The organism is Aeromonas sp. QDB34 (genome assembly GCF_027705405.1).
Classification (GTDB): Bacteria; Pseudomonadota; Gammaproteobacteria; order Enterobacterales; family Aeromonadaceae; genus Aeromonas; species Aeromonas hydrophila.
Genome location: NZ_JAPDBT010000002.1, coordinates 167990 through 225414 on the forward strand (window position 1 = coordinate 167990; position 57425 = coordinate 225414).

52 protein-coding genes (1 of these 52 cut by a window edge) are annotated in these 57425 nt (G+C 63.7%); 26 read left to right on the top strand and 26 right to left on the bottom strand.

Features of this window, described 5'->3' with window-relative positions:
* From argH to argC, 5 genes are all read right to left on the bottom strand, one after another.
* Positions 1–496: the beginning of an argininosuccinate lyase gene (gene argH / locus OKC29_RS04630; RefSeq protein WP_073348819.1), read on the bottom strand. 887 nt of this gene lie to the left of the window's left edge; the window shows 496 of its 1383 coding nt (coding positions 1–496); the start codon lies at positions 494–496; its stop codon lies beyond the left edge, outside the window.
* 209 nt (positions 497–705) lie between these two features.
* Positions 706–1941, bottom strand: coding sequence for an argininosuccinate synthase (locus OKC29_RS04635; protein WP_073348818.1), 1236 nt, complete (start codon positions 1939–1941; stop codon positions 706–708).
* Positions 1942–1995: 54 nt separating this feature from the next.
* Complete coding sequence (locus OKC29_RS04640; RefSeq protein WP_162275598.1) at positions 1996–2907, bottom strand: ornithine carbamoyltransferase; 912 nt, start codon at positions 2905–2907, stop codon at positions 1996–1998.
* A gap of 25 nt (positions 2908–2932) precedes the next feature.
* A complete protein-coding gene (gene argB / locus OKC29_RS04645; protein ID WP_045529048.1) occupies positions 2933–3712 on the bottom strand; it encodes an acetylglutamate kinase in 780 nt (259 codons plus the stop codon).
* 23 nt (positions 3713–3735) lie between these two features.
* Positions 3736–4743, bottom strand: a complete 1008-nt coding sequence (gene argC, locus OKC29_RS04650; RefSeq protein ID WP_073348816.1) for an N-acetyl-gamma-glutamyl-phosphate reductase — start codon at positions 4741–4743, stop codon at positions 3736–3738.
* Positions 4744–5012: 269 nt separating this feature from the next.
* On the opposite strand from argC, the gene argE reads away from it, so the two are divergent.
* A complete protein-coding gene (gene argE / locus OKC29_RS04655) occupies positions 5013–6158 on the top strand; it encodes an acetylornithine deacetylase (protein WP_073348815.1) in 1146 nt (381 codons plus the stop codon).
* Between the two features lie 215 nt (positions 6159–6373).
* Positions 6374–9007: a phosphoenolpyruvate carboxylase gene (gene ppc, locus OKC29_RS04660; RefSeq protein WP_073348814.1), complete on the top strand. Its 2634-nt coding sequence runs from the start codon at positions 6374–6376 to the stop codon at positions 9005–9007.
* A gap of 653 nt (positions 9008–9660) precedes the next feature.
* Here ppc and OKC29_RS04665 read toward each other — a convergent pair.
* Together OKC29_RS04665 and metB are read right to left on the bottom strand one after the other, a co-directional pair.
* Positions 9661–12129, bottom strand: a complete 2469-nt coding sequence (locus OKC29_RS04665) for a bifunctional aspartate kinase/homoserine dehydrogenase II (protein WP_073348813.1) — start codon at positions 12127–12129, stop codon at positions 9661–9663.
* Positions 12129–13292 carry a cystathionine gamma-synthase gene (gene metB, locus OKC29_RS04670; protein WP_073348812.1) on the bottom strand — a complete coding sequence of 388 codons (1164 nt, stop codon included), beginning with the start codon at positions 13290–13292 and terminating at the stop codon, positions 12129–12131. The genes OKC29_RS04665 and metB overlap by 1 nt, the downstream gene beginning before the upstream one ends.
* A 208-nt stretch (positions 13293–13500) precedes the next feature.
* On the opposite strand from metB, the gene metJ reads away from it, so the two are divergent.
* From metJ to OKC29_RS04685, 3 genes are all read left to right on the top strand, one after another.
* Complete coding sequence (gene metJ, locus OKC29_RS04675; RefSeq protein WP_005308521.1) at positions 13501–13824, top strand: met regulon transcriptional regulator MetJ; 324 nt, start codon at positions 13501–13503, stop codon at positions 13822–13824.
* A gap of 35 nt (positions 13825–13859) precedes the next feature.
* A complete protein-coding gene (locus OKC29_RS04680; RefSeq protein ID WP_073348811.1) occupies positions 13860–14612 on the top strand; it encodes an AraC family transcriptional regulator in 753 nt (250 codons plus the stop codon).
* Positions 14613–14696: 84 nt separating this feature from the next.
* Complete coding sequence (locus tag OKC29_RS04685) at positions 14697–15035, top strand: tRNA-binding protein (RefSeq protein ID WP_010635217.1); 339 nt, start codon at positions 14697–14699, stop codon at positions 15033–15035.
* A gap of 80 nt (positions 15036–15115) precedes the next feature.
* Here the strand turns inward: OKC29_RS04685 and OKC29_RS04690 are convergent, their stop codons facing one another.
* The 3 genes from OKC29_RS04690 to nudE all read right to left on the bottom strand — a co-directional run bounded on the left by OKC29_RS04690 (position 15116) and on the right by nudE (position 18258).
* The gene (locus tag OKC29_RS04690; RefSeq protein ID WP_044799096.1) at positions 15116–16387 is read right to left on the bottom strand and encodes an aromatic amino acid transport family protein; all 1272 of its coding nucleotides are present in this window, start codon (positions 16385–16387) and stop codon (positions 15116–15118) included.
* Between the two features lie 412 nt (positions 16388–16799).
* Entirely contained in the window at positions 16800–17612 is an 813-nt protein-coding gene (gene cysQ, locus OKC29_RS04695; protein WP_011704554.1) for a 3'(2'),5'-bisphosphate nucleotidase CysQ, read from the bottom strand.
* 37 nt (positions 17613–17649) lie between these two features.
* Entirely contained in the window at positions 17650–18258 is a 609-nt protein-coding gene (nudE, locus tag OKC29_RS04700; protein ID WP_162275597.1) for an ADP compounds hydrolase NudE, read from the bottom strand.
* 138 nt (positions 18259–18396) lie between these two features.
* On the opposite strand from nudE, the gene yrfG reads away from it, so the two are divergent.
* Positions 18397–19065 carry a GMP/IMP nucleotidase gene (yrfG, locus tag OKC29_RS04705; RefSeq protein WP_073348810.1) on the top strand — a complete coding sequence of 223 codons (669 nt, stop codon included), beginning with the start codon at positions 18397–18399 and terminating at the stop codon, positions 19063–19065.
* Between the two features lie 85 nt (positions 19066–19150).
* Here yrfG and tyrS read toward each other — a convergent pair whose 3' ends face one another.
* The gene (tyrS, locus tag OKC29_RS04710) at positions 19151–20419 is read right to left on the bottom strand and encodes a tyrosine--tRNA ligase (protein WP_073348809.1); all 1269 of its coding nucleotides are present in this window, start codon (positions 20417–20419) and stop codon (positions 19151–19153) included.
* Positions 20420–20588: 169 nt separating this feature from the next.
* On the opposite strand from tyrS, the gene OKC29_RS04715 reads away from it, so the two are divergent.
* Complete coding sequence (locus OKC29_RS04715) at positions 20589–21404, top strand: helix-turn-helix transcriptional regulator (protein ID WP_162275596.1); 816 nt, start codon at positions 20589–20591, stop codon at positions 21402–21404.
* A 60-nt stretch (positions 21405–21464) separates the two neighbouring features.
* On the opposite strand, the gene exeN is transcribed toward OKC29_RS04715, so the two are convergent.
* The 12 genes from exeN to exeC form a co-directional block, all read right to left on the bottom strand.
* Entirely contained in the window at positions 21465–22220 is a 756-nt protein-coding gene (gene exeN / locus OKC29_RS04720) for a GspN family type II secretion system protein ExeN (RefSeq protein WP_017408951.1), read from the bottom strand.
* A gap of 61 nt (positions 22221–22281) precedes the next feature.
* Positions 22282–22773: a GspM family type II secretion system protein ExeM gene (gene exeM / locus OKC29_RS04725; protein ID WP_016349344.1), complete on the bottom strand. Its 492-nt coding sequence runs from the start codon at positions 22771–22773 to the stop codon at positions 22282–22284.
* Positions 22770–23954, bottom strand: a complete 1185-nt coding sequence (gene exeL, locus OKC29_RS04730; RefSeq protein ID WP_011704547.1) for a GspL family type II secretion system protein ExeL — start codon at positions 23952–23954, stop codon at positions 22770–22772. The genes exeM and exeL overlap by 4 nt, the downstream gene beginning before the upstream one ends.
* 119 nt (positions 23955–24073) lie before the next feature.
* On the bottom strand, positions 24074–25099 hold the full coding sequence (gene exeK / locus OKC29_RS04735) for a GspK family T2SS minor pseudopilin variant ExeK (RefSeq protein ID WP_060390462.1): 1026 nt from the start codon (positions 25097–25099) through the stop codon (positions 24074–24076).
* The gene (gene exeJ / locus OKC29_RS04740) at positions 25089–25712 is read right to left on the bottom strand and encodes a GspJ family T2SS minor pseudopilin variant ExeJ (protein ID WP_408786903.1); all 624 of its coding nucleotides are present in this window, start codon (positions 25710–25712) and stop codon (positions 25089–25091) included. The genes exeK and exeJ overlap by 11 nt, the downstream gene beginning before the upstream one ends.
* Positions 25713–25828: 116 nt before the next feature.
* Positions 25829–26188 carry a GspI family T2SS minor pseudopilin variant ExeI gene (gene exeI / locus OKC29_RS04745; protein ID WP_073348808.1) on the bottom strand — a complete coding sequence of 120 codons (360 nt, stop codon included), beginning with the start codon at positions 26186–26188 and terminating at the stop codon, positions 25829–25831.
* On the bottom strand, positions 26185–26748 hold the full coding sequence (gene exeH / locus OKC29_RS04750; protein WP_073348807.1) for a GspH family T2SS minor pseudopilin variant ExeH: 564 nt from the start codon (positions 26746–26748) through the stop codon (positions 26185–26187). Before exeH ends, exeI begins: the two co-directional genes overlap by 4 nt.
* 47 nt (positions 26749–26795) lie before the next feature.
* Positions 26796–27227 (bottom strand): GspG family T2SS major pseudopilin variant ExeG, encoded by a 432-nt coding sequence (exeG, locus tag OKC29_RS04755; RefSeq protein ID WP_005308483.1) that lies wholly within the window; start codon positions 27225–27227, stop codon positions 26796–26798.
* A gap of 151 nt (positions 27228–27378) precedes the next feature.
* Positions 27379–28599, bottom strand: a complete 1221-nt coding sequence (gene exeF, locus OKC29_RS04760) for a GspF family T2SS innner membrane protein variant ExeF (protein WP_010635230.1) — start codon at positions 28597–28599, stop codon at positions 27379–27381.
* 1 nt (position 28600) lies between these two features.
* Positions 28601–30106, bottom strand: a complete 1506-nt coding sequence (gene exeE, locus OKC29_RS04765; RefSeq protein ID WP_073348806.1) for a GspE family T2SS ATPase variant ExeE — start codon at positions 30104–30106, stop codon at positions 28601–28603.
* Positions 30106–32139: a GspD family T2SS secretin variant ExeD gene (exeD, locus tag OKC29_RS04770; protein ID WP_024943634.1), complete on the bottom strand. Its 2034-nt coding sequence runs from the start codon at positions 32137–32139 to the stop codon at positions 30106–30108. Before exeD ends, exeE begins: the two co-directional genes overlap by 1 nt.
* A gap of 21 nt (positions 32140–32160) precedes the next feature.
* Entirely contained in the window at positions 32161–33009 is an 849-nt protein-coding gene (gene exeC / locus OKC29_RS04775) for a GspC family type II secretion system variant ExeC (RefSeq protein WP_278254840.1), read from the bottom strand.
* A gap of 214 nt (positions 33010–33223) precedes the next feature.
* Here exeC and hslR point away from each other — a divergent pair, with 214 nt between their 5' ends.
* The 8 genes from hslR (at position 33224) to OKC29_RS04815 (ending at position 40763) form a co-directional block, all read left to right on the top strand.
* Positions 33224–33622, top strand: coding sequence for a ribosome-associated heat shock protein Hsp15 (hslR, locus tag OKC29_RS04780; RefSeq protein WP_270668962.1), 399 nt, complete (start codon positions 33224–33226; stop codon positions 33620–33622).
* Between the two features lie 108 nt (positions 33623–33730).
* On the top strand, positions 33731–34615 hold the full coding sequence (hslO, locus tag OKC29_RS04785) for an Hsp33 family molecular chaperone HslO (RefSeq protein ID WP_024943636.1): 885 nt from the start codon (positions 33731–33733) through the stop codon (positions 34613–34615).
* A gap of 149 nt (positions 34616–34764) precedes the next feature.
* Entirely contained in the window at positions 34765–36390 is a 1626-nt protein-coding gene (gene pckA, locus OKC29_RS04790) for a phosphoenolpyruvate carboxykinase (ATP) (protein ID WP_073348803.1), read from the top strand.
* A 176-nt stretch (positions 36391–36566) separates the two neighbouring features.
* Positions 36567–37232: a GntR family transcriptional regulator gene (locus tag OKC29_RS04795; protein ID WP_011704535.1), complete on the top strand. Its 666-nt coding sequence runs from the start codon at positions 36567–36569 to the stop codon at positions 37230–37232.
* Positions 37233–37265: 33 nt separating this feature from the next.
* The gene (locus OKC29_RS04800) at positions 37266–39068 is read left to right on the top strand and encodes an aminopeptidase P family protein (protein ID WP_073348802.1); all 1803 of its coding nucleotides are present in this window, start codon (positions 37266–37268) and stop codon (positions 39066–39068) included.
* A gap of 112 nt (positions 39069–39180) precedes the next feature.
* Positions 39181–39576: a nitrous oxide-stimulated promoter family protein gene (locus OKC29_RS04805; protein ID WP_162275595.1), complete on the top strand. Its 396-nt coding sequence runs from the start codon at positions 39181–39183 to the stop codon at positions 39574–39576.
* Positions 39577–39696: 120 nt separating this feature from the next.
* On the top strand, positions 39697–40149 hold the full coding sequence (locus OKC29_RS04810) for a GNAT family N-acetyltransferase (protein WP_073348800.1): 453 nt from the start codon (positions 39697–39699) through the stop codon (positions 40147–40149).
* Positions 40150–40286: 137 nt separating this feature from the next.
* A complete protein-coding gene (locus OKC29_RS04815; RefSeq protein WP_005308463.1) occupies positions 40287–40763 on the top strand; it encodes a glycine zipper 2TM domain-containing protein in 477 nt (158 codons plus the stop codon).
* A 74-nt stretch (positions 40764–40837) separates the two neighbouring features.
* Here the strand turns inward: OKC29_RS04815 and OKC29_RS04820 are convergent, their stop codons facing one another.
* From OKC29_RS04820 to OKC29_RS04830, 3 genes are all read right to left on the bottom strand, one after another.
* A complete protein-coding gene (locus tag OKC29_RS04820) occupies positions 40838–42817 on the bottom strand; it encodes a bifunctional 2',3'-cyclic-nucleotide 2'-phosphodiesterase/3'-nucleotidase (RefSeq protein WP_029301886.1) in 1980 nt (659 codons plus the stop codon).
* Between the two features lie 127 nt (positions 42818–42944).
* Positions 42945–43565, bottom strand: a complete 621-nt coding sequence (lysE, locus tag OKC29_RS04825; RefSeq protein ID WP_011704530.1) for an L-lysine exporter — start codon at positions 43563–43565, stop codon at positions 42945–42947.
* A gap of 213 nt (positions 43566–43778) precedes the next feature.
* On the bottom strand, positions 43779–44561 hold the full coding sequence (locus OKC29_RS04830; RefSeq protein WP_005315931.1) for a LuxR family transcriptional regulator: 783 nt from the start codon (positions 44559–44561) through the stop codon (positions 43779–43781).
* A 62-nt stretch (positions 44562–44623) separates the two neighbouring features.
* Here OKC29_RS04830 and OKC29_RS04835 point away from each other — a divergent pair, with 62 nt between their 5' ends.
* The 11 genes from OKC29_RS04835 (at position 44624) to OKC29_RS04885 (ending at position 57414) form a co-directional block, all read left to right on the top strand.
* The gene (locus OKC29_RS04835; RefSeq protein ID WP_011704528.1) at positions 44624–45247 is read left to right on the top strand and encodes an acyl-homoserine-lactone synthase; all 624 of its coding nucleotides are present in this window, start codon (positions 44624–44626) and stop codon (positions 45245–45247) included.
* Between the two features lie 267 nt (positions 45248–45514).
* Entirely contained in the window at positions 45515–46414 is a 900-nt protein-coding gene (locus OKC29_RS04840) for a LysR family transcriptional regulator ArgP (RefSeq protein ID WP_011704527.1), read from the top strand.
* A gap of 100 nt (positions 46415–46514) precedes the next feature.
* On the top strand, positions 46515–48536 hold the full coding sequence (locus OKC29_RS04845) for an exoribonuclease II (protein WP_073348799.1): 2022 nt from the start codon (positions 46515–46517) through the stop codon (positions 48534–48536).
* Positions 48537–48715: 179 nt separating this feature from the next.
* Positions 48716–49309, top strand: coding sequence for a TetR/AcrR family transcriptional regulator (locus OKC29_RS04850; protein WP_162275594.1), 594 nt, complete (start codon positions 48716–48718; stop codon positions 49307–49309).
* A 21-nt stretch (positions 49310–49330) separates the two neighbouring features.
* Positions 49331–50377 (top strand): DUF418 domain-containing protein, encoded by a 1047-nt coding sequence (locus OKC29_RS04855; RefSeq protein ID WP_073348797.1) that lies wholly within the window; start codon positions 49331–49333, stop codon positions 50375–50377.
* A gap of 454 nt (positions 50378–50831) precedes the next feature.
* Entirely contained in the window at positions 50832–52754 is a 1923-nt protein-coding gene (locus OKC29_RS04860; RefSeq protein WP_073348796.1) for a PTS mannitol transporter subunit IICBA, read from the top strand.
* A gap of 37 nt (positions 52755–52791) precedes the next feature.
* Positions 52792–53937 carry a mannitol-1-phosphate 5-dehydrogenase gene (locus OKC29_RS04865; RefSeq protein ID WP_016349320.1) on the top strand — a complete coding sequence of 382 codons (1146 nt, stop codon included), beginning with the start codon at positions 52792–52794 and terminating at the stop codon, positions 53935–53937.
* 108 nt (positions 53938–54045) lie between these two features.
* Complete coding sequence (locus OKC29_RS04870; RefSeq protein WP_005308438.1) at positions 54046–54567, top strand: MltR family transcriptional regulator; 522 nt, start codon at positions 54046–54048, stop codon at positions 54565–54567.
* Positions 54568–54742: 175 nt separating this feature from the next.
* Complete coding sequence (locus tag OKC29_RS04875) at positions 54743–56530, top strand: cation:proton antiporter (RefSeq protein ID WP_162275593.1); 1788 nt, start codon at positions 54743–54745, stop codon at positions 56528–56530.
* Positions 56527–57102: a DNA-J related domain-containing protein gene (locus OKC29_RS04880; RefSeq protein WP_073348793.1), complete on the top strand. Its 576-nt coding sequence runs from the start codon at positions 56527–56529 to the stop codon at positions 57100–57102. The genes OKC29_RS04875 and OKC29_RS04880 overlap by 4 nt, the downstream gene beginning before the upstream one ends.
* Before the next feature lie 63 nt (positions 57103–57165).
* Entirely contained in the window at positions 57166–57414 is a 249-nt protein-coding gene (locus OKC29_RS04885; RefSeq protein ID WP_073348792.1) for a hypothetical protein, read from the top strand.
* Positions 57415–57425: the final 11 nt, after the last annotated feature.

Below are 57425 nucleotides of genomic sequence, written 5' to 3' on the forward strand. Positions count from 1 at the left end.
CATAGGTGACCGGCTGGGCCCGCTGCAGGTGGGTGTAACCCGGCAGCACCGCAGCCTGATTGGCACGGGCGGAGGCGACCAGCCCCTGTTGCAGGGCGGTGATGGAGCCAAGCAGCTGCTCGCCCTGGGCCTTGCACCAGAGTTTCAGGTCGGTGGCGACCTGATCGTTGCGCGAGCGGCCGGTGTGCAGCTTCTTGCCCAAATCGCCGACGGCGGCGATGAGCTGGCTCTCGACCCAGGAGTGGATATCTTCGGCATCCGAGCTCAGGATCTGCTGGGGATCCTGCTGCACCGAGGTGAGCAGCACTTCCATCGCCTGCTGCAACTTGCCCTGTTCACCCTCGGTCAACACGCCCACCTTGACCAGTGCTTTGGCCCAGGCCATGGAGCCCTGAATATCCTGCTCCGCCAGCCGGTAATCGAACCGCAGCGAATCGTTGAACTGCTTGAACCGGCTATCGGCTCCCTGACTGAAGCGTCCACCCCAAAGTGCCATACTGCTCTCCTTGAATGCGTTGTCGGCGGCGCCCTAGCCACCGAGCTTGAAATCGTGCCCTGTTTTTCTGCGAGCCTGTTATCTCACAGAAGCGGCCGGGGCGCTGCCGCTCTTGTCACACCGCCGATGATGGATCAGGGGCAATGCCCTCTGCCTATAGAAGAGGGGGCCATGCCCCCTCAACGGAATCAACGGGTTATCGCGCTTGCTTAGCCGTGGGTGTGATCGCCACCGATGGCCTGGTGCTGCTCCTTCATGGCGCGGATCCGGCTCGCCAAGGTGTAGAGACGGATGAAGCCTTCGGCATGGCTCTGGTCGTACACTTCGTCGGCGCCGAAAGTGGCAAAGTCTTCGGAGTAGAGGCTGTTCGGCGACTTCTTCTGCACCGCGGTGACCTGACCCTTGTACATCTTCAGCACCACTTCACCATCGAGATCCTCGGCGATGGCGTTGGCAGAGGCGACAATGGCCTTGCACAGCGGGGTGAACCAGCGACCGTCATAGACCAGGTGGGAGAACTCGGCCCCCAGCTTTTCCCGCCAGGCGCGGGTCGGGCGATCCAGTACCAGCTCTTCCACGGCGCGCAGTGCGGCAACCATCACGGTACCGCCCGGGGTCTCGTAGCAGCCACGGGACTTCATGCCCACCATCCGGTTTTCGGTGATGTCGATGCGGCCCACGCCGTGCTTGCCGGCACGCTCGTTCAGGGTCATCAGGATCTGGTGCGGGCTGAGCGGCTGGTCGTCAACGGCCACCACTTCACCCTTGGCCACGGTCAGCTTGACGTACTCCGGCTGATCCGGTGCCTGCTCGGCCGGTACGGTCCACTGCCAGACCGCTTCGGACGGCTCGTTCCAGGTGCTCTCCAGCTCGCCACCCTCGGTGGAGATGTGCCAGGCGTTGGCGTCGCGGCTGTAGATCTTCTTCAGGGTCGCCTTGCAGGGGATGTTGCGGGTCTCCAGGTAGGCCAGCAGATCTTCCCGGGAGCGCATGTCCCACAGACGCCAGGGAGCGATCACTTTCAGCTGGGGCGCCAGCGCGGCCACCGCACCTTCGAAACGCACCTGATCGTTGCCCTTGCCGGTGCAGCCGTGGGAGATGGCATCGGCCCCTTCCGCCAGCGCCGCCTCGACCATCGCCTTGGCGATCACCGGACGGGCCATGGAGGTACCCAGCAGGTAGGTGCCCTCATAGACGGCGCCGGTCTTCAGGGTCGGGTAGACGTACTCTTTGACGAACTCTTCGCGCAGATCCTTGACGATGCACTTGGTGGCGCCGGAGGCGATGGCTTTTTGCTCGATCCCTTCCAGATCGTCACGCTCCTGACCGACGTCGGCGACGAAGGCGATGATCTCCGCATCATAGTTTTCCTTCAGCCAGGGAATGATGGCCGAGGTATCCAGTCCGCCCGAGTAAGCCAGTACGATCTTGTTGATTCCGCTCATTTACTTCTCTCCATGATGATTCGATAAAAGGGTGTTATTTGGGGTCGGTTGCCGTTATTTGTGCCCAAGCAGGGTCAGCAGCACGGCGTTCTGGATATGCATCCGGTTTTCTGCCTCGTCCATGATGAGGGAGCCAGGCCCGTCCATGACCTGAGAGGTGATCTCCAGCTCCCGGTGCGCTGGCTGGCAGTGCAGCACGTGCTGGATGCCGGTGCGGTCGAGCAGGGCCTGGTTGATCTGATAAGGCATAAAGATATCTTTTACCTGCTCCATTGGCGTGTTGTCACCCATGGAGACCCAGGTATCCGTGTAGGCCACGTCAAACCCTTCGATGGCCGCCACGTCGTCGCTGATGTGGATGGTCGCACCGGACTGGGCCGCCAGCGCCTGGGCCTGCAGGAAGACCTGGGTATCCGGGCCGTGGCCTTTCGGGCAGACCAGGGTCACGTCGGTGCCCAGGGTCGCCCCCAGCAGCAGCAGGGAGTGGCTGACGTTGTTGCCATCGCCGAGATAGGCCAGCTTCACCTTGGACAGATCGCCGTAGTGTTCGCTAATGGTCATGAAGTCGGCCAGCCCCTGGCAGGGGTGGTAGAGGTTGCACAGGCTGTTCACCACCGGCACGGAGCCGTGCTCTGCCAGCTCGACCAGAGTCTGGTGATCGAACACCCGGGCGACGATGGCATCACACCAGCGCGACAGGTTGGCGGCGAAATCCTTCACCGACTCCCGCTTGCCCAGCGCGCCGTTCTGCTGATCCAGATAGACGCTGTGGCCACCCAGCTTGGCGATGCCGATGTCGAAGGTGACCCGGGTGCGCAGGGAGGGTTTCTCGAACAGGGTCACCACGCTCTTGCCCGCCAGTGCCTGGCCGTACTTTTTCGGATCGGCCTTGACCGCTTTGCCCAGGGCAATCAGCGCCTCAATCTGGGCTTTGTTCAGATCACTGTCTTTCAGAAGGTGTTGCATCGGATGTTCCTTGTTCCGGTGGAGATCAGAGGGTGACCTGGGTGCCGACCGCGCCGCCAGCCAGCAGCTTGAGCAGCTGATCCGGGTAGCGCCAGCTGGCGACACAGACCGGTTTGCCCAGGGTCTCGGCGGCATGCAGGGCGGCTTTCACCTTGACCGCCATGCCGTCGCTGATCACCCCCTTCTCCATCAGATCCAGCGCGGTCACCTTGTCGAGCTGGGGCACCAGCTTGCCCTTGCCATCGAGGATGCCGCTCACGTCGGAGAGCATCACCAGGTCGGCGCCCAGCGCCTCGGCAATGGCGGTGGCCGCCTGATCCGCATTGACGTTCATCAGCTGCCCCTCGGCGGTGATGCCGATGGAGCTCACCACCGGCAGGAAGCCCTGAGCGAGGATCCCCGCCACCAGCGCCGGGTTACCCGGCTGGCAATCACCCACGGCGCCGAGTGCCGGGTCGAGCTGGGTCACCTGGCACAGACCGCCGTCCGCCAGACAGAGCCCCACCGCCGGGATGTCGGTGGCGATGGCCTTGGCCATCATCATCTTGTTGGCAGTCCCGGCCAGCGCGCCGGCGATGAAGGGGATCTGCTCGAACGGGGTCACCCGCAGACCGTTCTTCTTGGTGGAGGTGAGACCCAGCCCCTTGAGCAGGTCATCCACCAGGCAGCCGCCGCCGTGTACCAGCACCAGGGGTCTGTGCTGCTCGTCGAGAAAGGTCTTGAGGGTGGCGAACAGGGCGGTCAGCGCCTCGTCGTTTTCGATCAGTGCGCCGCCCAACTTGATTACCAGAGTCTGCTTGTCCATCGTTGCGATCCTTCCTTGAGTCCTTAAATCAGGCCGGTGGCCGGTTCAAAACCAAATTTGATATTTATGCACTGCATGGCTTGCGAGGCGGCGCCCTTGAGCAGGTTGTCGATGGCGGAAACCACCACCAGCATGTTGCCCTGCTGTTGCCAGGCGATATCGCAGTAAGGGGTGTTTGCCACACCGCGAATAGAGGGCATCTGGCCGGTCAGACGCACCAACGGCTTGCCCTCGTAGGCCTTGAGGTAGGCCTGATCCACCAGGGTCGGCGTCACGCCGTCCGCCAGCTGCACATAGATGGTGGCCAGGATGCCGCGCACATAGTTGCCAAGGTGAGGCTGGAACAGCACCTCCTTGCCGAGGTGGTGGCTGATCTCCGGCTGGTGCCGGTGATTGAAGGTGCCGTAGGGATTGAGGCTCACCTCGCAGAAGCTGGTGTTGATGGCCGCCTTGCGACCAGCGCCGGAGACCCCGGAGACGGCGTTGATGATGGGCTGCCACCCCTTGGCGATGAGGCCTGCCTGCTGCAGCGGCTTGAGGGCGCAGAGGGAAGCGGTCGGGTAGCAACCTGGCACCGCAATCAGCTGGGCCGCCTTGACCGCTTCGGCATTCCACTCGGCCAGGCCGTAGGCGGCCTGATCCAGCCACTGCTCACTCTCATGGGTGAAGCCGTAGTAGGAGGCGTAGAACTGCTGATCCCTGACCCGGAAGGCACCGGAGAGATCAAACACCGGCAGCCCCTTGGCGAGAAACTTGGGTGCAAGCTCGGCACTCACCTCGTGGGCGGTGGCCAGCAGCACCAAGTCTGCCTGGGTCAGGATCCGGGTCATGCCATCTTCGTCCAGCGGCAGCAGCGGCTGATCCAGCGCGCCGACCCACTGGGGATGCAGAGAAGAGAAACGCTTGTGGGCGTCCTGGCTGCCGGCGGAAACATAGAGGCCGAACAGCTTGAGTTGTGGATGGTTCTGGACCAGGGCGGCCAGCTCGGCTCCCGCGTAGCCACTGGCACCGACGATAACGGTGTTAAGCATGTTGAGTATTCCAAGTCAGAGTTCGAGATTCACAGCATGGTGCTGCGGTGCACAAGGGGGGTTCGATGCCCCATGCACGAGTGCGGAGGGGCAATTCAGGCGGGTGTGTGTCGTCGGTTATAGATCAGGTGACAGAACATTAACTTTCCCTTACAACTAGAAGCCTTGTCGATGAGCCACGTATTCAGGCAAACTTATAGAATATTCATGCACTCACTTTGCATTTGTATTTTCTAACAGAAACATTCCGGGGAAGCAAGGAGGAGCAGGTGGCCAATCTGGATTTTTTTTCACTCTACAAGAATATTATTGCGATTCCGTCCATCAGCAGCACGGATCCCCGCTGGGATCAGAGCAATGAGGCGGTGATCCGGCTGCTGGCCGACTGGTTCGGTCAGCTCGGATTTCAATGCGAGGTGACCGCCCTGCCCGACCTGCCGGGCAAGTTCAATCTGGTGGCGACGATAGGTCAGGGCGAAGGCGGCCTGCTGCTGGCGGGCCACACCGATACGGTGCCGTTCGACGAGGGCGCCTGGCGCAAGGATCCCTTCAAGGTGACCGAAGAGGGCAACCGCCTCTATGGCCTCGGCACCATCGACATGAAGGGCTTCTTCGCCTTTATCGTCGAGGCGCTCAAGGAGATCGATCTCAAGACGCTCAGCAAGCCGCTGCGCATCCTGGCCACCGCCGATGAAGAGACCACCATGGCGGGGGCCCGTGCCATCGCCGCCGCAGCTGAGCTGAAACCTGACTACGCGGTGATTGGCGAGCCGACGGGGCTGGTGCCGGTGGTGGCCCACAAGGGACACATGTCGGAAGCCATCCGCATTACCGGCAAGAGCGGTCACAGCTCGGATCCCGCCAACGGCGTCAACGCGCTGGAGATCATGCACCAGGCCATGGGCCAGGTGCTCAAACTGCAGCACAGCCTGAAGGAGAAGTACGCCGACCACAGATTCGCCGTGCCGCAGCCCACGCTGAACCTCGGCTACATCCAGGGGGGCGACAGCCCGAACCGCATCTGCGGCTGCTGCGAACTGCACATCGACCTGCGTCCCACCCCGCAGGTGGGCCCCGACGAGCTGATGGGCATGTTGAAAGAGGCGCTCTCCCCCATCGAGATTCACCAGCCGGGCTGCCTGCATCTGCAGCACCTGCACGAGCCGATCCCCGCCTACGCCTGCGCCGATGACTCCGAGCTGGTGCGCGAGGCCGAGCGGGCGAGCGGCCGGGCCGCCGAATCCGTGAACTATTGCACCGAGGCCCCCTTCATCCAGCAGTTGGGATGCCAGACAATAGTGCTGGGGCCCGGCCACATCGCCCAGGCCCACCAGCCGGACGAATATCTGGATCTGTCGTTCGTCAAACCGACCACCAGCGTATTGCAGCACCTGATCCGCCGTTTCTGTTTCTGAATTGACGGGAATGTAAGTAAGTTACATGACATCGCACCTCAGGACAGGTGATGGAAATACATGTTCTGAATCGGCCTGTTATTTGACCTTGCGCAGACAATCTGGGTAGATTGTCACCCTAAGATGACGGAGCATATGTTGTAATCGCACAACAATAAGTGAGGTCGTCTCTCACCCCGGATGGGTGTCAGGCACCAACAAGATAAGGATGTGGAATGAACGAAAAGTACACCGCACTACGCGCCAACGTAGGCATGCTGGGTCAACTGCTGGGCAAGTCCATCAAGGATCATCAGGGACAGGCCTTCCTCGACAAGATCGAAACCATTCGCCAGCTGGCCAAATCCTCCCGCAAAGGCAATGAGACAGACCGGGAACGTCTGCTCGATACCCTGCGCAATCTGAGCGATGACGAGCTGCTGCCGGTGGCCCGTGCCTTCAGCCAGTTTCTCAACCTGGCCAACGTGGCCGAACAGTTCCACACCATCTCCCGTCGCTGCGAAGAGCAGGTCTGTACCCCGGATCCGCTCGAGCAGATGTTCGACAAGCTGAAAGCTTCCAACCTGTCGCAGGAAGCCATCATCCAGGCCGTGCGCGAGCTGGACATCGATCTGGTGCTGACCGCTCACCCCACCGAGGTGACCCGTCGCACCCTGATCCACAAGCACGTACAGCTCAACGACTGCCTCGAGGCGCTGGAACTCTCAGATCTGCTGCCCCGCGAGCGGGACAAGATCCTCAATCGCATCGAACAGCTGGTCAACCAGGCCTGGCACACCAACGAGATCCGCGAACAGCGCCCGACCCCGGTGGACGAGGCCAAGTGGGGCTTCGCCGTGGTGGAAAACAGCCTGTGGCCGGCCATCCCCGAATTCATGCGCAATCTGGACGAGCGGCTGCAACACCACCTGGGTGTGCGGCTGCCGCTGGATGCCGCGCCGGTCAAGTTCACCTCCTGGATGGGCGGTGACCGCGACGGCAACCCCTTCGTCACCGCCAAGGTAACTGCCGAAGTGCTGGAGCTGGGCCGCTGGATGGCGGTGAGCCTGTTCTACAAGGACATCAAGGAGCTCACCTCCGAGCTCTCCATGTCCGACTGCACCGACGCCGTGCGCGAGCGAGTCGGTGATCACCCCGAGCCTTACCGCGCCCTGGTACGCGAGTTGCGCGAACAGCTGCGCGAAACCCAGGAGTTCCTCACCGCCAAGGTGCAGGGCCAGGCGAGCGAGAGCCGGGATCTGGTCAAGACCACCGCCCAGCTGCGCGAGCCGCTGGAGCTCTGCTACCACTCCCTGCACGCCTGCGGCATGGGCAACATCGCCGATGGCATGCTGCTGGACGTGCTGCGCAAGCTGGCCTGCTTCGGCATCCATCTGGTCAAGCTGGACATCCGTCAGGATGGCGAGCGCCACGGCCAGGTCTTCTCCGAGCTGACCCGCTACCTCGGCATGGGTGACTACGCCGAGTGGAGCGAGGACGACAAGCAAGCCTTCTTGCTGAGCGAACTCAACTCCCGCCGCCCGCTCATCCCGACCGACTGGGAGCCGAGCGACGAGACCCGCGAGACCCTGGATACCTGCAAGGTCATCGCTCAGCACGACCCCGACGCGTTCGGCATCTACATCATCTCTATGGCTGGCGCGCCGTCCGACGTGCTGGCGGTGCAGCTGCTGCTGAAAGAGGCCGGCTGCAAGTTCCGCATGCCGGTCGCCCCGCTGTTCGAAACCCAGGAAGACCTGATGGCGGGTACCGCCGTGATGGAGCGCCTGCTGTCGGTGGACTGGTATCGCGGTTACATCCAGGGCCGTCAGTACGTGATGATCGGCTACTCCGACTCCGCCAAGGACGCGGGCATGATGGCCGCCGGCTGGGCCCAGTACGCCGCCATGGAATCTCTGGTGGCACTGGCCGAGGCCAACAACCTGCGCCTGACCCTGTTCCATGGCCGTGGCGGTACCGTCGGCCGTGGTGGCGCGCCTGCCCATCAGGCCATCCTGTCGCAACCGCCGGGATCCCTGCGCGGTGGCCTGCGGGTGACCGAACAGGGCGAGATGATCCGCTTCAAGTTCGGCCTGCCCAAGGTGGCCATCCAGAGCCTCAACCTCTACACCAGCGCCGTGCTGGAGGGGAACCTGCTGCCACCGCCCAAGCCCAAGGAGTGCTGGCGCGCCGTGATGGAGCAGCTGGCGTCTGTCTCCTGCGATCACTACCGCAGCATCGTGCGCGGTCATCCGGACTTCGTGCCCTACTTCCGCGCCGCCACCCCGGAGATGGAGCTCGGCAAGCTGCCGCTCGGTTCACGCCCCTCCAAGCGCAAGCCCAACGGCGGGGTCGAGAGCCTGCGCGCCATCCCCTGGATCTTTGCCTGGACCCAGAACCGGCTGATGCTGCCGGCCTGGCTCGGTGCCCACAAGGGGCTGCAGCAAGCCATCGCCGACGGCCAGAAGGGCGTGCTGGAAGAGATGAGCCGCCAGTGGCCCTTCTTCCGCACCCGCCTCGAGATGCTGGAGATGGTGTTCCTCAAGGCTGACGTCTGGCTGGCCGAATACTACGACACCCGGCTGGTGCCCAAAGAGCTGTGGGGCCTCGGCAAACAGCTGCGTCAGGAGCTTGCCGATTCCATCCAGGTGGTGCTGGAGCTGCGCCCGCAGGGCGACTTGCTCGACGACCAGCCCTGGATCAAGGAGTCCATCAAGCTGCGCAACCCCTACACAGACCCGCTCAACGTGCTGCAGGTCGAGCTGCTGGGCCGCTCGCGCAACCATGCCGAGACCCTGCATCCCGAGCTGGATCAGGCGCTGATGGTCACCATCGCCGGTATTGCGGCCGGTATGCGCAACACCGGTTGATAGTCGGGGCTATCAAGCTCCCCTCAATGACAAAGGGCGCCTCGGCGCCCTTTGTCATATCTACAGGGTCCACTAGAACCGCGTTGCTGGAGAATCCTTGGTTGTTAGGCGCTGCCATGGAATCGCAAGGTCGATTAACTACCAGGCGCAATCGCCCGCTTTACAGCTTTAGAGGATGGTGGATGCAAGCCTGCAGGTCTCGAAGGGGTTTCGCCCGCCCTTCGGGCTGGGGCGAGTGACTTTGGAAAGACCCAAAGTCACCAAAGGTCTTCTCCCCCGCTTGTTCGCCCGACTACGTCGGGTACCTTCGGCTCACCCGCATGTCCGACGGCACGCGCCGACGGGCCATCCATGGCCCGACGCCACTCGCTCGACATCCTGTCTCGCGACCTGGACAAGCGTACTCGACTCAGCGAATAAGAGGGGGAACCAATACCGTACCCGTTCTTGACCAGTCTGTGCGGGAGCAATGCCCGTTCATGCTACATGTGCAAGTCCGGTTATTACCTGACTCCTGCCAGCAACCTGTTGAAGAAGCTAAAAAACGGGCCGCTTACGGGATAGGGAAATCAGCCGGCAGACCTAAAAACCTGCCGCTAAACAATAAAAAGAGGCGCCACTGGCGCCTCTTTGACTGAACGGCTTGTCCGCTGTTACAGGTTGGCACAGATCTGCCAGAGATCGTACTGGATAGCGGCGGCCGTCACTTCCCGACCGGCGCCCGGGCCCTGGATCACCAGCGGGTTGGTGCGATAGCTGTCGCTCTCGATGGCGAAGATATTGTCACACGGCAGCAGGTTGGCGAACGGGTGGTGCGGCTCCAGCGCCTCCAGCCCCACTCGCGCCTTGCCGTCATGCTCGAAGCGGGCGACGTAGCGCAGCACCTTGCCGACCCGGCGTGCCCCCTCGAAGGCGGTCTGGATCGGGTCATCCAGCTCCTTGAGCCTGTCCATGAACTGATCCGTGCTCACCTTGCGCAGGGAGACAGGCACCAGGTTCTCCAGCTCGATGTCGGCAGAGTCGAGCTCGAAGCCAGCCTCTCGCGCCAGGATAAGCAGCTTGCGGCGCACATCCTGGCCGGAGAGGTCCTCGCGGGGATCCGGCTCGGTCAGACCGTGCTGCCACGCCTCGTCCACCAGCTCGGAGAAGGGGCGAGTGCCGTCATACTGCTGGAACAGCCAGGAGAGGGTGCCGGAGAAGATGCCGGAGACCCCCTGAATGCGATCGCCGCTCTGGCGCAGCATCTGGATGCTGGACTGGATCGGCAGCCCGGCGCCCACGGTGGCGTTGTAGCGCCACTGCACCTGATGGTCGCGGCAGGTCTGCTTGATGCGCTGGTAGAACTCGCTGTCGGCGGCGCCGGCAAACTTGTTGGCGGCGATGATGTGAATGCCGAGCTGGGCAAAGTCCGGGTAGTAGCGGCTCACCGTCTCGCTGGCGGTCATGTCCAGCGCAATCAGGGTATCGAAGCCGTGCTGCTCCAGCTGGGCCAGCAGCTCGGGCCAGATCAGCGGCTTGGGGTTGAAGTTGTCCTGCACCTTGAGCGGATCCAGCCCCTCTTCATCGAGCAGGCCCCCTTCCGAGCTGAACACCCCGTAGAGGGTGAGCGCCAGGTTCAGTTCATGCTCGAGCCGCGCCTTCTCGCGGGCATAGAGGTTCAGCCAGTGGCCGCCGATGTTGCCCTTACCGAACACCACCAGACCGACCCGGTTTGGGCGGCTGAACAGGGCGCTGTGCAGGGCGATCAGCAGTGGCTCCAGCACCACCTGGCGCAGCACGGCCACCAGGCTCAGGCCATCTTTGGCCACCTGCACGAACTCCAGCGGCTGATCCGCCAGCAGCTGGTAGAAGCGGTGGCACTGCTCGGCGTTGTCGGTGACGCCAGCGCCCACCAGCGCCACCAGGCTGTAGCCTTCACGCTGGATAAGACCGGTGAAACTGCCTTGCAGCTGGAAGTCGCGCAGCAGCTCGAACGCCCCCTGCGCCACCTCGAGGGTGTAGGCGAGGCGCAGGATCCGGCGATCCGGCTGGCGCTGCAGGGTGAGCGGGTTGAGGCGATGGCGGGCCAGATGGGCCTCGATGGCTGCTACCGTCTGCTCATAATGGGTCTGCGGCAGCACCTTGAGCTCGATCAGGGCGATCTGATCCACCGAGGAGACGATGCGGGCGCCGCCGGAGCGCGGGGCACGGCGCAGGATGTGGGTGCAGCCCTCGTCCGGGTTGTAGCTGCAGCGCAGAGTGAGCCGCTGGCGGCTGTCGGCCACTGGCTGCAGGGTGCGCGAGTGCAATACCGAGGAGCCGAGGCGGGCCAGCTCGTTGGCCTCGGCCAGGCTCAGGCGCTCCAGCAGGCGTGCCTCCTTGACCCGGCGCGGGTCGGCGCTGTAGACCCCGGCCACGTCGCTCCAGATGGTGGTAGATTCGCCGTCCGCCAGCAGGGCCAACAGGCTGGCGCTGTAGTCGGAGCCGTTGCGACCGAGCAGCAGGGAGCGTCCCTCCATGTCGGCGGCGATAAAGCCGGTCACCACGATGCGCCCGGCGTGTTCCGCCAGCCGTGCCTTGAGCAGTTCGCTGGACAGCGCGGTATCCACCTTGACCAGGGCGCCATCCTCGGCGCGCAGGAAGCTGCGGGCATCGAGCCAGATGGCCTTGTCGCCGCGACTGGTGAGCAGGGCCGCCAGCAGGCGCGCCGACCACACCTCGCCAAAGGCGAGCAGGCCGTTGCGCTCGAAGCGGTCAAACTGCCCCTCCAGGGTCTTGGCGATCAGCTGCATGTCGTCGGCCAGCTGCTGACTCAGCGCGAGGTGGAGTTCCCCTTCCAGCAGGCCGTCGATCAGGCTCTGCTGATAGGCCTGCAGGGCAGAGATGGCCTCGCCGGCGGCTTCATCCCCGGCTTCGGCCAGCTCCACCAGCTGGATCAGCCGGTTGGTGGTCTTGCCGGCGGCGGAGACCACCACCAGCTCTCGCCCGCCCCCCTGCTGCTCGGCTTGCTGTTCGAGAATGCTGGCGACCCGGCGATAACAGACCGGATCCGCCAGACTGCTGCCACCGAATTTGTGGACGTGACGTCGCTTCAAGCCTGCTTCTGTTGCCACCGCGATCTCTCCTTGTTGCTGCTGTTCCATTACTTCGCCACCTGCTGTGCCTGTGCAAACGCCGCGGCCAGATCGGCCACCAGATCCTCACCGTGTTCGATACCGACTGACAGCCGCAGCAGCTGGCTGCTGATGCCTGCCGCCTGCTGGGCGGCCGGGGTCATGGCCCTGTGGGTCATGCTGGCCGGATGGGCCACCAGACTCTCCACCCCGCCGAGGGATTCGGCCACCGAGAAGAGGGTGAGGGCCGCCAGGAAGGCGCGAATGCCCGCCTCATTGCAATCGAGCTCAAAACTTAGCATGGCGCCGAAGCCGGACTGTTGACGGCGCGCAATATCGTGGCCCGGATGGCTCGGCAGGCTGGGGTGATAGATGCGCTTGACCAGTGGTTGCTGCTGCAGGAAGGCGAGGATGCGGTCGGTGTTCTCCTGATGGGCGCGCAACCTCGGAGCCAGGGTACGCAGACCGCGCAGGGTGAGGTAGGAGTCGAACGCCCCGGAGGTGAGCCCCAGACAGTTGGCCCACCACACCAGGGAGTCGGCCAGCTCGGGTTCCTTGGCGATCGCCACCCCGCCCACCACATCGGAGTGGCCGTTGATGTACTTGGTGGTGGAGTGCACCACCAGATCGGCCCCCAGCGCCAGCGGCTGTTGCAGCAGCGGCGAGAGGAAGGTGTTGTCCACCGCCACCTTGGCGCCCGCCGCGTGGGACGCCTCGGCGATGGCGGCAATGTCCACCACCCGCAGCAGCGGGTTGGAGGGAGTCTCCACCCACACCAGCGCGGGCTGCTGGGCCAGTGCCTCGGCCAGTGCGGCCGCATCCCCCTGATCGACGAATTGCACCCGGTAGTGGCCCTTGGCCGCCAGGTACTCGAACAGGCGCCAGGTACCGCCGTAGCAGTCGTGGGGGGCGATCAGCAGATCCCCCGCCTTGAGCAGGGCGGTGGTCACCAGATGGACGGCCCCCATGCCGGTACCGGTCACCACGGCGCCGGCCCCCCCTTCCAGCGCCGCCAGCACGTCCGCCAGATTGGTGCGGGTCGGGTTGCCGGAGCGGGCATAATCGTATTGACGGGGCTCGCCAAAGTCGGCAAAGGTGTAGTTGCTGGAGAGGTAAATGGGCGGCACCACGGCACCGTGTTGCTGGTCAGTCTCAATCCCGGTGCGTACTGCTTGGGTGGCCTTGTGGGTCATGTCACTCTCCTTGATGTCTCTTTACACGCTGGCATGCTGTTTCTGCCACGCGCCATCCCGCCATTGCAGGCTCATGGTGAACCACACTACGCCAGCTTAAAAAGGCCGTCAACACTTCTAGACGTCTAAATGGCTTTGCTGTTGGATTGCCATTAAATTCCTTAAGGGTTAAAATCCGCGCTCACGGCTAAATGAGAACAGGTGGATCATGGGTACAGAGTGGAACGGCGACTACGTCAGCCCCTACGCGGAACACGGTAAGAAGAGCGAACAGGTCAAGAAGATTACCGTCTCGATCCCGCTCAAGGTGCTGAAGGTGTTGACCGATGAACGCACCCGCCGTCAGGTGAACAACCTGCGTCATGCGACCAACAGCGAGCTGCTCTGCGAAGCCTTCCTGCACGCCTTCACCGGTCAGCCGCTGCCCTGCGACGAAGATCTGCGCAAGGATCATCCGGACAGCGTCCCTGCCGAGGCGCGTGCCATCATGGAAGCGCTGGGCAAAGAGATCGAAGATTTCGACGCCGAGTAATCCTGCAGCAGATGCCAAACAGCAAACCCCCTTCGATGACGCGGCCCCAGGCCGCGTCATCGCTATCCGCCCCTTTCAGCCTGCGTCGCTACCAGAGTGACATCTGCAGCCACAGCCACGACCATGCCCAGCTGGTGATCCCCCTCGACGGTCCCATCGAGATCGAGGTGCAGGGCCAGGGGCGGCGGCTCGCGCCCGGCTTTGCCTGCATCATCGCCCCCGGTGAGCGGCACGACTACGCCGCCGATCCGGCGCTCTCGTTTCTGGTGCAGGAGAGTCACTGGCTGCCCGGCGAGCTGGGCGAGCGCCCCTTCATCGAGCTGGACCAGGCCCAGCGCCACTACCTCGCCTTCCTGCACCGCATGGTGGCCGAGGGGCGCCACGTGGCCGGCATGGAGCAGGTGTGGCTGGGTCTGCTGGCAGAGGCGCAGCAGTCAGGTTCGCGCGGCCGTGCCCGCCTCGCCCCACGCATCGGCAAGGTGCAGCGCCATATCGAGGCGCATCTCGCCGAGCCCCTCAGCAACGCGCGGCTGGCCGCCATCGCCTGCCTCGGCCAGAGCCAGTTCAAGCACGCCTTCCAGCAGCGGGTGGGGATGAGCGTCTCCCACTACATCCGGGCGCGGCGCATGGCGCTGGCACGGACCCTGCTCGCCCACACCGCCCTGCCCGTCGGCGACGTGGCCAGCCGCTGCGGTTACCAGAATCAGGGGGCCTTTGGCGAGCGCTTCCTGGCCGAAACCGGACTAACCCCTTCCCTCTGGCGCCAACAAAACGGCCGCTTGCCGTAACCGGGCGGCCGTTTGCCGAAGACGGCGCAGGTGGTTTCGAGGCATGCTGAGGCTCATGCAAGGTATGGGCAACGAGGAGCCAAGATGCAGACCATAAGCTGGCAGGATTTCGAGATGGTGGAGCTCAGGGTGGGCACCCTGGTGCGGGTCGAGCCCTTCCCCGAGGCACGCCGCCCGGCCTACAAGGTGTGGGCGGATTTCGGCCCCGAGCTCGGGGTGCGCAAGAGCAGCGCCCAAATCACCGACCTCTACCAACCGCAGGAGCTGGTGGGCCGCCAGATCGTCGCCGTGGTGAACTTCCCCCCTAAACAGATAGGCCCGATCCAGTCGGAGTTTCTGCTGACCGGCTTCTACCGGCCGGACGGCGCTGTGGTGATCGCCATCCCCGAGCAGGCGGTGCAAAACGGCGCCAAGCTCGGCTGAGGCCACCACCGGACCGATACAAGAGAGGCGACCCTGGGGTCGCCTCTCTCTTTTGCGCTTTTGTGGCTGGTTGCGCGTCGTTACTTCAGCAGGCTGAAGATCAGCGCCGACACCGCCAATGAACCGGTCAGCAGGATGAAGCCGTTGGCCCAGCGGTGGCGGAAGCGGGCCAGCGCCTCCACCTTGTAGATGGCCACCACCGGCATGATGAACAGGATCATGGCGATCACCGGGCCGGAGAGGGTCTCCATCAGTCCCAGGATCCCCGGGTTGATGATGGCGGCGCCCCAGATGGAGAAGAACATCAGGGCGATGCCGAGCCGGTCTGCCTTGGCCAGCGACAGGCCGGTGGGCTTGGCGATCAGGCTTTTCAGGCTCTCGCGGGCCCCGAGGAAGTGTCCGAGGAAGGAGGAGCTGATGGCGATGAAGGCGATGAGCGGCCCCAGGGTCACGATCACCGGATTGTCGGTGATGTTGGCGAGGTAGGAGAGCACCGAGACGTTCTGGGCCTTGGCCTCGGCCAGCTGGGCCGGCGAGAGGCTCAGCACGCAGGAGAAGACGAAGAACAGCACGAAGCCCACCAGCATCACGGTGGTGTTGCGCAGGATCAGGCTGCTCTTGGCTTCCGCCTGCTCGCCGTACTCCCGGCGCTGCACGTTGGCAAAGCCGGAGATGGCGGCGGCGTGGCTGAAGGCGAACACGGTGACCGGCAGCGCCAGCCAGACGGTGTTGAGGAAGCTTCCGCCCTCCAGGCTGCCCAGCTGCGGCCATTGCCACTGGGGGATCAGGTAGCAGGAGAGCGCCGCCAGGATGGCCGCCAGCGGATAGACCATGACGGCAAAGGCGCGCAGCATCGCCTTCTCGCCGGCCAGCATCACGGCGATCATGGCGAACACCAGCAGACCGGAGAGCATCACCCGGTTCGGGGCATCCATACCGAGCTGATTGATCATGAAGCTCTCCACCGTGTTGGTCAGCCCGACCCCGTAGATGAGCAGGATCGGGAAGATGGAGAGGAAGTAGAGCGCCGAGATGAGGCGGCCGGCCATCTTGCCGAAGTGCTCCTGGGCCACCTCGGTGAAGTCGGCGTGGGGGCGCGACGAGGAAAGCACGAAGCGTGCCAGCCCACGGTGGGCCAGAAAGGTCATGGGGCCGGCCAGCACGGAGACGATGATGAGAGGCCAGATCCCGCCCAGACCCAGGTTGATGGGCAGAAACAGGATGCCGGCGCCGACGGCGGTACCAAACAGGCTGATGACCCAGTGGGTGTCGTGGCGACGCCAGGGGGTGGCGCTGACGGTGGTGGAGCAGGAACCGGACAGCTCCTTGGTGACGTCTACAGATAAACTCATTACTAATTCACTTTTTGTCAGTGTTTTAATCTGAGTTCATTGTGGTTTATCGGGATTTAATACTCAAAAATCCACCCTGAAACATATCACTACCATTACGGGCTTCAGCCAGTGAGATTGGGAATGGAATCTGGATCACATAAATGAGTAAAACTGAATTTTGTTAAATCATCGAAATTTAAAACCAAATTTTCATTCATGGTCAATTTTTTATTTTGACCAAATGATCGTTTGCAGAATTACCTGAAAAATCGTGCCATTCCGCTGCCCTCTCTTGTGATGATTCACTGTCATTCCCGCGCTTTGCCAGCGGATATTTCTGTTCATTCCCGATGAAACCAGCGGATCACACCATGCAATCAGGCGGCCATGGGGCCGCCTGATTGCCGTCAATGATGACCTGTTCACCCGCTCAGTGCGCCAGAATGCTGCCCCAGGCGAGATCCGGATCCCCCATCACGATGAAGTCCGGGTTCTCCAGCGACTCCGTCTCGTTGTAGCGCAGCGGCTGCAGCGCCAGGCTGAGGATGCGGCCACCGGCCGCCTCGACAATGCACTGGGCGGCGGCGGTGTCCCACTCGCCGGTGGGGCCGAGCCGCACGTAGCAGTCGGCCGCCCCTTCCGCCACCAGACAGGACTTGAGCGAGCTGGAGCCGAGCGGGATCAGCTCGTAGTTGATGGCCGGGTTGAGGCGGCGGGTCAGGTTTTCCAGCTTCTGGCGACGGCTGATGGCCACCACCAGTGAATCGGGCTGATCGTGCTCGTGGTGCATGGCGCTGATGGGATGCACCTCGCCGTTCGCCTCCTTGAAGGCGCCATGACCGCGCACCGCCCAGTAGAGCACGTTCGATTCGGGGGCATAGATGACGCCGAGCACCGGCACATTGTCCTGTACCAGGGCGATCAGGGTGGCGAAGTCACCGCTGCCGGCGATGAACTCGCCGGTGCCGTCAAGGGGATCCACCAGCCAGTACTGACGCCAGTTGGCGCGCTGGCTGAAGGGAATGTCGGCCGCCTCTTCGGTCAGCACGGGAACATGGGGAGTGAGCGCCGACAGCGCCTGTTTGAGGTAGGCATCGGCAGCAAGATCGGCACTGGTGACCGGGGTCGCATCCTCCTTCAGCTGACGCTCGAACTGACCGCCGTGATAGATTTCGTGAAGGATCCTGCCCGCTTCGCGCGCGATCTCCTTGACCCCCGGCACCCAGGCCAACAACTCCTGCATCTTGTTATCCTCTGTATTCAAACTGCCCGTCTGCGGGCTACTCTGCCTGCTCCGCCAGCCAACGTTGGGCCAGCAGCAGCGCACTGATGCTGCGCGACTCGGTGAAGTCGGGTCGCGCCAGCAATTCGTCGATCCGGTTCAGCGGCCAGGGGATCACTTCGAGGGGCTCGGGCTCGTCGCCCAACCGCTGCTCGGGGAAGAGATCCCGCGCCAGCAAGATGTCCATCCGGCTGGAGAAGTACCCCGGCGCCAGCGACACCTGCTTGAGCAGGGTCAGGCTGTTGGCGCCGAAGCCCGCCTCCTCCATCAACTCCCGGTTGCCCGCCTCGAAGGCATCTTCACCCGGGTCGATCAGCCCCTTGGGAAAGCCCAGCTCGTAGGAGTGGGTGCCCGCCGCGTACTCGCGCACCAGCAGCAGGGTGTGGGCATCAAACAGCGGCACCACCATGACGGCGCCCCGGTTGCCACCGCGCATCCGCTCGTAGACCCGCTCCTCGCCGTTGGAAAACTTGAGATGGAGCGACTCCACCTTGAACAGCCGGCTCTCGGCCACGATCTCGGCCTTGAGGATCTCCGGCTTGCTCTTGTCATGCGCCATGGTGTCGACGCTGAGGTGGACGGGTTTGCGTTGGTGGAGGTCACTCATCGGGGCTGGCTGCTCGTTAAAAAATCGTGTTTCAAGAGTAAACGACTCCCCTCCCGAACACCACGGGGCAAGGGTGGGAAAGCGGCGGGAAAAATCCGTTATAATGCCCGCCCGTTTCGACCCGACCACCGAGGCCCCATGCCGACCCTACTGCCCTGGCACCAGATAGACACTGTCCTGCTCGATATGGATGGCACCCTGATCGATCTCCATTTTGACAACCACCTCTGGCAGCAGCTGGTACCCGAGCGCTATGCCGAGCGACTCGGCCTGCCGCTGGCCGAGGCCAGAGTGCAGATCGAGGCGCACTACCAGGCCGTCAGCGGCACCCTCAACTGGTACTGCGTGGATTACTGGAGCGAAACGCTGGGGCTCGACATCCGTGCCCTCAAGCAGGAGATCCTGGCCAAGATCCAGTGGCGGCCCCACGTCATCCCCTTCCTGGCCGCGCTGCGGGCCGCGGGCAAGCAGCTGGTGCTCTTCACCAATGCCCACCCCGCCAGCCTGTCGGTGAAGGATGCGCAGCTGGGGCTGGCCGGCCACCTCGATCTGATGGTGAGCACCCACGAGCTGGGCTGGTCGAAGGAGAGCCAACACTGCTGGCAGGCACTGGCCGAGCGGCTGGCGTTCGACCCGGCCCGCACTCTCTTTGTAGATGACAGCGAGCGGATCCTGCGCGCCGCCGCCGATTACGGCATCGGCTATCAGCTCGCCATCCAGAACCCGGACAGTTGCCAGCCCGAGCAGCACATCACCGCCTTCCCGGCGATCCGCGACTACGCCGAGTTATTGCCGCTGGCCGTGTAAGCCGAGAGGCAGGGGAGCAGCTCTCACCGAACTGACGCATAAACAAAAGGGCTGCCCAGGCAGCCCTTGTCGATCCCGAGTCGACTCACCCCAACCACGTCACTAGCCGGTACTGCTTCTTGCCCCGGCGCAGCAGCAGGTAGCGGCCGAACAGCCGGTCAGCCGCCGTCAGTGGCTCATCCCGGCGGATCTCGCCGTTGAGGCTGATGGCGCCTGCCGCCAGCAGCTCGCGGGCGATGCGCTTGGAGTTCGCCAGACCGCTCTCCACCAGCAGGGTCACCAGGTCTGTTTCCCCCTCGATACGCCAGCCCGGCATGCCATCCTGCGCCAGCTGGGCCAGATCGCTCTCGCCAAGGCGCGCCACCTCGCCGCTGAACAGCAGTTCGCTGATGCGCCGCGCCGCCGCCAGCGCCCCCTTGCCGTGCACCAGCTCGGTCAGCTCGTCGGCCAGCACCTGCTGCGCCAGCTTGCGCCCTTGCCGCTTCGCATCCTCTGCCTCCAGCGCCTCAATCTCGGTCAGCGGCATAAAGCTGTAGTAGCGCAGGAAGCGGTAGACATCCTCGTCCGCCGTGCCGAGCCAGAACTGGTAGAAGGCGTAGGGCGAGGTGAGCGCCGGGTCGAGCCAGATTGCGCCCCCTTCGGTCTTGCCGAACTTGGTGCCGTCCGCCTTGGTGATGAGCGGCAGCGTCATGCCATAGACCTGGGCCTGATGGAGGCGGCGGGTGAGATCCATGCCGCTGGTGATGTTGCCCCACTGGTCGTTGCCGCCGATCTGCAGGGTGCAGCCGAGGCGCTGGTTGAGCACCGCGAAGTCCTGGGATTGCAACAGGGCGTAGGAGAACTCGGTGAATGAGATGCCCTGATCCGGGCGGGCCAGCCGCTGGCGCACCGATTCGCGGGCCAGCATGGCGTTGACCGAGAAGTGCTTGCCGATGTCGCGCAGAAAATCGAGGGCGGACATCTGCCCCATCCAGTCGGCGTTGTTGACCAGCAGCGGCGCCGCCAGCCCTTCGCTGGCCGGCAGCAGCGCTTTTATCTGGGCCGACAGGCTGGCCACCCAGCCCTGCACCGTTTCGGCACTGTTGAGGTTGCGCTCGGTCGCCTTGAAGCTGGGATCGCCGATAAGGCCAGTGGCACCGCCCACCAGCGCCACCGGGGTGTGGCCCGCCAGCTGGAAGCGGCGCAGCATCAACAGCGGCACCAGATGGCCGATATGCAGGCTGCCGGCGGTGGGATCGAACCCGCAGTAGACGGTGCGCGGGGTGGCAAGATGGTCGGCCAGCGCCGCCGGGTCGGAATTCTGGGCTACCAGGCCGCGTCGGGTCAGCTCATCGAGCAGGTGGGGGTTGATCATGATTTCTCCAACAGCAGGGGGAAAAGCCCACATCCTCGCCGCTCTGGCTCGCCCCGAATATGTCCCCCAGGGGACAGTTTTGCCACTCTCGTGCTAGCATCCGGCTATCGTGTGACCATCGCGGGAAGCCTGCCCGCCACCCGGAAGCCATCGCCATGAACCAGCGCCCATGACCCAGCCCCTCACCACCGATTCGCTGACCACGAACCTCACCGCCGTCGTCGATGCCCTGCACGGCAGCGCCTTTCCGGCAGCGCTGGTGCGCCTGATCCAGCAGCAGGTGGCGTTCGACTGCGCCCTGCTGCTCGGGGTGGGGCAACGCCCCGTTTACCTCTACGACAACCTGCACCACCAGCGAGCCCTGCTGTTCGATCGCTATCTCACCCGCCACTTCAGCCAGGATCCCTTTATGCAGGCGCTGGAGCAGGGCTTGCCTGCCGGTGTCTGGACGCTGGCGCAGGTGTCGCGCGGGCGACTCGATCCCGAGTATCGCCACCACTTCTATCAGGCCACCGGCTGGCAGGAGGAGGTGGGGCTGATCCTGCCGGTGCGCGGCGGCCTCACTCTGATGCTGTTTCTGGGCCGCCTCGACAAGCGCAGCACCCTCAGTCGTGACGAGCTGGCCCGGCTGGAGGCGCTGTTTCCGCTGGTCCATTCGCTGTGCCGCCAGCACTGGCGGGAGGGGGCCGCCCTGCTGGCCCAGAGCCCGGCGCTGCCGGGTGGCACCGATCTCAAGGCGACGGTGGAGCAGGCGATCGCCAGCGTGGGGGGCGCGAGCCTCACCCGCCGCGAGCGCCAGGTGGCGGGATTACTGTTGCAGGGGCTGGATACCGAGGCCATTGCCGGTGCGCTCGGCATCGGCAGCGGCACGGTGAAGAATCATCGCAAGCACCTCTACGCCAAGCTGCACCTGCGCTCGCGGGCCGAGCTGTTTCGCTTCTTCCTCAATCACCTCATCACGGCGCCAGCCGGCACCACCCCATAACGACACCACCCCGCCGGGGCGGGGTGGTGTCGATGCATGCCAGATCAGACAGCAAGGCCGTCAGATGCGGCCCTGATAGCGCAGCGGGAAGCGCCCCTGACCATCGGGCTGGCCGAGGAAGGGCAGCCCCTGCTTCATCTGCTCCGGCAGCTCGGGCCCGGGTTTCAGGGTGCCCTGGAACAGGTACTGGCGATTGGCCTGCAGCTCCAGCTTGCCCTGCACCTGCACCGCCTCCGAGCCCTGCTTGAGCTCGGCCACCAGCCGGGAGTCGATGCAGGTCAGCTTGATCTCGGGATCCCCCAGCACCAGCTTGCCGGCCGGGGTATCGGCATCGGCCCCGTACCAGTAGAGGTTGCCGTAGAGGTTGTCGCACCAGGGGTTGCCCTGGGCAACCTGATCGAGCTTGAGCTGCAGCTGGCCAGCCACCGTCACCGGCACGGGCAGCTGCATCGGCACCCGCGCCAGCAGCCAGGGGGCCGGCACGTTGAGGGTGATGTCGCGGCCAAAGGCGGCGCCGCTCCAACCAACCACCCCCTGCCCGTTGAGGCCGCTGCGCTCGCCAAAGCGCAGGGACACCTCAGGGGCAAAGCGCAGCAGCGACCAGCCGTTGAGCTCCCAGCGCAGCTGGGTCAGCGACTCGCTGGCGTATTGCAGGCGGGCAACCTGACCGCTCCAGAGGGTGCCGCTCACCCCTTCCAGCTGTACCAGGGGCGGCAGCGGCAGGTAGCGCACCACCAGAGACGCCGGCAGCTTGGCCAGCAGGAAAACCAGATAGGCCGCCAGAAACAGCACGGCAATCAGCACTCTTTGCTTCATAGAAAACGACTCGACTGCAAACGCCCGATCAGGCGCGGGGCCCTGCTCGGGACGCGTTGTTTCATTGGGGACGGCTCAGCTGCAAGCGGCGTACCTTGACCAGACCGGGCGCCAGATTCTCGCGGGCCACCTCGATCACCTGCACCTGCACGCCATGACGATCCGCCAGGGTCGCCAGCCAGATCAGCAGATCATCGAACGCTACCGTGTCGATCCACACTTGCAGCTCCTGGCCCTGGGGCTGCAACCGGGCAATCTTGATCTTCTGGTTGAAGGCGGTACGGTTGACCACCCCTTCCAGGGTGCCGCTGGTATCGAGCTGGCGGCCCTGGCCACCCTGCAGCGCCAGCACCTCTTCACCCTTCTCTTTCAGCCAGGCGAGGGTCTGCTGCTGACTCAATACCTGCCGCTCGCGCTCGTCGATGCGATTGCCGATGGGCTGCCAGATGACCCAGTAGCAGAAGCCGATCAACAGCACACTGCCGCCCACCGCCACCAGCCGCTGTTCGCGGGCGCTGATGCCGCGCCACCAGCCTTGTAGTTTGTCCATCATGATGATTTACCCTTCAGCACCAGTGCCCCTTCAACCTTGCCTTCGGTGCTGCGCACCTCCCCCTGCTGCACGTCGAAGCGCTTGCCGGCCAGCTCGCGAAAACGCTCGATCTCGGCAAAGCCGGGAGCCGTCACCTGCAACCTGAGCTCGCCGCGAGCCGCGTCGAAACGCAGCACCTCGGGCTTGAGGCCGGGCACTTCGGCGAAGGTAGGGGCCAGCTCGGTCAGCACCATCAACACCCCGTCCTGCGGCGTCTGCCCCAGCTGCTGGAGGTGCTGGGTCATCTGGCTGCGCACGTTGACGATGCGGCTCTCCCCCGGGAAGATCCGGGTATAAACTTGCCGGATCTCCGCCTTGAGCGCCTTGTCCTGCTCCGCCAGCTGATAGAGCTGCACGCCGCGCTGGGCGAACGCCACCACCAGCAGCGCTCCGGCCACCACCGCCACCTTGCGCCACTGCTGCCAGTAACGGGAGTATTCGGTCTGCGGCCGGTAAGGCCCCTGCAGCAGGTTGGCCTGACTGGCGAGCGCGCCCCGGGCCAGCAGCAGCATGGGCAGCTCGGGATCGGCCGCCTGCCAGCTGGCCGCTGCAATGGCCGGCGGCGGGGTATGGCTGTGAATGGTCACCGGCGCCGGCTCCGCCGCCAGCAGCATGGCCAGCAGCGGCTCGTCGGCGACGATGCCCTGACAGGGGCCCTGGCGCAGCAGCCACTCCTTGCCCAGTTGCAGCGCCGACCAGCCCTCGCTCGCCTGCGGCAGCGCCAGCACGTCCGGCAGCAGCTGCCGGCTCTTGAGACCAGCCTGCTCCAGCCAGCCAAGCCAGGTCTGCATCTTCTCCTTGTCGACCGCCATCAGGTCCACCTCGTGCCCCTGATGACCCAGCACCACCAGGTGCAGCTCATCCACGTCGGAGGCGATTTGCTCCTCCAGCAGATAGGGCAAGGCGGCCGCAGACTGGCGGCTGTATTTGCCCGGCAGGCTCACCCGCCGGAAGATAAGATCGCTGCCGGGCACCAGCACCACCGCCGGGCGGCCACCGGCCCGCTCCTGCAGCTCGCCAAGGGCATGGGCCGAGGCCAGGGTACCGGAGGCGATCACCTCCTCTTCCCCACCCGACCACACCAGCCACTCGACCGGCTGCTGCGCATTGGTCCCCAGACGGATGACCAGACTCTCGCTCACTAATGTCTCTCCTGCCATGCTCGCTCGCATCCCTCGGGATGGGCGGGCGCGCAGCCATGGGCTGCAGTCCAATCGGGGGATGGCGCGGGCCGGCCAACGGCCGTCGCCCGCCTCCCTTGTTATTCGGCGCCGCCGTTCAGACGGCGCAGCATCACCAGCTTGTTGTCCTTGCCGCGCACGAAGACGCTCTCCAGCCGGGCCCGGGTGTCACCCACCTCGGCAATCAGCCTGGCCTCGAAATAGCTGCTCTTGACGTCCAGCGCCGCATCCAGCCCCTGGATGTTGCTCACCTGTACCGGCATCTGGTCCGTCATCTCCTTCTTGTTCTTCCACCCCTTCTGGGGGCGGCTGGTCAGCACCCGCTTGGCATCGTCCAGCCCCACCTTGTCCAGATAGAGCGCCACCAGCAGGGCCGACTGCTCCGGCCGGATGGTGTTGACGTTCACCACCAGCTTGTCGTTGGGCAGGGCGCACACATAAGGCGCCAGCCGAGCGTACAGCTTGGCGCTCACCCCGCGCACCGCCCGCAGCTCGTCGGTGCCGAGCATCCACTGGTTGGCGGTCAGATAAGGGGGGGTGAGCCCTTCGTAATAGGCATCCTCGGCACCGTAGCTCGACACCAGCACGGTATCCTTGTCGGTCCAGTCGCGGATGGCATCGGTCAGCTGCACCGCCTCGTAATCTTCAACCTCGAGCTGCTTGAGCAGCGCCTTGAACACCTTGACCGGATAGGGCTGCTTCTCCAGATCGTCACCGCTGATCCCGTCCTTCAACGGCACGCTCAGGCTGTTGAGGTTGAAGCAGGATTGCAGATCCCGCACCCGGCCGGTGAGCTTGCCGTCATCCACCGGGAAGACCGCATCCTGGCGCGCCCAGTTCTGCCCCAGGCTGACCACGTTGGGGTCGTCCTTGAAATCCTGGGCCAGCACCTTGCTCACCAGCGCCTCCGCCGACATGGCATACCACCAGGCCTGCTTGCCGGCGGTGAGATTGGCGGTGCGGCGCAGCTCCAGCTGCAGGCGGCCGCTCATGTTGCTGGCGATGATCACCATCACCGACAGGATGAGCAGCACCACCAGCAGGGCCATACCCCCCTGGCGGCCCGGTGTGGTGCGGGATCGGCCCCGGCCGCGCTTAATTGCCATTGTCCGCTCGCTGGCCGCCAGCACCGATCAGGAACTGGCGGCGGATGGTGCCGTAGTCTTCCAGATCCAGCTCCACCGCCAGCCCATAGGGCAGCACGTTGCGCTGGGTCCACTCCTCTTTCCAGGCGCCCTTGTCGTAGAAGTAGAGTCGCAGCGCCGTCACCCGCTCCAGCATGGGCTGGATGCGCGGCTCGGTGCCGATCACCGGATCCGGGTAGAGGTAGCTCAGCCGCTCCAGCTTGTGATCCTTGAGGCGCCAGCCGACCCGCTGCAGGCCGGAGCGCGGCAACATGCCGTCCGGGTTGAGCCAGCCGCCGCGCATGAAGGCCATGCCCCAGTCGTCGCTCTGCTGGCCAAAGCGGGAGGCCGCCAGCAGCACCTTGTTGTTCTCGCCGTCGATGCGGCCGCTGCGCGGCACCATCTGGGTGATATCCCGCTCCAGCACGGAGAAGGCCAGTTGCAGCTCGGAGAGACGATCCTCCTTGCGCTTGGCCACCTCGTCGCTGGTGAGCACCCCTTGCAGCACCTGATAGGCGCCCAGGCTCAGGCCGGCGAAGATGGCGATGGCCACCAGCATCTCCAGCAGGGTAAACCCCGCCTGACGCCGGCTCATGTATACACGTTGCTGCGGATTCATCGGCTGATGCCGGCTCCGGCTTATGGAGACACCTTGATGCAGGTTCATCGGCTGATGCCGGCTCCGGATCATGGAGACACCTTGATGCAGGTTCATCGGCTGATATAGGTCCGGATCATGGCCACCGGGCTCTCGGCCTTGGGCGCAGTACGCACTTCCATGTCCAGCGCCTTGAAGTTGCTGTCGGCGGTGGCGACGCCGCGATAGCGCCAGTACCAGGTCTGACCCGCCATCTGCTCGTCCCCTTCCACCCAGCTGTCACCGGGCCACTTGGCTTCGAGCTTCTGCTGCACCAGCTGGTTCTCCACCACCCAGGTCGCCAGGGTCTTCTGTTCCAGATAGTTGAGGCCGGAGAGGTGCTCGCTGGCGGTCTTCATCACCGCCAGCCCGGCGATGGCGAACACCGCCAGCGCCACCATGACTTCCAGCAGGGTCATGCCGCGGGCGTTCATTCCTCTTCCTCCTCGTCCTGCAGCAGACGCAGGCGGCCAAACTCGTCCGCCTTGACCGTGCGCACATAGCGCAGATCGTCGTCCTGCTGGGTCAGGGTCAGCACGAAGGGGGTCAGCTCCCCACCGGGAAAGATGAACACCTGCGGCGTGCGCTCCTTCTCGTCGCGCCCCTTCTCGTACTTCTCGTCGGATTCGGTCCGCCAGCTGAAGCCCTCGAGCTCGATGGCCAGTCGCATGTTGTCGGGCAACTCGACCCGATCCAGCAGCTTGTCGCCGCTCATCACCTGCCACTTGCGATCCTTGGCCGCGCGCTGCATGAACTGCCAGCTGTTGTCCTCGACACGCAGGCCCACCAGCCGGCCATCCATCACCGAGTACTCCTGCGCCTGCTGCAGCACGGCCATGAAGCGGCGCGCCTGCTTGTCGAGCTCTCTATCCCCCCTGGCGCCGCCCATGCTGAGGGTGACGGCAGTGGCAACCAGCCCCATCAACATGGCCACCAGCAACACTTCCAGCAGGGTAAAACCGGCCTGGCGACGGGCAGAAGAGGCCACCTTCATTCAGGCAGCCTCGAGATGACTCGGTGAGCGCGACGCGGCGGGATCACTTATTGGAAGTCCTTCAGGTTCCAGTTGCCGATGTCGTCATCGGTACCGGCTTCGCCATCCAGCCCCATGGAGAAGATATCGATCTTGCCGAACTGGCCCGGGCTCAGCATCTGGTACGGGTTGCCCCAAGGATCCTGCGGCAGGCGCTTGATGTAGCCCCCTTCGCGGTAGCTGCGCGGCTCAGGTGCGGCGGTCGGCTTGTTGACCAGCGCGTCCAGCCCCTGCTCGGTGGTCGGGTAGCGGTTGTTGTCCAGCTTGTACATGTCGAGGGCGTTTTCCAGCGCCACTATGTCGGAGACCGCTTTCTGCTGGTCGGCCTTCTCCTTGTTGCCCATCAGGTTGGGCACCACCAGGCTGGCCAGGATCCCCAGGATCACGATGACCACCATCACTTCCAGCAGGGTAAAACCCGATTGACGACGCTTTTGCATGACTTACTCCCTCACGAAATGAGATGGCATGAACCATCAACGATTAACTGTTAAACCACGATCGTTCGATGACGCCTGTCGGCTAATCGAACCTACGGAGTTGATTGGATTGGTAGGTTCGAATAGCGCAGCGTATTCGAACGTCCGAACCTTACATATTCACCATATTGTTGAGCTCGAGGATCGGCTGCAGGATCGACATCACGATAAACAGCACCACCCCGGCCATGGAGACCACCAGCATGGGTTCGAATACCCCGAGGGCGATGTTCACCTGGGTTTCGAACTCCCGATCCTGGTTGTCCGCCGCCCGCTCCAGCATGTTGTCGAGCTCGCCGCTCTGTTCGCCGGAGGCGATCATGTGCAGCATCATGGGCGGAAAAATTTTGGTTTCATCCAGCGACTTGCGCAGGCTGGTCCCCTCCCGCACCCGCTCGGTGGCCTCACCGATGCGCATGCGGGCAAAGTCGTTGGAGAGCACTTCGCCGGAGATCTTCATCCCCTCCAGCAGCGGCACGGCGCTGGCGTTGAGGATGCTCAGGGTGCGAGCAAAACGGGCGGTGTTGAGACCGCGGCTGACCCGGCCGATCACCGGCAGGCGCAGGATGAGCTGGTGCCAGTGACGGCGACGCTTGTCGTCGGTCAGCCACCAGCGCCAGACAAAGCCGCCCACCAGCAGCAGCAACAGGAACCAGAGGCCGTAGTGCTGCATCAGCTCGCTGGTACCGATGAGGAAGCGGGTGGTGGCCGGCAGTTGCTGGCCCATGTGTTCGAACTGGGCGACCACCTTGGGCACCACGGCGGTGAGCAGGATGGAAATGACGCCGATGGCGACGCAGGTCAATACGATGGGGTAGATCATCGCCTGCAGCAGCTTGGTGCGCATGTGCTGACGCTGCTCGGTGTAGTCGGCGAGGCGGTTGAGCACCTTCTCCAGGTGACCGGACTTCTCGCCGGCCGCCACCATGGAGCGGAACAGCTGATCGAACACATGGGGAAAGGCCGCCAGCGAATCAGCCAGCGAATAGCCTTCCACCACCTTGCTGCGCACCGTAGCCACCATACTGCGCAGGTGAGCCTTCTCGCACTGCTCGGCGACGGCCTTGAGCGCCTCTTCGATGGTGAGCCCGGCCCCCACCAGAGTGGCCAGCTGGCGGGTGATCATCGCAAGCTCAGCGGTGCTGGCACCACGGCGGAACAACACGAAGCGGTTCGCCTCGCGCTTGGCCTTCTCGGTGGTCTCGTTCACCTCGAGCGGGGTCAGCCCCTGCTCGCGCAACAGCTGGCGTACCTGGCGGGCGGAATCCCCCTCCAGCACGCCGCTCTTGTTGCGTCCCTTGCCGTCGAGGGCCTTGTATTCGAATGCTGCCATCTCAGTCTTCCCGGGTCACGCGCAGCACCTCTTCGAGGCTGGTCTGCCCCTTGAGTACCTTGTCGATGCCGTCGCGGCGGATGCTGGGGGTATGACCCCGGATCAGCCGCTCGATGGCCAGCTCGCCGCTGGCGCTGTGGATCGCCTCGCGCACCGCTTCGTCGATCACCACCAGCTCGTGGATGCCGGTCCGGCCACGATAGCCGGTGTGGTTGCACTGCTCGCAGCCCACCGGCCGCCACACCTGCTGATCCGGCGCCAGCTCGATGCCCATGGCCAGACGCTCCTGCTCGGTGATGGGGCGCGGCGCGCGGCAATCGGGGCAGAGGGTGCGCACCAGCCGCTGGGCCAGTACCGCCAGCAGCGAGGAGGAGAGCAGGAAGGGCTCGATGCCCATGTCCCGCATCCGGGTGATGGCACCGATGGCGGTGTTGGTGTGCAGGGTCGACATCACCAGGTGACCGGTCAGCGACGCCTGCACCGCGATCTGGGCGGTCTCGAGGTCACGAATCTCCCCCACCATCACCACGTCCGGATCCTGGCGCAGAATGGCGCGCAGGCCGCGGGCGAAGGTCATGTCCACCTTGCTGTTGACCTGGGTCTGGCCCACCCCTTCGAGGTCATATTCGATGGGGTCTTCGACGGTCAGGATGTTGCGATCCCGCGAGTTGATCTCGGAGAGGGCCGCGTAGAGGGTGGTCGACTTGCCCGAACCAGTCGGGCCCGTCACCAGAATGATGCCGTGAGGCTTGCGAATGAGTTCGCTGATGATGTTGCGGTTGGCCAGCGTCATGCCGAGCTGCTTGAGCTCGAGCCGCACGTTGTTCTTGTCGAGCAGACGCAGCACCACCCGCTCGCCGTAGCTGGACGGCATGGTGGAGACCCGCACGTCCACCGCCCGGCCGCCGATGCGCAGTGAGATGCGGCCATCCTGCGGCACCCGCTTCTCGGCGATGTCCATCCGCGACATGACCTTGATGCGCGACACCAGCAAGGAGGCGAGCTTGCGATGGGGACGCAGGATCTCCCGCAGCACCCCATCGATACGGAAGCGGATCACCAGGGCCCGCTCGAAGGTCTCGATGTGGATGTCGGACGCCTCTTCTTTTATCGCCTCGCTCAACATGGCGTTGATGAGGCGGATGATGGGGGCGTCGTCGTCGGCGTCCAGCAGGTCTTCACTCTGGGGCAGCTCTTCGGCCAGCGCGAAGAAGTCCATCTCGTTGCCGAGATCCTCCATCAGCTGGCGCGCCTCGGAGGAGTCGCGCTGGTAGTGGGCCATCAGCAGTTCTTCGAAGGCTTCGCCGTCCATCTGCTCCACCGTGAAGGCGCAGCCCGCCACCCGCCGCACTTCCAGCAGGGTTTGCGGCGTCACGCCCTGGCGGCAGAGCAGCACCGGGGCCCCCTGCCGCTCGGTCAGGATCACCCCGAAGTTGCGGGCGAAGGCAAACGGCAGCTCGGGCAGGGTTGCCGGCATGTCGACGCCATCCAGCTGGTATGCCGCCATTACTTGTTACCCACGAATGGCTGGGACCCGCCGCTCGTCTGCGGGGCCGACTGTGTCTGCTGGAGCTGCTTCTGCACCTCGGGCGACATGGTCACGCCCTGGCCGTACTCGGGCAGCACCTGGCGCTTGGGCGAGGTGAGATAGCCCTCCTGCGCCGCCGCCTCCTGCTGCTCGGAGCGGAACTGGGAGTACTTGTTGCTGGAGATACCGCTGTAGACATCGGCATCACGCAAAATGGTCGGTCGGATAAAGACCATCAGATTGCGCTTGGAGGTCGAGTTGGAGGTCGAGCGGAACAGGTAGCCCAGCACCGGGATGTCGCCGAGCAGCGGTACCTTGGAGACCTTCTCCTGGGTCTTCTCGTCCATCAAGCCGCCCAGCACCACGGTCTCGCCGCTCTTCACCAGCACAGCGTTCTTGATGGTACGGGTATCGAAGGTCGGGCCCAGCGTGCTGGTACCGGGTGCCTGGGTCTGCGCCACGCTGGAGACCTCCTGCTCGATATTGAGCAGCACGGAATCCCCCTCGTTAATCTGCGGCGTCACCACCAGCTTGGTACCCACCGTCTTGCGCTCGATGGTGTTGAACACCTGATCGCTGGTGGTGGAGCTCTGAGAGCCGCTCTGCACCGGCACTTCCTGGCCGACGTTGAATGAGGCTTCCTTGTTGTCCATGGTGACGATACTCGGGGTGGAGAGAATATCGTTCTTGGTATCGGTCGACAGGGCCGTCACCAGCGCGGCCCAGTTGCCCTTGTAGAAGCCGGCCGCCATACCGTTGAAATCCTTGGCCAGCGAGGCCAGACCGGTGGTGGTACCGTTCTTCTGGTAATCCTTGGCCGCGATGGCCACCGAACCGATGGGCAGGCCGGTGTCGGTGAACTGGGTGCCGCCGCCATTGGTGTTGGCCCACTGCACCCCGAGGTTGAGGCCGTCGCCATCGGCGATCTCGACGATGATCGCCTCCACCAGCACCTGGGCACGGCGGATGTCGAGCTTGGCGACCACCTGCTCCAGCTCCGCCATCACGTCCGGCTGGGCGGTGATCACCAGCGCATTGGTGGTCTCGTCGGCGGAGATGGCCAGCTTGCCACCGCCGATGCTGGCACCGCCACCCCCTGTGGTGGTGGCCGCGCCGCCCTTCTTGTCCGCCTCGATGCTGGAGCTGACGCCCTTGAGCACCTCCACCAGATCCTTGGCCTTGCCGTATTTCAGATAAAAGACCCGGGTGTTGCCCTGGCTCTGCAGGTCACGGTCGAGCTGGTGCACCATCTGGATGATGCGGGCGCGCGCCTTGGGCTCGCCGCTCACCACCACCGAGTTGGTGCGCTCATCGGCCACCACCTTGGGCGCCAGCAGCAGGGAGGTGTTGCCGCCCTGGTTGTTGCCGTCCTTGTTGAGGTTGGTCACCAGCCGCACCATCTCGCCGGCGGAGGCGTACTTCAGCTTGACGATGTCCACTTCCTGGTCGCCCGCCTTGTCGACCCGGCGCACCACTTCCACCAGCCGGTTGACCACGGCGGCGCGGCCGGTGATCAGCAACACGTTGGAGGGGTCGTAATGGACCACGTTGCCACCGCCTGCGTTGTCGTTGAGCTGGCGCAGCAGCGGCGCCAGTTCGCGCACCGAGACGTTGCGCACCGGCACGACCCGGGTCACCATCTCGTCGCCGCTGCCGGGGTTGCTCTCGTCCACCACCGGGATGGCGGAGGTCTTGGCATCCTTGGAGCGCACCACCTTGAGCACGCCGTTGTCCATGGGGACCACGGCGAAGCCATAGACATCGAGCACGCTCAGGAAGAACTGGTAGTACTGGTCTTCGTTGAGCAGGTCATAGCTGCGGACGTTGATCTTGCCGCGCACCGAAGGCTCGATGATGATGGTCTTGTTCAGGTTCTTGCCGACCGTGTTGATGAACTCTTCGATGTCGGCATTCTTGAAGCTGGCGGAATATTCGGTGGCCCAGGCAGAACCTGCCATCATCAGCGCCGCAGCCACGGTGGCCAGACGCCAGCCCTTCCCTTTATTTATCATTCTTGGTGCTACTCCAAATCATTATTCTGACAAGCCGACATAAACGTCGTAGAGCTGTCCTTGCCGCTCGACGGTGACGGTCATTTCCGTTGCGCCAGCCACCTGCTGCATTGCCTGCATGGCCTGAGCGTTATCCCGCAGATCCAGTCCATTGATGCTGACCGCCATGTCGTTGGCGACCAGCCCCAGTTGATTGAACAGTTCCGGATTGCTGCCCGGATTGAGGCGATAGCCGACCATGCGACCATCGACCCGGACCGGGGAAATATTGAGGTAATCGGTGATCTTGCCGGGGTTGCCCATCAGCTCATTGCGTACCGAGGAGAGCTTGCCGTCCTGGTTGCCCGGCTTGGGCAGCGGCTTGCCGTACTCTTCCCCGTCCAGCATCAGGGTCTCGTCACGGCCGTCCCGCTCGATGATGACCCGATCCGGGAACACCTGGCGGATCTTGGCCTGGGTACCATCGATGAGATCACCGATGCCGTAGGAGTTCTGCAGCCCGTTGTGGGCGATGATGGCAATGGATTTGGCGGGATCCGAGCTCGCCAGCACGCCGTTGAGCTGGGCATTGAGCTGGGTCTTGGGAGCATCGGCTGCGACAACATCGGCCGCCTGGGCCTGCTGTTTGGCCTTGCCGAACAGTGCCAGCCGGCTGACGCCGCTCAGGTTGAGTCGGTTTGCGCCCTGGCTCTGATTGGCGACCACCGACGGTTGCCAGGACTGGCTGACGGGCTGGCTGCCGAGATCCAGCAGACGCCAGGTGAGACCGGCACACTGGTGGGCCAGCAACAGCAGCAGAAGCCAGAACAGAGGCTGGCTGAATCGGGAGAGTGGCACGGTTTTACAACGGGCCAGAAGGGAGCTCAACAAGTCATCCCTGAACGGTAGCGTCATGTTTATCAATATTTTCTGGCATCCAAATCGGTTGGCTATTGTGTACGGCAATGGACCCAGAGACAACCGACCGGATGGGATGAAGCTGCGAAAATTGACATTCCGTCACACCATCAGCCCCCCTGTTTCTATCCCGGGGCCCGCCTCTGGTATAATCAGGCACCCCTTTCAGCCATTCCGGAGTCGATTCATGCCGAACCCCGCAGAAACCCCAGCCCTGGTCCGTCTCGACAAGTGGTTGTGGGCGGCACGTTTTTACAAGACCCGCAGCCTGGCCCGCGACCAGATTGAAGGGGGCAAGGTGCATTACAACGGCCAGCGCAGCAAACCGGGCAAGCATGTCGAGGTCGGCGCCCTCATTCGCTTCTGGCAGAATCAGGACGAACGGGAAGTGCGGGTGCTCGAGGTGAGCGAGCAGCGCAAGTCCGCCCCGCTGGCCCAGCAGCTCTATGAAGAGACCGAGGCCAGCCTGAAAAAGCGGGCCGAAAACAGCGAGGCACGCCGCTTCAACAGCCAGTTTGCGCCAAGCCCCGAGCGTCGCCCCGACAAACAGGAGCGGCGCCAGCTGATCAAGGTCAAGCAATATTGACCCGCCAAGATGGCCCTTTTATGACGACAGTTGCCGGAATAAGTTCCTAACCAGCTGTTTATTAATGTTTTTATCTATTTACCCCACCGAAGAACCCAGGAATGCATGATGAGTAACCAAGATCTCCTGTATCGCTATCTGTTCGAAGAGTACGAAGTCCGGGGCGAGCTGGTCCAGCTGGACCACACCTATCGCCACGTGGTTGAGGCCCAGAACTACCCGGTACAGGTGCAAAAACTGCTGGGTGAACTGCTGGTCGCCACCAGCCTGCTGACCGCCACCCTCAAGTTCGAAGGCTCCATCACGGTGCAGCTGCAGGGCAACGGCCCGGTACGGCTGGCCGTCATCAACGGCGACAACAATCAGCAGCTGCGTGGTGTGGCCCGCTATGAAGGGGAACTGCCGAGCGATGACAAGCTGCAGAGCCTGATCGGAGAAGGCCAGCTGGTCATCACCATCACCCCGGAGCAGGGTGAACGCTATCAGGGCATCATAGCGCTGGACGCCGACACCCTGGCCGGCTGCCTGGAGCACTACTTCGCCCAGTCCGAACAGCTGGCGACCAAGCTGTGGATCCGCACCGGCTACCACCAGGGTGAGCCGCGCGCCGCCGGCATCCTGCTGCAGGAGCTGCCTGCCCAGAGCGAGGATCACAGCGACGATTTCGAACACCTGACCCAGCTCACCAGCACCATCAAGGATGAAGAGCTGTTCGGTCTGGAAGCGGAAGAGATCCTCTACCGCCTCTACCACCAGGACAAGGTGCGGGTGTTCGATCCGCAGGCGGTCGAGTTCCGCTGCACCTGCTCCCGCGCCCGTTGCGAAGGGGCTCTGCTGCAGATAGAGAAAGAAGAGGTGATGGAGATGGTGCAGGAGCTCGGCAAGATCGACATGCACTGTGATTATTGCGGCGCCCAGTACCAATTTGATGGGATCGACGTCGAAACCCTGTTCAGCAGGGCTCCCGGTAATGATGCAAACAAGTTACACTAATTGAAGGCGGGCAAAACCCGCCTTTAACTTAAATAACAAAAAAATACCCTATTTTATAAAGTTTGATGGCGATCGCTAAACTCTACCACCTAAGTGATAGGATGAACGCCAGATAGAACCCTACCAACCTCTGAACCCAGGAGAATACAATGACAATCGTGGCAGAACCCACCCTGGCCAAGCAATTAGGACTGGACCAGTACGGTATCAAGAACTCCACTGAAATCCTGCGCAACCCTTCCTACGACCAGCTGTTCGCGGAAGAGACACGTGCCGACCTGGAAGGGTTCGAGCGCGGCGTGGTGACCGAACTGGGCGCCGTCAATGTCAATACCGGCATCTTCACCGGCCGCTCCCCTAAAGATAAATATATCGTCAAAGACGCCACTACCCAGAATACTGTGTGGTGGTCTGACCAGGGTAAAAACGATAACAAAGCCATCAGCCCGGAAGTGTGGTCACATCTGAAATCCCTGGTGACCAAACAGCTCTCCGGCAAGCGCCTGTTCGTGGTCGACGGCTTCTGCGGTGCCAACCCGGATACCCGCCTCGCCGTGCGCATCATCACCGAGGTGGCCTGGCAGGCGCACTTCGTGAAAAACATGTTCATTCGCCCGAGCGATGAAGAGCTGAAAACCTTCAAACCGGACTTCGTGGTGATGAACGGTGCCAAGTGCACCAACCCGAACTGGAAGGAACAGGGTCTCAACTCCGAGAACTTCGTCGCCTTCAACCTGACCGAGAAGATCCAGCTCATCGGCGGCACCTGGTACGGTGGCGAGATGAAGAAGGGGATGTTCTCCATGATGAACTACTTCCTGCCCCTGCGCGGCATCGCCTCCATGCACTGCTCCGCCAACGTGGGTCAGGACGGTGACGTGGCCATCTTCTTCGGCCTGTCCGGTACCGGCAAGACCACCCTCTCCACCGATCCCAAGCGTCAGCTGATCGGCGATGACGAGCACGGCTGGGACGACGACGGCGTGTTCAACTTCGAAGGCGGCTGCTACGCCAAGACCATCAAGCTCTCCAAGGAAGCCGAGCCGGACATCTACAACGCCATCCGTCGCGATGCGCTGCTGGAGAACGTGACCGTGGCGGCCGACGGCACCATCGACTTCGACGATGGCTCCAAGACCGAGAACACCCGGGTCTCCTACCCCATCTATCACATCGAGAACATCGTCAAGCCGGTCTCCAAGGCGGGTCACGCCAACAAGGTGATCTTCCTGACCGCCGACGCCTTCGGCGTGCTGCCCCCGGTCTCCAAGCTGACCAAGGAGCAGACCAAGTACCACTTCCTCTCTGGCTTCACCGCCAAGCTGGCCGGTACCGAGCGCGGCATCACAGAGCCGACCCCGACCTTCTCCTCCTGCTTCGGCGCAGCCTTCCTCTCCCTGCACCCGACCAAATACGGTCAGGAGCTGGTGAAACGGATGGAAGCCTCCGGCGCGGAAGCCTACCTGGTCAACACCGGCTGGAACGGCACCGGCAAGCGCATCTCCATCAAGGATACCCGCGCCATCATCGACGCCATCCTGGATGGCTCCATCGAGAAGGCCGAGACCAAGGTGCTGCCGATCTTCAATCTGGAAGTACCGACCGCCCTGCACGACGTGAACCCGGCAATCCTCGACCCGCGCGACACTTACGCCAACAAGGCCGAGTGGGATGCCAAGGCGCAGGATCTGGCCCAGCGCTTCATCAAGAACTTCGAGCGCTTCACCGACAATGAAGAGGGCAAGCGTCTGGTAGCGGCAGGCCCGCAGCTGTAACAGCCAGCCCCGTTCACTGCCAATCTCATACCGGTCAGCCCAGCTGGCCGGTATTTTTTTGAGCAGAGCGCGGCGTTTGACTCCCGCCAAACCTTGCCTTGTGGGCCCTTGCGCGTTAGATTCAGCCCAACTTTATACAATATACAATTTTGTAACGATTCCCCTGTGACCCGATCATGACCCCACCCTACAAGACCCGTACCCAAATGGTGATGGAAAACCTCCGTGGCCGGATCCTGCGCGGTGAGTTTCCCGCCGGCGCCCCCCTGCGCCAGGACGCCATCGCCAAGGAGCTGGCGGTGAGCCGCATTCCGGTGCGCGAAGCCCTGATGCAGCTGGAAGCGCAGGGGCTGGTGAAGTTCGAGGCCCACCGCGGCGCCGTGGTCACCATGCTGGACGCCGCGGCCATCGAGGAGCTCTTTTATTTGCGAGCCCTGCTGGAAGCCGATACCCTGTTCCACGCCGTCGACCTGATGACGGAGGAGACCTTCGCCAGGGCGCAGGCGATCCTCGCCCAGTTCGACCAGGCCCTCGAGTCGGGCACCCAGATCGAACGCTGGGCCGAACTGAACCACAGTTTTCACGCCACCCTCTATCAGGCCGCCGGCCGCCCCCAGGCACTGGAGCTGATCGCCCAGATCAATCTGAGCTGTGACCGCTATGTGCGCTTCGAGCTGCTGTTCGCCAGCGATGGCGTCGACAAGGCCGAGCGCGAGCACGCCCAGCTGCTGGAGCTGTGCCGCGCCCGCCGCAAGCACGAGGCGGTGGTTCTGCTCAAGCAACATATCGAGGCGGCTGGCCAGTCCATCAAGCGGATCCTGGACAGCGGCCACAACCACTGAACACTCACATCACAACAATCTGGCATTAACGACATGAATCATTTCGAGATTATTGAAACCCGCGTCGCCCAGGTCAGGGCCGAACTGGCCATGATGGAGCTGGACGCCTTCATCGTCCCCCACGACGACGAGCACCTGGGGGAGTACATTCCCGCCTACGCCGAGCGACTGGACTGGATCACGGGTTTCAACGGCTCCGCCGGCCTCGCTATCATCCTGGCGCAGCGGGCGGCCCTGTTCATCGACGGTCGTTACACGGTGCAGGCACGCATGCAGGCACCGGCCGAGCTCTTCGAGTTTCTCCATCTGGTGGAAGATCCCCATGTGCAGTGGCTGGCGGATCAGCTGCCGTCCGGCTCCCGGGTCGGCTTCGACGCCCGCCTGCACAGCCTGGCCTGGTATCACAATGCCAAGGCGGTGCTGACCGAGCGCGGCATCGAGCTGGTGCGGGTCGAGCAGAACCCCATCGATCTGCACTGGAGCGATCGCCCCGCCCCCACCAAGAATCCGGCCATCCTCTACAGCGAAGCGCTGGCGGGCCAGTCCAGCCAGGCCAAGCGCGAGATGCTGGCCAGCGATCTGCGCAAGCGCGCTCTGGATGCGGTGCTGCTGACCCAGGCCGAGCCCATCAACTGGCTGCTCAACCTGCGCGGTCGCGACGTGGAGCGGCTGCCGGTGGTGCTGGGGTTTGCGGTGCTCTACGCCAACGCCACCATGGATTTCTTCGTCGACACCGACAAGATCGACTGCTTCGCCTTCAGCCAGCACGTGGGGCAGGATGTCTCCGTCTACCCCATCGACAAGCTGGGTGACGTGCTGCAGCGCATCGGTGAAGACCAGCAGAAGGTGCTGGCCGATCCCAACACCGCCAACGCCTGGACCCAGCTGGTCATGGAAGAGGCGGGCGCCATCCTGGTGGCCGGTCAGGACCCGACCATGCTGCCCAAGGCATGCAAGAACGAGGTGGAGCTGGCCGGCATGCGCGCCGCCCATCTGCGCGACGGCGTCGCCGTCACCCGCTTCCTGGCCTGGCTGGATCGGCTGATCGCCAGCGGCGAGTTCGACGGGGTGGATGAAGGCACCCTGGCCGACCAGCTGGAAGCCTTCCGCCGCGAGCAGGAGCACTATGTCGAGCCGAGCTTCGACACCATCTCGGCGCTCGGCCCCAACGCCGCCATGTGCCACTACCGCCACACCAACGGCACCCCGCGCACCTTTGGCCAGGACAGCATCTATCTGGTGGACTCCGGCGCCCAGTATCTGGACGGCACCACCGACATCACCCGCACCATCAAGGTGGGTGAGCTGACCGACGAGCACAAGGCGATGTTCACCCGGGTACTGCAGGGTCACATCGCGCTGGATCAGGCCCGCTTCCCACGCGGCACCGCCGGCATCCAGCTCGACGTGCTGGCCCGCCAGCCGCTGTGGCAGGCCGGTTACAACTACGACCACGGCACCGGCCACGGCGTCGGCCACTTCCTCAGCGTGCACGAAGGCCCGCAGCGCATCGCCCCCAAGGGCAGCCTGGTGGCCCTGCAGCCGGGCATGGTGCTCTCCAACGAACCTGGCTACTACCGGGAAGATGCCTTCGGCATCCGTTGCGAGAACCTGGTGGTGGTCACCGAGCAGGAGCAGATCGGCGAGCTGCCGATGCTGGGCTTCGAGCGGCTGACCTATGTACCGTTCGATACCCGCCTCATCGATCGCAGCCTGTTGAGCCCGGCCGAGTTCCGCTGGATCAACGAGTATCACGCCGAGGTCTACCGCCGCCTGAGCCCGCTGCTGGAGGGCGAGGATCTCGCCTGGCTGGAGCAGGCAACCAGCCTCATCTAAGCGCAGACAAACAGAGCGGTCTGATGAAACAGGGCCCGCGGGCCCTGTTTTTTTGCCCGCCGGTTTGACCTGTATCAAGACCCCGTCGCCCCAGGTCCGGACAATGCCCTGCATGACGACCCATCACTCCCACCCCGCGCGCCCGGCCCGTGCCGACAAGGTGCCCGTGCATCCCAGGCTCAAGCGGGAGCAGCAGACGGTCAGCGCCATGATCCGCCTCTACTGCGACCATCATCATCAGGATCCCGCCTGCCGGCACTGCCAGCAGTTGCAGGAGTTTGCCCACCAGCGGCTGCGCCGCTGCCGCTATGGTCACGGCCACAAGCCCACCTGTGCCAACTGCCACATCCACTGCTATGCCCCGGCCATGCGCAAGCAGATCCAGCTGGTGATGAAGTGGAGCGGCCCGCGCATGCTGTGGCATCACCCCTGGCTGGCCCTGCGCCACCTGCTGGACAGCCGTCGCAAGGCCCCCAAACGACCAGGCAGCCGTCCCCTGCCGCCCTGAGTCGGGGCCACCCTGCTGCTTACTGCCCCAGACCCGCTTGCATCAGCCCGGCGGGCCCACTACCCTGTGGCTCCTTTTTGACTGCCGCCCGGCAGCACGTACGACACCACAGGAGCCCGGATGCACCAGCCCCCCGTTTTGAGAGTGGCGCGCCACACCGACATGCACGCCATCTGGCAGATCGACGTCAATGTATTCGGGGAGGATGTCTATCCCGGCTTCTTCTTCCGCCAGGCCATGGATCTGTGGCCCGAGCTGCTGCTGGTGGCCGAGCTGGACGGCAAGCTGCTGGGCTATGCCCTGGGCGGACTGGGACAGGATCGGTCGCAGGGCTGGCTGCTCTCCTTGGCGGTACTGCCGGAGGCACGCGGCTTCGGCCTGGCCGAACGCATGATGCTGCAGGTAGAGCAGTCACTGCTGACACTGGGGATCGAGCGGGTCAGACTGACGGTGGACCCGGCCAATCCGGCCCAGCGCCTCTACTTTCGACTCGGTTATCAGCAACTGGCCGAGGAGCGCGACTATTTCGGCCCGGAGGAGGATCGCCTGCTGCTGGAAAAACGGCTCGACTGAGCCGGCGGTGACGGGGTTTGCGGGGCCCGGGCCTTATAATTGGTTACACTTTGCTGGTTTCATGCTCAATCCGGTTGGCGTAGAGTTGAATCACTGACCGAACAAACCAGATTAGATGCCAGCCCAGGAGGCCCATCATGTTGAAACGCATTACCCTCATCGCCCTGTTGGCCACCACCACCGCCACCACCCTCAGCGGCTGTGCCAACAGCGACGTCTACTCCGGTGACGTCTACACCAAGGATCGCGCCAAACAAGTGCAGACCGTCAGCTACGGCACCATCCTCTCCACCCGCCCGGTCAAGATCCAGGCCGATGAGAACTCGCTGATCGGCACCATTGGCGGCGCCGTGGTCGGCGGCCTGCTCGGCAGCACCATTGGCGGCGGGCGCGGCAGTGACATCGCCGCAGCCGGTGGCGCCATCGCGGGTGCGGCAGCGGGCAAGGCGGCCGGTGACAAGCTCAACCAGGTGGACGGCGTCGAACTCGAGATCAAGAAAGAGAACGGCGAATCCATCGTGGTGGTGCAAAAGGCCAGCCCCACCTTCGTGCCGGGCGCCCGGGTACGCATGACCCAGGGCAACGGCACCATCAACGTGGCCGTGGTCAACTAAGCCCTCGGAGCCCTCCGCCCATGAGAAAGCCCTCGCACTGCGAGGGCTTTTTTTATTGCCATGTCGGCCGGGAATTACTGACGGATCAGCCGGAAGATGGCGTAACCAGGGTGCTGGGCGTCATCCATCGGCAGGGTGGACTTGTACTCCAGATCCGCACCGGCCAGCTGTTTGGCCTCTTCGCGGGGAGAGGAGTAGAGCCGCACGTCCACATTGGCCGGCAGGGCCTTCATGTGCCAGTTGTTGTTGGCCGCCGGGCTGAAGCCGGCCGGGTTGTCGGCAGACTGGGCCTTCAGGTACTGGGCGATGATCTCGCGCGTCTCGAAGGGGTCTTCATGCACTATGTTGCTGCCGTCGATACCCGGGAAGTGGCCGCCGCCGCTGGCGCGGTAGTTGTTGGTCACCACGTAGAACTTCTGGGCCGGATCGATGGGCTGGCCGTTGAAGGTGAGGCTGCTGATACGCTGGCCGTCGCTGACCTTGGCCCCTTCCTTGTTGTAACGGGCCGGCTGGGTGATATCCACCTCGTAGTTGACCCCGTCGATCACGTCGAAGTTGTAGGTGGGGAACTTCTCGTTCACCAGCCACTGCACCTCGGTCTTGCCGGTGTCGATCTGGTTGAACTGGCCGGCACTCATCTCCAGCCACTCCTTGACGGTGGCCCCGTTCACCTCGACCACCTGCAGGGTGTTCGGATAGATGTAGAGGTCGGAGACGTTGCGCAGGGAGATGTCGCCCTGAGCCACGTAGGTGAAGTCATTGATGCCGTTGCGGCCGCCACGGAACGGGGCCGCCACCGACAGGATGGGGTAGGACTCCTTGAGCAGACCGTCTTTTTGCAGCTGTTCGGCATGCTTGCGCTGGGCATCGCTCACCAGTTGCACCGAAGGGTCGTCCTGCACCAGGGCGAAGAAGCTGTGGATGGAGGAGGTGATCTTGCCGAGCGGCTCGTCCAGCCACTGGTTGGTGGCGTCGTGGTCGGCCTGCACCAGGTCTACCACCCGTTGATCCACCGCGCTGCCCTCGCTGGAGTCGATCTTGCGCAGGCTGGCCTGGCTCTGTTTCACCTGCCACTTGCCGTCCACCTGCTCCAGCTTGAGGTCGATGATGCCGAGGTGGTTGCCCCAGTAACCCGGCATCACGGTCGGAATGCCGCTCAGGGTACCGGCCTTGTTGTCCACCTCCGGCAGATCCGGGAAGTCACCCGGGAAGTTCTTGTGGGCGTGACCCAGCATCAGGGCATCGACCCCCTTCACCTTGGCCAGGTGCCAGGCGGAGTTCTCCATCATGGCCTCGTAGCTGCTGGCGTTGATGCCGGTATGGGCCACCACTACGACTATGTCGGCGCCCTTGGCGCGCAGCTCGGGCACATAGTGGTTGGCGGTCTCGACCATGTCGGCCACCACCACCTTGCCTTCCAGGTGACGCTTGTCCCACTGCAGCACCTGCGGCGGAGTCAGCCCCAGGATACCGACCTTGACGGTCTGCAGCTGGCCCTTGTCATCCTTCACCTTGCGCTCCAGCAGCAGGTAGGGGGTGAACTTGTTGCCGCTCCAGTCTATTTGCCCCTTGGCATCGCGCTTGAAGGCGCCCGCCTCGAACACGTTGGCGTTCACATAGGGGAACTTGGCCCCCTGCAGGGTCTTGGTGAGGTAATCCAGCCCGTAGTTGAACTCGTGGTTGCCCAGGTTGCCGGCATCGTAGCCGAGCTCGTTCATTGCCTTGAACACCGGGTGAGCCTGCTTGTCGAGGTAACCGGCACCGGACTGCTCGAAGATGTAGTCCGCCAGCGGCGTACCCTGGATCAGGTCGCCGTTGTCGAGCAGCAGGTTGTTGGGGTTTTCCGCGCGGGCCGCGCGGATCAGCAGCGCGGTGCGGGAGAGGCCAAACTTGCGATCTTCCTTGTTCTGGTAGTAGTCGTAGCCCAGCACGTTGGAGTGGATATCGGAGGTCTGGATCAGACGCAGAGCAACCTCACCCGGTTGCGCCTTGCTGTCGTTTTCATTGCTACAGGCAGATAACAGCACGATGGCTGCAATAGCACCCAGCTTCATGGTTTTATTCACTGTCTTGTCCCTTTTATTATGAGTGTCGCTTTACCAGCGACGGGAATTTAACAGACGAATATGTCAGCGCATGAAGCCGGGATTAATTTTTATGAGGTGCGGCACAAAAATAGCCTTATGACGCCAGCAGAGCCCCGCTCGCCAGCTGCAACGCCAGCCCCAGCATGATGAAACCAACAATAGTATCAATAGCTTGCTGAACCCTGCCGCGAGCGAGCCAGGGCGAGAGGGCCGCTGCCCCGAACGCCAGGCTGTAGAACCAGACCAGCGAGGCCAGCATGGCCCCCGCCGCAAAAGCCGGCCGCAACTCTTCGGCAAACTGGCTGCCGAAGGAGCCGAGCAGCATCAGGGTATCCAGGTAGACGTGGGGGTTGAGCAGGGTCACCCCGAGGGTCATGGCCAGCACGCTCTTGACCCCCATCAGCTGGGGGGAGTCCGCAAGCTTGGCTCCCTGCCCGCGCCAGGCACTGCGCAGGGAACGGATACCGAACCAGCCGAGAAACAGCACGCCGCCCCAGGTCAGCAGGGCCAGGCCGATCGGGCTGGCCGCCAGCAGGTTGGCCCCGCCAAACACCCCGATGCCGATCAGCACGAGATCGCACAGGCAGCAGAGGGTCGCCGTCAGCAGATGGTGGTTGCGGTGGATGCCCCGACTCAGCACGAAGGCATTCTGGGCACCGATGGGAATGATCATGGCAAGGCCGAGGGTGAAGCCTTGCAGGGTGGTAGCAAACATGGGTGAACCGTCCAGCAGAGTGATTGGACGGCACTATAAGGGGGGCAGCTCTATTTAGAGAAATTCATTGATCTGCTGAGTCATTGGTTTTGCTAATGACCGTGCAGCAGGCATAACCCCTTCGGGGCAGAATGGCCGCCATTCGGCCATGACTGTCAATTGCAGGATCTGACAATTGTTAGCCAATCACTCTGCCCCGAGAATCATCGGGTTTTATTGCATCAGCTTGGGGAAGTTGGTGACCACGACCTGCTCGAGATTGGGCAGCAAAATGCCACTGCTCACCCCCTTGGCGATGGCCTGGTAGCGATTCATCGACCCCGTTTTACGGGTGACCTGATTGAGGTGGTAGTTCACGGTTCGTTCCGTGATCCCCAGGATGCAGGCGATTTCACCCGACGTTTTCCCTTCACTGGCCCAGAACAGGCATTCGGTCTCCCGGTCAGTCAGGGCCTCCTGAGGGTCATCTTCCCGCAGACTGACCCGCACAATCCGGATCGCCGCCTCGAAGATGTAGTTGGACATCCAGGAGAGGATGGGCGAGGACTCCAGCAGCAGATCGCTCGATGCCCGCTCGGCGGTGATGAACGACAGTATGCCGTTCTCCCCTGCCGCACCGTGCAACGGGAACGAAATTCCGTTGCGCAGCCCGAACTCCGCCGCCAACCCCATCACGTCAAGACTGCCCTCTTGCAGAAAACGCGCCCGCTCATCCAGCCGGTTCCAGTAAATGGGCAAGGTCTGCTTGCGGGCCAATTGAATGATGGGATCACAGGCCAGCATATGGTTGGCCGTGTAGGCCTGCACCCAGGAGTCTGGGCACTGGTTGAACAGCACCACCTTGGGTCTTTGCATCGACATGGGAATGATCAGCGCAAACCGGTAGTAGTCGTAACCCATACCGAGCGTGAACCGACCGATCAACTCGGCCAAACGATCCCCGTCCGTTACCGAAGTGAAATGTTCGAGGTACTCAAGCAGTTGGTCTTGTTTCATATGCTAGCCCCCCTGGCCAGGGCCTCGATTATAGCGCCGAACACTGAAATGGAGACATCTGAATGCTTGTTTTCAAAGGAAAATTAAAAGAACACCCCAGATGGGAGGTAGAAAACGAGCTTTATCGCTTTCGCAATCGCGTCTTCTCCGATCGCCTCGGCTGGGATGTGGAATCCCACCGTGGTCTGGAGCAGGACAGTTTCGATACCCCTGATACCCACTGGGTGCTGATCGAAGACGAGGAAGGCCTGTGCGGCTGTATCCGTCTGCTCAGCTGTGCCCAGGATTACATGCTGCCCAGCATCTTCCCCACCGCCCTCGCCGGTGAAGCCCCGCCGCGCAGCAACGACGTGTGGGAGCTGACCCGCCTCGCCATCGATGCCGAACGGGCTCCCCGGCTCGGCAACGGCATCAGCGAACTGACCTGCATCATCTTCCGCGAGGTCTATGCCTTCGCCAAGGCGCAGGGGATCCGCGAGCTGGTTGCCGTGGTCAGCCTCCCGGTAGAGCGGATCTTCCGCCGTCTCGGCCTGCCCATCGAACGGCTCGGTCACCGCCAGGCGGTGGATCTGGGCGCCGTGCGCGGGGTCGGGATCCGCTTCCATCTGGATGAGCGTTTCGCCCGTGCAGTCGGCCAGCCCCTGCAGGGTGCCTACGACGAGGCGCGCGAACTGGTCACCGAATAAAGGCGACGCAAAAAAATCCCGGGGTAAGACCCGGGATTAAAAGTTCTCGCTATGGCCCGTTTCCACCCCATGCAAAAACGGACGCAAAAGAGTATCTCTTGAATACCTTTTGACCACCACTGTCACATCTCACAGTGACAAATCCGCTTTGACCCCACAGCCCTTGTCACGCCTGGTCTGCCGACATTTTCAGCGATCTCCGGTTGTTCTCCATCCACCACTTGAGTAGCATCCCTTCTCAATTCCCTCTGTTGATAAGGCATGCTGATGAAGGCGTTGGATTACAAGCTACTGCTGGCGCTGGATGCGGTGATGCAGGAGCAGAACTTCGAGCGGGCCGCCCAGCGCCTGCACATCACCCAGTCCGCCATCTCCCAGCGCATCAAGCAGCTGGAGCAGCAGTTTGCCGAGCCGCTGCTGATCCGCGGCCAGCCGCTGCAGGCCACCGCGCTCGGGCAGAAGCTGCTGGCCCACTACCGTCAGGTGCGCCAGCTGGAGCTGGAACTGGCTGGTGAGCTCTCCCCCGCCGAGCCGCAGGCACCGATCCGGGTCAGCATCGCCGTCAACGCCGACAGCCTGGCCACCTGGTTTCTGCCGGCCCTGGCCCCGCTGCTGGAACAGCACCCCATCGAGCTGAACCTGCTGGTGGATGACGAGAGCCGCACCCTGGATCGGGTACGCGAGGGGCAGGCGTTCGGCGCCGTCAGCCTGCACGGCCAGCCGCTGGCCGGCTGCTGCGTCGACGAGCTCGGCGAGATGCGCTACCTGCTCACCGCCAGCCCCGCCTTCGTCGCCCGCCACTTCCCGCAGGGGCTGACCCTGGCTGCGCTGGCCAAGGCGCCGGCGGTGGCCTTCGATCAGCGCGACGACATGCACGTCAGCTACATGGCCCGCCACTTCGGGCTGGAGCCCGGCGGTTACCCCTGTCACACGGTGCGCTCGTCCGAGGCCTTCGTTGCCATGGCCGAACAGGGGCTGGCCTGCTGCCTGATCCCGGAATTGCAGATCCGCCGCCAGCTGGCGGAGGGCAGCCTGCTCGATCTCAGCCCGGACCAGCATCTGGTCGAGCGGCTCTACTGGCACCGCTGGGTGCTGGAACGGGGGCTGCACAAACAGATATCCCAGCGCCTGATCGAGCAGGGTCGCCGGGCACTGCAACCCGGCTGAACCGGCCATTCACCTTGGCTTTGGAGGGGTAAAAACGTATAGTGCTGGGCGATCCGTCATCAGGTCTCCACCCAGGTTTTCCACTTCAGGTTCCTCACTTATGTTCCAAGACAATCCGCTGCTGGCCCAGCTCAAGCAACAAATCCGCGAAAACATCCCCAAGAAAGAGGGTGTGATCCGCGCCTCCGATCGGGGCTTCGGCTTCCTGGAGGTCGATGAGAAGACCAGCTATTTCGTGCCGCCTCCCTACATGAAGAAGGTGATGCACGGTGACCGGGTGAGCGCCCTGATCCGTACCGAGAAAGAGAAGGAAGTGGCCGAGCCGGATGCCCTGCTGGAGCAGTCCGTCACCCGTTTCGTGGCCCGCGTCAAGATGTTCCGCGACCGCCTCAACGTGGTCGCCGATCACCCGTTGATCAAGGATGCCATCAAGGCCCGCGTCAAGAAGGGGCTGGACGAGAAAGAGTTCAAGGAAGGGGACTGGGTGGTTGCCACCCTCAAGCGTCACGCCCTGGTGGACGGCAACTTCTCTGCCGAGATCACCCAGAAGATCGCCTCGCAGGAAGATCACAACGTGCCCTGGTGGGTGGTGCTGGCGCGCCACAATCTGGCCCAGGTCGAGCCGGCGGATCTGCCGGAGTGGAAGGTGATCGAAGAGGAAGAGCTGCCGCGCACCGATCTGACCGCGACCCCCTTCTTCACCATCGACGGCGCCAAGACCAAGGACATGGACGATGCCCTGGCCATCCGCAAGCTGGACAACGGCTGGGAGCTGCTGGTGGCCATCGCCGACCCGACCGCCTATGTGGCCGAGGGCAGCGAGCTGGACAAGGAAGCCGCCCAGCGCGCCTTCACCGTCTACATGCCGGGCCGCAACGTGCCGATGATCCCGCGCACCCTCTCCGACGAGCTCTGCTCCCTGAAAGAGGGCGAGGAGCGCAACACCCTGTGTGCCCGTCTGCTCATCGCCGAGGACGGCCTGCTGCTGGAGGAGACCGAGTTCTTCGCCGCCCGCATCAGCTCCCACGCCCGCCTCACCTATGACGACGTCTCCGACTGGGCCGAACACGGCAAACAGCTGGATATCGACGCCGGCGTGCTGGCACAGCTGCCGCTGATGAAGGCGATGACCGAAGCGCGCATCAAGTGGCGTACCGAGCACGCCCTGGTGTTCCCGGATCGTCCCGACTACGACTTCGAGCTGGGCGAGAACGGCGAAGTGCTGGCCATTCACGTCGAGCCGCGCCGCATCGCCAACCGCATGGTGGAAGAGTCGATGATCGCCGCCAACATCTGTGCTGGCCGCGTGCTCGGCAAGCAGGTCGGCTACGGCATCTTCAACGTCCACACCGGCTTTGACGAAGAGTCCCTCGACGGCGCCATCGATCTGCTGAAAAGCGCCGAGGCCCCGTTCGAGAAAGAAGAGATCGCCAGCCTGTCCGGCTTCTGTGCCCTGCGCCGCTGGATCGACAATCTGGACACCCGCTGGCTGGACGGCAAGATCCGCCGCTTCCAGAGCTATGCGCTGATGTCCGCCGAGCCGGGCGCCCACTACGGCCTGGGGCTGGATGCCTACGCCACCTGGACCTCACCGATCCGCAAATACGGCGACATGGTCAACCATCGCCTGCTGAAAGCCGTCATCGCCGGCAAGACACCGGGTGAGCGCCCGAGCCTGGAGCTCACCGAACACCTGACCGCCTGCCGTCGTCTGCACCGCATGGTGGAGCGCGACATCGGCGACTGGCTCTATGTCCGCTACCTCAAGGCCGATGCCGGCACCGACAAGGTGTTCAACGCCGAGATCATCGACGTGATGCGCGCCGGCCTCAAGCTGCGTCTGCGCGAGAACGGCGCCGTGGTGTTCATGCCCGCCCGCCATATCCTCGACAACAAGGATCGGCTGGAGTGCAACTGGGACAACGGCCGCGTCTATCTGGACAAGACCGAGGTGGTCTACGAGCTCGGCCAGATCATCGAGGTCAAGTTGACCGAAGCGGTGGAAGAGACCCGCTCCCTCATCGCCAAGCCGGCGGTGGAGCTGGTGCCGGGCCCGGCGCCGGTCGCCCCGACCAGCGAGGCCGATGCTGCGCCTGCCGACGAGGCCCCCAAGGCCGAATAAGCCAGGCTTCCCCACCTTGCAAAAAGCCCGCACCCTGCGGGCTTTTTTATTGGGCCATGCCGCCAGCCGATCACTTTTTGTACGCCCCGAGCTTGCCAGTTGCTCGTTACGGGCATAGAGTGAACCCACAAATGAACGAACGTTCGCTCATAGTAAGTTTTCAGGCAAGAGGCATCCCCATGACCACCAACAACCTGCGGCTGGAGCAGCGGCGCGAGCAGATCATCCAGGCGGCGCTCGGCTGCTTTATCGAGCGAGGCTTCCACCAGACCGGCATGCGCGACATCGCCGCCGCCGCCGGAGTGAGCCTCGGCAACCTCTACAACCACTTCGCCCGCAAGGAAGAACTGATCGCCCTGATCGCCTCGCTGGAGGCGGCCGAGCTGCAACCCCTGCTGGATGAGCTGGTCCAGGGGTCGGCCCGGGCGGCGCTGGCCCGCTTCGCCGCCGGCTACCTCGCCTGGTCGCTGACCCCGGAGAACCTGCTGCTCGGCACCGAGATCCTGGCAGAGCTGACCCGCCATCCGGAAATGGCCGCCACCTTCGCCAGCAACCAGCGCCAGCTGTGCGATGCCCTGGCGGCGACGGTGCGCCGTGGCCAGCAGGCGGGGGAGCTGGCTGCACACCTGCAACCGGATCTCACCGCCCAGCTGCTGCTGGATGCACTGGAGGGACAGGCGGTGCGCCACGCCCTGGCCCTGCATCCAGAGCAGGCACCGGTCGAGCAAAGGTTGCCGTCCCTGCTGGACCAGCTGCTCGGCCCGGCCTGCTGATCACCCCAAGGAGTCACCACCATGACGACCCCGCACAATCGACTGGAAGGACTGGATCTGGCCCGTGCCATGGCCCTGCTCGGCATGGTGCTGGTGAATTTTCGCATCGCCATGGGGGTGTTGGCGGGGGGGCCGACCTGGCTCAAACCCCTGCTGGATGCACTGGAGGGGCGCTCCGCCGCCAGCTTCGTGGTGCTGGCCGGCATCGGGCTGGGGCTGTCGACCCGCAAGCTGGCGTGGTCGGCGGCCATGAGCCACACCGCCAGGCGGGCCCTGTTCCTGCTGATCGTGGGGCTGCTCAACTATCTGGTGTTTCCGGCCGACATCATCCACTACTACGCCGTCTACTTTCTGCTGGGGGCCTGCAGTCTCCGACTTCCCTCCCCCTGGCTGCTGGCCCTGATCCCGCTGCTGGCGGCAAGCTTCGTCGGCCTGCTGTTCCTGCTCGATTACGATCGGGGCTGGCAGTGGCACAGCTTCAGCTATCCCGAGTTCTGGACCCTGGCCGGCTTCATCCGCAATCTGCTGTTCAACGGCTGGCACCCGGTGGTGCCCTGGCTGGGCTTTCTGCTCTACGGCCTCTGGCTGAGCCGCCAATCTCTGGCCAATCCGGTCACCCAGCGCTGGCTGCTGGTCGGCGGGGTGAGTGCCATGGCGCTGGCCAAGGGGCTGTCGCTCTGGTTGCCGACCCTCTTGCCGAACCCCGAGCTGGCGCCGCTGCTGGCGACCCAGCCCATTCCCCCGGCGCCGCTCTACCTGCTGTTCGGCATGGGTGCGGCCAGCACCCTGATCGCGCTCTGCCTCTGGCTGGGACGCGCCCTGCCCGAGGCCCGCTGGTGGCGAGTGTGGCTACCGGTCGGCCGGCAGACCCTGACCCTCTATCTGGCCCACATCATGCTCGGCATGGGGGTACTGGAGGCCATCGGCTGGCTGCAGGGGCAGGATCTGCCCGAGGTGGTGCTGGCCGCCAGCCTCTTCGCCCTGACGGCGCTGCTGTTTGCCAATTCCTGGAGTCAGCGCTTCGAGCGAGGCCCGCTGGAGTGGCTGATGCGTCGGCTCTGCGGCTGAAGGAGATCATGAAAAACTGAAAGTGGGTTACAAAATAATTGATTCATTGGTTATTTGAATGTGGATTCAAGCAATCCATCGTCAGAGCCCTCAGTTTTCAGGCCAGGCGAGTTGCTCCAATTGAATACAAATAATAGAAATGAGAAATGGATCACATTGACATCGGGTTTGCGCAAACAACAAAGAGTGACTTTCGTCACATAAAAACGATGCTGGCGGCAGCAAAGATCGAAATGTAGCCGGAATACAGAGAGTGAATGTGATCGACATCACTATGAAGGGAGGGGGGTGGTCGGGGTATTTGAGAGCTGCGTCACAAGACACCCCGTTTTCAGCCTAATTTGATCACAAGCTGGTAGATTGAAGTTGCTTAGACGACAGGGATGGCGGTTCGGCAAAACCGGCCAGCCCGACTACCACTTTTAATCAAACAGGCTTAAAACGGGGTCCCGACATGTTATCACCGGATACCAAAGTCAAGATACAGAATTTTGGACGCTTCCTGTCCAATATGGTCATGCCCAACATAGGCGCCTTCATCGCCTGGGGCTTTATTACCGCCCTCTTCATCCCCACCGGCTGGCTGCCGAGCGAAACCTTGGCCAAGCTGGTCGGTCCCATGATCACCTACCTGCTGCCGCTGCTGATTGGCTATACCGGCGGCAAGCTGATGGGCGGTGAGCGCGGCGGCGTGGTCGGTGCCATCACCACCATGGGCGTCATCGTGGGGACCGACATTCCCATGTTCATGGGCGCCATGATGGTCGGCCCGCTCGGTGGCTGGGCCATCAAGCGTTTCGACAAGGCGATGGAAGGTCGCGTCAAGAGCGGCTTCGAGATGCTGGTCAACAACTTCTCCGCCGGCCTCATCGGCATGCTGCTGGCGATCCTCGCCTTCTTCGTGATCGGCCCCTTCGTCAAGGTGCTCTCCGGCGTACTGGCCGGTGGCGTCGGCTTCCTGGTGGACAACAACCTGCTGCCGCTCACCTCCATCTTCGTTGAGCCGGCCAAGATCCTGTTCCTCAACAACGCCATCAACCACGGCATCTTCTCGCCGCTGGGGATCCAGCAGGCGACCGAGCACGGCCGCTCCATCTTCTTCCTGATCGAAGCGAACCCGGGCCCGGGCATGGGCGTGCTGCTGGCCTACATGGTGTTCGGTCGCGGCGCCGCCAAGCAGTCCGCTACCGGTGCCTCCATCATTCACTTCTTCGGCGGCATCCACGAGATCTACTTCCCGTACGTGCTGATGAACCCGCGCCTGATCCTGGCGGTGATCACCGGCGGCATGACCGGGGTGTTCACCCTGACCCTGTTCAACGCAGGTCTGGTCTCCCCCGCCTCACCGGGTTCCATCTTCGCCGTGCTGTTGATGACACCGAAAGCCTCCCTGATCGGGGTGCTGCTCTCCATCGTCGCCTCCACCACCGTCTCCTTCCTGGTCGCCGCCGTGTTCGTGCGTGCCCAGCAGCCGGAAGCCGACGAGGCCGATGCCCTGGGTGAAGCCACTCGCAAGATGAAAGCCATGAAGGGTGCCAAACCCGAAACTGCGGCGGCCAAGAAGCCGGGCGGTGAACTGATGGCAGTGCGCAACATCGTCGTCGCCTGCGATGCGGGCATGGGATCCAGCGCCATGGGCGCCGGCCTGCTGCGCAAGCGGGTGCAGGCCGCCGGCCTCGACATCAGCGTCACCAACCGCGCCATCGATCAGCTCGACGATCAGGTGGACTGGGTCATCACCCACAAGGATCTGACCGAGCGGGCCCGTCGCCACGCGCCGCACGCCCACCACATCTCGCTCACCAACTTCCTCGACAACGGTCTCTATCAGGAGCTGGTACAGAGCCTGACCCAGGCCGCCAACGATGACGTCGCCAACCCGCAGCTGCTGGTGGCCGCCAACGACGACAGCTACGAGCCGCAGGCCGCCGAAGTGTTCACCCTGAGCCGTCATGACGTGCACCTGGGACTCAAGGCCGACAACAAGGAGGCCGCCATCCGGGCTGCCGGCAAGCTGCTGGCGGAGCGGGGCTACGTGGCGCCCGACTACGTCAACGCCATGCTGGAGCGCGAACAGCTGGTCTCCACCTACCTCGGCGAATCCATCGCCGTACCGCACGGCACCATCGCCGCCAAGGAGTTTGTGAAGCGCACCGGCATCGTCATCTGCCAATACCCGGCCGGGGTCGCCTTTGGCGAGGCGGCCGATGAAGTGGCGCGGCTGGTGATCGGCATCGCCGCCCGCAACGACGAACACATGCAGGTGATAACCCGCCTGACCAATGCACTGGACGAACCCGGCCTCATCGACCGGCTGGCCAGCACCCAAGATCCCCAGGAGTTCCTGGATCTGCTGGGTGCCGAACAGGCTGCCTGATCGTCCTTCATCGTCTTTGGTTCAAGAGGTTAATATCATGAAAACATTGCATTTTGGTGCCGGCAACATCGGTCGCGGCTTCATCGGCAAACTGCTGGCTGACGCCAGCCACCAGGTCACTTTCGCCGACGTCAACGAGACCCTGATCGACCAGCTCAACCACCGCCAGGAGTACAAGGTGCACGTGGTGGGAGCGGATCAGAAGCTGGACGTGGTGCGCAACGTGGCGGCGGTGAGCTCCGCCGGCCACGAGGTGATCGCCCGCATCATCACCGCCGATCTGGTCACCACCGCGGTCGGCCCCAACATTCTGGACAAGATTGCCAGCACCCTGGCCAAGGGGCTGCAGGCCCGCTTCGATGCCGGCAACCTGACACCGCTCAACGTCATCGCCTGCGAGAACATGGTGCGCGGCACCAGCCATCTCAAGCAGGAGGTACTCAAGTACCTGCCGGTCGCGTATCATGCCACCCTCGACGCCTGCATCGGCTTCGTCGACTCGGCGGTGGACCGCATCGTTCCGCCCGCGGCGGCCAACGATGATCCGCTGGAAGTGACGGTGGAGAGCTTCAGCGAGTGGATTGTCGACCAGACCCAGTTCAAGGGCGAGCTGCCGCAGGTGGCGGGCATGGAGCCCACCGACAACCTGATGGCCTTCGTCGAGCGCAAGCTGTTCACCCTCAACACCGGCCACATCGTCACCGCCTACCTCGGCAAGCTGAGGGGCTATCGCACCATCCGCGAGGCGATCGAGGATCCGCTGATCCGCAGCAAGGTGCGCCGCGCCATGGAGGAGAGCGGCGCCGTACTGGTGCAACGCTACGGTTTCGACCCGCGCCTGCACGCTGCCTACATCGAGAAGATCCTGGCCCGCTTCGCCAACCCCTATCTGGTGGACGAGATTGACCGGGTCGGCCGTCAGCCGCTGCGCAAGCTGGCGGCGGGGGATCGGCTGGTGAAGCCGCTGCTCGGCACCCTGGAGTACGGCCTGCCCAGCGATCACCTGCAGGAGGGGATCGCCGCGGCGCTGCACTATCGCAACGCCGATGACCCGCAGGCGGTGGAACTGCAACAGCTGCTGGCGGAGCTGGGCCCGGCCCAGGCTCTGGCCCGCATCACCGGCCTGGCTGCCGACAGCGACATCGTCAGCGCCATCGTCACCCGTTATGGCAATTTGAAGTGACCTGATGAGGCGCCGCCGGCCCACCCAGGCCGGCCACCAAAGCGCCTCACACGATAAAAACCGGGAGAGAGGCCCACTCTCTCCCTGTCAGCTGGACCCAATGCACTTATGACCACACACCAGGAAGATGAAGTACTGGAGCGACTGAACGAGCAGGATGGCCCTCGCGGCTTCTTTCTCGAGGTCGTGACCATCCTGGAAGAGGCGGTCGACTCTCTGATGCGACGCGCGTTCCGTCAGGAGGAGTATGCCGTCAAATACGCCATCGAACCCCTGCTCAACCAGAGCGGCCCTCTCGGCCAGCTGGAGGTGCGCCTCAAGCTCATCTTCGCCCTCGGCCTCATCTCCCTCGAGCGCTATCAGGATCTCGAGGCTTACCTGAAGATCCGCGATTTTCTGGTGCGCGACCCCAAGGATTACCGCTTCAGCGACAAGCCGATCCGCGATCTGCTGGCACGTCTGCACGGCGTCAGCCAGGGCGGCATGATGCCGCAGGAGGCCCCCGCCAACGAGGAGGATTGGCCCTTCTACCAGATGCAGCTGAACCGGCTCGATCAGGTGGTGCGCTCGGCGCTGGTACTGGCGGTGGCCGACTGCGTCACCGAACTCCACAAAGAGAGCCCCATCTAATCCGGCTGGTGGCCGCAGCCAGCGGCCACACCCCGCCCCTCTCCCGCGGCATGCCCCCGTGACGCCCGCTGTCGCGCGATCCGCTTCCCCCCTTGTTCCCGCCGCCGGCTGGTGTCAATCTGACCATCTTCCCCACTACACTTCCTCCAGGTTCATCGCCTTAATCGAGGTCTGCATGATTGCTCTCTCCCTGGCCGGGATCGCCCTGGTCTCAGTGCTGGCCCAGTGGCTGGCCTGGTCGCTGCGGGTGCCCGCCATCCTGTTTCTGCTGCTCACCGGCCTGCTGCTGGGCCCGGTCAGCGGCCTGCTCGACCCCGACGCCCTGCTCGGCGACCTGCTGTTTCCGCTGGTCTCCCTGTCGGTCGCCATCATCCTGTTCGAGGGGGCGTTCACCTTACACCTGGCCGAGCTGAAAGGGATCGGCAAAGTGGTGCGCAACCTCTGCTCGGTGGGCATGCTGGCCAGCTTCGCCGTCATCGGCAGCGCCGGTTACTTCCTGCTGGGACTGGACTGGCGGGTCGCCATGGTGCTCGGCGCCGTGCTGGTGGTGACCGGCCCCACCGTGGTCGCCCCCATGCTCAACGTGATCCGCCCGACCCGGGAGGTAGACCGCATCCTGCGCTGGGAAGGGATCGTCATCGATCCCATCGGCGCCCTGTTTGCGGTGCTGGTGTTCGAGGCGGTGCGCCTCGGCAGTCAGGGGGATCTCATCGGCCACACCCTGCTGGCGCTGGCCAAGACGGTGGGGGTAGGGTCGCTCATCGGGGTCGGTGCCGGCTGGCTCACCACCCTGCTGATCCGCAAGGACTGGCTGCCGGTCAGCCTGCACAAGTTCGGGGTGCTGGCGCTGGTGCTGGTCACCTTCAGTCTCTCCAACTGGCTCAGCCACGAATCCGGCCTGCTGGCAGTCACCGTGTTCGGCATCTGGCTCGCCAATCAGGAGGGGCTGGATCTGGAGGAGGTGCTGGCCTTCAAGGAGGATCTCGCCGTCATCCTCATCTCCTCCCTGTTCATCCTGCTGGCGGCTCGCCTCGATCTGGCCCAGCTCTGGCAGCTCGGCCCCATGGTGCTGGCGCTGCTGTGCGTGGTGCAGTTCGTGGCGCGTCCGCTCTGCATCCTGGTCTCCACCTGGGGATCGGATCTCTCCTGGCGGGCCCGCGCCCTGCTCGGCTGGATTGCACCGCGCGGCATCGTCGCGGCGGCGGTCAGCGCCTCCTTCGCCATCAGCCTGCACCAGGCCGGCATTCCCGATGCCGACAAGCTGGTGCCGCTGGTGTTTGCGGTGATCATTTCCACCGTGGTGCTGCAGAGCCTCACCTCGGCGCCGCTGGCCGGTCTGCTCAAGATGCGCCAGAGCGCCCCCAACACCTGGCTCATCATCGGGGCCAACTCGGTGGCACGGGCCATCGGCCGGGCACTGGCGGATCAGGGGGTACCGGTCCAGCTCTGCGATCCGGCCTGGGAGTTCTGCCGTCAGGCGCGGATGAGCAACCTGCCCTGCTACTTCGGCAACCCGCAATCCGAACACGCCGAGCTGCACCTGCCGCTCACCAGCATCAGCACAGTGCTGGCGCTCTCCCCCAACCGCCACAACAACGCCCTCGGCGTGCTGCACTTCGCCCACCTCTACGGCGAGGAGAAGGTCTACTCCCTGCGCTCCAGCGAGCAGCACGGCAAGGCCAATCGGGAGAGCACCACCTTCCGCGCCCGCCAGAACCTGTTCGGTCCCGACATCAACTACGCCCGGCTGAGCGGCCTGCTGAGCCGGGGCGGCCAGATCAAGGCGACCCGGCTGAGCGAGGCGTTCGACTGGGCTCAGTACCAGGAGGCCAACCCGGGCGCCATTCCGCTGTTCGTGCTGGACGGCAAGGGGCGGCCTCGCATCGTCACCGGCCCCGTCGAGCCGCTGGCCGGGGAGCTGCTGATCGCCCTGCAGCCGCCGAAGGAGACGGCCGCCCCATGAACGAGACCCGGCCCAACCCGCTGTTGGCCCCACTGCTGACACTGCTGCGGCAGGCAAGCGGCAGCTACAAGGTACACGAGCTGCTGGCCGAACTGCGCCGCCAGGAGGCCATCCCGCCTCTGCCGGGGGATGAGCAGCTGCAGCTGTTTCGCCTCAACTTTCTCATCATGAACGCCCTCTACCAGCTGCAGGCCGAGCTTCATGGCGAAGGGTGGTGGCTGGTGATCAGCACTCTGGATATCCGGCTCGAACCACTCGCCATTCGCGAGGGGGCAAGCGCCCTCGCCCGGGGCGAGGCGCTGCGCAGTTACTACCTCGACTGGCAGGTGTTCTGGCAGACCGATCGGGAGGAGGTGGAGGCGCTGCTCGGCAGCTTCTGGCGGGCCTGTGAGCGGGATGAGCACAGGGCCGAGGCGCTGACCCTGTTCGCCCTGCCGACCGGGGCGCAGCCCGATGCCATACGCCGCCGCTGGCGGGAACTGGCGCTGCAACACCACCCGGATCGCGGGGGCGATGCCGACACCTTCATCCGCCTGCGCTGGGCCTGGGAGCACCTCAAATCGGCCAAATGAGCCGGCCGACACCGACCGCAGCCACTAGACTTGAAGTGGCATCAAGCGTCACGGGAGGATGTCATGACAGTCAGCGAACTTCGCCAGCTCTATCAGCAGCAAGCCTTCAAGGAAGCCGAGATCCTGCAGGACGCCATCCTGCCCGGCTGGATCGTGGAGTTCAGGGGTCAGGACGGCAAGCTGTACGAGATGACCGACACCCTGGGCTGCCCCCGCTACTTCGGCTCGCTCGAGGAGGCCCGCCAGCACGTGCACCTGGTGGCGGATTGCCCGATCCAGGTCGAACACCTCTACCGCTTCTTCGAACGCTGAGGGATCGGCAG

Bases quoted from the DNA above. Each gene is read 5' to 3' on its own strand.
- OKC29_RS04635 (WP_073348818.1), bottom strand. From the start codon at position 1,941: ATGAGCGGAATCAACAAGATCGTACTGGCTTACTCGGGCGGACTGGAT.
- OKC29_RS04640 (WP_162275598.1), bottom strand. From the start codon at position 2,907: ATGCAACACCTTCTGAAAGACAGTGATCTGAACAAAGCCCAGATTGAG.
- argB (WP_045529048.1), bottom strand. From the start codon at position 3,712: ATGGACAAGCAGACTCTGGTAATCAAGTTGGGCGGCGCACTGATCGAA.
- argC (WP_073348816.1), bottom strand. From the start codon at position 4,743: ATGCTTAACACCGTTATCGTCGGTGCCAGTGGCTACGCGGGAGCCGAG.
- ppc (WP_073348814.1), top strand. From the start codon at position 6,374: ATGAACGAAAAGTACACCGCACTACGCGCCAACGTAGGCATGCTGGGT.
- OKC29_RS04665 (WP_073348813.1), bottom strand. From the start codon at position 12,129: ATGGAACAGCAGCAACAAGGAGAGATCGCGGTGGCAACAGAAGCAGGC.
- metB (WP_073348812.1), bottom strand. From the start codon at position 13,292: ATGACCCACAAGGCCACCCAAGCAGTACGCACCGGGATTGAGACTGAC.
- metJ (WP_005308521.1), top strand. From the start codon at position 13,501: ATGGGTACAGAGTGGAACGGCGACTACGTCAGCCCCTACGCGGAACAC.
- OKC29_RS04680 (WP_073348811.1), top strand. From the start codon at position 13,860: ATGACGCGGCCCCAGGCCGCGTCATCGCTATCCGCCCCTTTCAGCCTG.
- OKC29_RS04685 (WP_010635217.1), top strand. From the start codon at position 14,697: ATGCAGACCATAAGCTGGCAGGATTTCGAGATGGTGGAGCTCAGGGTG.
- OKC29_RS04690 (WP_044799096.1), bottom strand. From the start codon at position 16,387: ATGAGTTTATCTGTAGACGTCACCAAGGAGCTGTCCGGTTCCTGCTCC.
- cysQ (WP_011704554.1), bottom strand. From the start codon at position 17,612: ATGCAGGAGTTGTTGGCCTGGGTGCCGGGGGTCAAGGAGATCGCGCGC.
- nudE (WP_162275597.1), bottom strand. From the start codon at position 18,258: ATGAGTGACCTCCACCAACGCAAACCCGTCCACCTCAGCGTCGACACC.
- yrfG (WP_073348810.1), top strand. From the start codon at position 18,397: ATGCCGACCCTACTGCCCTGGCACCAGATAGACACTGTCCTGCTCGAT.
- tyrS (WP_073348809.1), bottom strand. From the start codon at position 20,419: ATGATCAACCCCCACCTGCTCGATGAGCTGACCCGACGCGGCCTGGTA.
- OKC29_RS04715 (WP_162275596.1), top strand. From the start codon at position 20,589: ATGACCCAGCCCCTCACCACCGATTCGCTGACCACGAACCTCACCGCC.
- exeN (WP_017408951.1), bottom strand. From the start codon at position 22,220: ATGAAGCAAAGAGTGCTGATTGCCGTGCTGTTTCTGGCGGCCTATCTG.
- exeM (WP_016349344.1), bottom strand. From the start codon at position 22,773: ATGATGGACAAACTACAAGGCTGGTGGCGCGGCATCAGCGCCCGCGAA.
- exeK (WP_060390462.1), bottom strand. From the start codon at position 25,099: ATGGCAATTAAGCGCGGCCGGGGCCGATCCCGCACCACACCGGGCCGC.
- exeJ (WP_408786903.1), bottom strand. From the start codon at position 25,712: ATGAGCCGGCGTCAGGCGGGGTTTACCCTGCTGGAGATGCTGGTGGCC.
- exeI (WP_073348808.1), bottom strand. From the start codon at position 26,188: ATGAACGCCCGCGGCATGACCCTGCTGGAAGTCATGGTGGCGCTGGCG.
- exeH (WP_073348807.1), bottom strand. From the start codon at position 26,748: ATGAAGGTGGCCTCTTCTGCCCGTCGCCAGGCCGGTTTTACCCTGCTG.
- exeG (WP_005308483.1), bottom strand. From the start codon at position 27,227: ATGCAAAAGCGTCGTCAATCGGGTTTTACCCTGCTGGAAGTGATGGTG.
- exeF (WP_010635230.1), bottom strand. From the start codon at position 28,599: ATGGCAGCATTCGAATACAAGGCCCTCGACGGCAAGGGACGCAACAAG.
- exeE (WP_073348806.1), bottom strand. From the start codon at position 30,106: ATGGCGGCATACCAGCTGGATGGCGTCGACATGCCGGCAACCCTGCCC.
- exeD (WP_024943634.1), bottom strand. From the start codon at position 32,139: ATGATAAATAAAGGGAAGGGCTGGCGTCTGGCCACCGTGGCTGCGGCG.
- hslR (WP_270668962.1), top strand. From the start codon at position 33,224: ATGCCGAACCCCGCAGAAACCCCAGCCCTGGTCCGTCTCGACAAGTGG.
- hslO (WP_024943636.1), top strand. From the start codon at position 33,731: ATGAGTAACCAAGATCTCCTGTATCGCTATCTGTTCGAAGAGTACGAA.
- pckA (WP_073348803.1), top strand. From the start codon at position 34,765: ATGACAATCGTGGCAGAACCCACCCTGGCCAAGCAATTAGGACTGGAC.
- OKC29_RS04795 (WP_011704535.1), top strand. From the start codon at position 36,567: ATGACCCCACCCTACAAGACCCGTACCCAAATGGTGATGGAAAACCTC.
- OKC29_RS04800 (WP_073348802.1), top strand. From the start codon at position 37,266: ATGAATCATTTCGAGATTATTGAAACCCGCGTCGCCCAGGTCAGGGCC.
- OKC29_RS04805 (WP_162275595.1), top strand. From the start codon at position 39,181: ATGACGACCCATCACTCCCACCCCGCGCGCCCGGCCCGTGCCGACAAG.
- OKC29_RS04810 (WP_073348800.1), top strand. From the start codon at position 39,697: ATGCACCAGCCCCCCGTTTTGAGAGTGGCGCGCCACACCGACATGCAC.
- OKC29_RS04815 (WP_005308463.1), top strand. From the start codon at position 40,287: ATGTTGAAACGCATTACCCTCATCGCCCTGTTGGCCACCACCACCGCC.
- OKC29_RS04820 (WP_029301886.1), bottom strand. From the start codon at position 42,817: ATGAAGCTGGGTGCTATTGCAGCCATCGTGCTGTTATCTGCCTGTAGC.
- lysE (WP_011704530.1), bottom strand. From the start codon at position 43,565: ATGTTTGCTACCACCCTGCAAGGCTTCACCCTCGGCCTTGCCATGATC.
- OKC29_RS04830 (WP_005315931.1), bottom strand. From the start codon at position 44,561: ATGAAACAAGACCAACTGCTTGAGTACCTCGAACATTTCACTTCGGTA.
- OKC29_RS04835 (WP_011704528.1), top strand. From the start codon at position 44,624: ATGCTTGTTTTCAAAGGAAAATTAAAAGAACACCCCAGATGGGAGGTA.
- OKC29_RS04840 (WP_011704527.1), top strand. From the start codon at position 45,515: ATGAAGGCGTTGGATTACAAGCTACTGCTGGCGCTGGATGCGGTGATG.
- OKC29_RS04845 (WP_073348799.1), top strand. From the start codon at position 46,515: ATGTTCCAAGACAATCCGCTGCTGGCCCAGCTCAAGCAACAAATCCGC.
- OKC29_RS04850 (WP_162275594.1), top strand. From the start codon at position 48,716: ATGACCACCAACAACCTGCGGCTGGAGCAGCGGCGCGAGCAGATCATC.
- OKC29_RS04855 (WP_073348797.1), top strand. From the start codon at position 49,331: ATGACGACCCCGCACAATCGACTGGAAGGACTGGATCTGGCCCGTGCC.
- OKC29_RS04860 (WP_073348796.1), top strand. From the start codon at position 50,832: ATGTTATCACCGGATACCAAAGTCAAGATACAGAATTTTGGACGCTTC.
- OKC29_RS04865 (WP_016349320.1), top strand. From the start codon at position 52,792: ATGAAAACATTGCATTTTGGTGCCGGCAACATCGGTCGCGGCTTCATC.
- OKC29_RS04870 (WP_005308438.1), top strand. From the start codon at position 54,046: ATGACCACACACCAGGAAGATGAAGTACTGGAGCGACTGAACGAGCAG.
- OKC29_RS04875 (WP_162275593.1), top strand. From the start codon at position 54,743: ATGATTGCTCTCTCCCTGGCCGGGATCGCCCTGGTCTCAGTGCTGGCC.
- OKC29_RS04880 (WP_073348793.1), top strand. From the start codon at position 56,527: ATGAACGAGACCCGGCCCAACCCGCTGTTGGCCCCACTGCTGACACTG.
- OKC29_RS04885 (WP_073348792.1), top strand. From the start codon at position 57,166: ATGACAGTCAGCGAACTTCGCCAGCTCTATCAGCAGCAAGCCTTCAAG.